Here is a 40,808-nt window from a genome sequence, read left to right as displayed (position 1 = left end):
GAAGCTTGTTTTTTTATAATATTAAATTTTAACAAATTCTATTTTCGGTTTTATTTACCAAAACTTTATACTCTTTATTTAAACCTTTAACAGCATATATCCATAATATTACTATTACAAAGAATATAGAAGCAAAATAAGGAGTTGCCTCTACAAAACCAAATGCAGGAAATAAAATAAAGAATGTAGATTGAATAATAGCACCGCCTGATTTACCAAATCTTCCTCCGATAACTTCAACAGCAGCTTGCCCTTTTACTCGTAAATCCTTATCAAGCGGAATATACGCCATGTTTTTAGTGGCATCAAATAAAGAATATTTTACACCTTTACTTAAAACATTTTGAATCATACCGATCATAACAGCAAGTGCTAAAGGACCTGAAGCAAGAATACCTGTTAAATGCATAGCAATAACACTATCAAAAAAGATAAATACAAAAAACGCTGCACCGGTAATTAACATCATTAATGGAGTTATCATAGCTGCAGTTAGCCATGATACTTTTCTTAAAATATTACTACCTATAAGCATGAAAGCAATTGCAACCCAACCCTGATAAAATTGGAACTTCCCCATATATATAGTGTAAGCCTCTTTCGTCGGATATAATTCTTTTACTTTGGATTTCCAAACACCTTCAACTAAATTTACTGAAACACCGTAAGCAATAAGTAACAATGCAATATAACCTACATACTTAGAAGTAAAGATCATTTTAAAACTGTCTATTAATGACATTTTAGCTTTAGCTTTCTTTTCTTTTACTAATGCCGGATCATAAAGTCTAGGATCGGTTAGAACGTTTTTATTCATCCATCTATATGTTAATATTACCAAAAAGCTACTTGTTATCATTATAACAAATAAAGGCACAAATTTTAGATGTTCTGCAACTATTTGAGTTTTTTCATGCAAGCAATATCCAATAATTACGGATGTTACAGGCAATGCTAAATTAGCAAGTAAACCAAACATTGAGTAAAAACGTTTAGCTTCATCGGTTTTAGTAATTTGGTTAGCAAATTGCCAAAATAATAAACTAAGCATCATTGTTCCCCAAAGCTCTGCCATAGTATAAAAAGATGCAAAACTCCATTTCCCAACTATTCTTATAAACCATTTGAAATTAGGATAAGCTACACTCCAAGATTCTATGGTTTCAGGATCAGGATGAACTAAATCAGGGTAAGGGTAAAGAACAAACGCAAATAATGCAAAATACCCTAAGAAAAATGAAGTAATAACATAAAACACGTTTTCTTGCTTTAAAATATCGCAGAGCTTAACATAAATTACCATAGCGATTATGGCAGAAGGTAGTACTATATATGTTTTTAAGAAACTTATTGCTTCTGCTCCTATATCTGTTACTACAAACCCGTCTTTAATTGAACGAAGCGTTGAGTAGTTTAATAAAATACAGAACATCATAAACGCCATAGGAAGAAACTTCTTATTTTCATATCTTTCTATAGGCCAAATTACCTTGCTTAGTTCCGAAAGATAATTGTCATTTTTAGGAGTATTCATAAATTAAATTTTTCTATTTATTTTGAAGATAAATATTATACTAGAACATGTTAGAAAAGTCAAACCTATTGATTTTTCTCAAAAGAAATTAAATAAAATTATTAACTATAGGATGTGTAAAAAAATATGACAATTTATTTACTTGATTTTAGTTTCTATCTATAATTTTCTATTTATAAATTATTATAATAAAATATATGTCCAAATTAAAAACAGCTCTATTATTAACTGCTATAATTTTTATAACAGGTTGTAAAAGTAATATGAAAAATGAAAACAATATTTCATTACCGCAATATGTAACTTTGAACATTCAAACCTTAAATAGTTCAGAGGATAAAACTATTAGAATAAAGGCAAAAACTTTAAACTTTCCGTTATCTTCAGAAGATTTACGTGATATATCTATTTTAGAAAAGAAATATGATCAAGAAGAAAATTGTGCAGGACTTGCTGCACCGCAAATAGGCATATCAAAATGTATAATAATATTTGCAGTACATGAAGATGCAGAGTTAAAAAAATGGCATCCTGACCTTAAGGATACAATGCCTAAAACTATTTGGATTAACCCCTCATATAAACCGATAGGTATTGATAAACATGAAGATTACGAGGGATGCTTTTCTGTTGAAAATGCTACAGGACCGGTAGCAAGATTCAAGAAAATTCATTATCACGCATATGATATAAATGGCAATCAAATTCAAGGTATCGCAGAAGGATTTTTAGCAAGAGTTATCCAGCATGAAATCGATCATCTAAACGGAAAAGTATTTTTAGATTATGTAGCTCCCAAAAAAATAATGACTAAAGAAGAATATTTAGAAATGCGTAAAAAAGCAATAGAGCAGGAAAATATAAAATCTTAGAGTTCTCCAAATCTCAAATATCATTCTAGCTAAAATTTGAGTATGTCATTCTCGCGAAAATTTACTTTATATTATTTGGTATAATACTATTGAATCGGATACGGGACGCACGCGATGTTCGCCTAAAGCTTCATCTTCATCACCTGTTACATTATTTATAATTTTTCCGCCCATGAATAATGTAGAAGAACCACCACCGTCTAAATTGATTGCCGATTCATATCCAAGTTAACATATAATCTGCAAGTTCTGTTTTAGTTAATCCTATCACAGTATAATTAATAAGGTGTTTTTCTAAAATTTTTAAAGCTTCAGGGATTATTAATTTATCAACATTTATTTCTTTCTCTTTCCGTAATATTGATCTTACTTGCACAAGCTTAAGGTCTTTTACATGTTGCTTATAAATATGCTCGACTACAACTATAACTATAGTGCCGTCATTACACACTCCTAAAGCAGTACGAGCATGAGCCGGATCATCTTGCTTTGGATTATCTACAACATTTTTACCGTTTTGAACCAATAAGGGAATACCGGTTACTATTGAAGCAGTATTACTTAAATTTATAAGCTTACCGTCTTTATCGATAAATTCCAAAATTAATTTTACAGAATCATTTATATTTATACCGGCAAACTTGTTGCTTGTGGAAAGGACAATATAAAGCCTTTCTGTGGGATTTGATTATCACCATGCTTACCGTAACAATAAAATTAGACCTATTCTTATCAATCAAAATTTCTTTGTTAGTATACGACATTAATGTGGTAGATGCCCAAACATCATTATAGAAAGTAATATCTTTTAGGTTTGAAAAATAATGAACTTGATTTGGAATAACAGATTTATCGCCTATTGCTACTAAAATTTTTGCACTAGCCTTGGTAATTTGAATATTGCCCTGATCTATAATTAACAAACTTTGTAGTTGTTTTCTAAGGCTAAATAGCTTGCTGTCTATCATTAAAGTAAGACTTGATCTGCCGTCATCACTACCAGCGATTTCAAAGAATCCGACATTAATAGCAGCAGCTGCATTAGTGCGGTGTGCCATAACGTTTACTGTTTCTCTGCCTTATAACCTGATTATGAGCTTTAACTAGTTTTAACCCAAAATTCTTAGGATCAATAGTTAAGACATGAATCACATGCTTATCTTTTTCATAACGATTATATGTTAAGCCTTTATATTCCTTTGCGTATATTTTAAAACTGCTTATTAAAGCAAGAAATAAGTAAACTAATCTAATCATATTGTTGTACTTTTTTTAACAATAAAATTTAACCATAATGTCTCTTTACTTGGAGAGAATCTCTTACTCTTTTCCGTCCATATTTTAACTATTTCAAAAAGCCTGTTAAAATAAGGTTTTATTGTATCTTCATGCATATTGTAAAAATCGCGATCATCACGTTGTATAATATCTGAACCGTATCCGTAAGAAACATAAAAAATGCCTTCCGGCTTTAATGCAGCATGAATTTTTTTCATTATAAGGTACATAAAGGAGAGTTGCTTGAGCCCAAACACCATCAAACGACTCCTTAAAATCGATATCTTGAAAAGTGGAGTGCAGTACATCTATTCCGGTTGCTTTTGTAGCTCATTTAACCATTTCGGTTGAACCGTCAAAAGCAGTAACTTGATATCTTTGACTTAAAAATGTATCACGACCAACTTCGCAACCTGCATCTAAAATATGAGCTTGTTCAGGTAAATAGCTATTAAATGCTTTACAGTTATCAGACAAATCTGCATTGATTGTGCTGCTATAAAACTCTTGAGCGTTATTATTATAATATTGTATATTTGTCCCAACTATTAGTATATTTATACTCACCAAACAATAACATACAAATAGAAAATACATATAATTTCTATTATATATTAGACTTCTTTTCGAACTCGCTTATAGGAAGGAATTTGGAGGAAACACGGAACACAGCACCGCAGCGTATAAAAAAGTACGTGAGGATGCGAGTACCGGATTGACGTACAAATTATCCCTAGAAGTAGAGTTCCAAAAGAAGTCTATTGACTATTAGACTTAAAAATGGTCTACTTATCAAGAATAAGGCTTAAGGTTTATATGATAAAAAAAATAATATTTGGAATAGCTATTTTACTTAGTACAAGCTGCTTTGCCAATAGTACAACTTCTGACGGCTCAAAAAAAGATGCAGCAAAAACTAACGATGTTACAACACAAAAAATTATAGATGATTTTTCTGCTTACGCCGGTACTATAAAACCGGAAGTACGGGAGGAAATACAAAAATATAGAGTAGCAATAGTCAAGATTAATAAGAAGAAACGTGAACTATATAACAGGCTTTCCAAAGAGGCTCAAAATTTTTTAGCAGAGCAACAAAAATATAAACAAAAACTATCTATCTCTAAGCTAGCGGTAGAAAACGACCAAAAAAATAATACTGCTGATTCTAATGATAATAAGAGCAAAGATACAAAATAAATTACTGTTCTTAGCCGTTATTGTGCGGGTCAAAAATCGTCATTGCGAACAGCCGTAGGCTGTGGCGGCAATCTCATGAAATAATAACAAACTCCTAAGATTGCTTCGTCAATTGCTACGCAATGTCCTCGCAATGACGGATAAACCTATCCATACAACAACTCCGCTTTTAGCTAGGCATTTCATAAATCTGCTCTACCACACCATCAAGACCCATTAAAAAAGTATAAACTTTATAATTGGGGGAATTTTTCTTTTATTATATCACGGGCCTTGTTTAAAATTGCTGCATGTGCTGCCGTTTCTTTTTCCTTGGTATTTAGCTGTTCCTGACCTATAAGTATTTTATAAGCTCCACATTCTCTATGATCAAGAAAAACAATTTGTTTTATGTTATGTAATTCTTGCAAAATCTCAATAGTATCTTCTATTGTTTTTCCCCAATAAGTATATTTGTCGTTAATGAGAGCAAGCGATGCACCGGGTAGTGATACTTTATCAAAATTATCTTCTAATCCTAATTGCTTCATTAATTTATCTGTTTCGTCTATTAATCTAAAATCTACAAAACTAATTACAAAGAGTAGAAGCTTCATTTAATGTTTTTAAATGTTCATTACTTACTTCTACCTTTACAACTTTCTTATTGGCAATTATATTAATTGTTAGCAGCGTAAAGATTTAAACTAGACACCATAATAAACCCTAAAATTATATATTTTACATGTATCATAAAATTCTCCTATTTAAAAATATTTCTTACAGGCTTTAAAATAAGAATAACCTGTAATGATTGTTAAAAAAGCGGCAATCCATAAAATTATTTCCCCTACTATATCTAAATAAATAATTCCTGAACCTTTTGAGCCTAGTATCAATATCGATAAAGCAAACATTTGTAAAAACGTTTTTACCTTAGCAAGTCTCGATACAGGCACACTAACCTTTACTAGAGCTAAAAATTCCCGAAGACCGCTAACTAAAAATTCTCGTGCTAAAATTAATAAGCAAGGTATCTCATCTACATTATCTTTTTTTAGTAGCATGATAATAACACAACCTACAAGTAGCTTATCTGCTATAGGGTCAAACATCTTGCCGAAACTTGTAACTAAATTATATTTTCTTGCAATATAACCGTCAAAAAAATCCGTAATACTAGCTAAAACAAATAATAATGCCCCAAGTGTACGTGCAAGTGAATTATTTATATAAAATACCAGTATAATAACTGGAATTACCATTATTCGAGCAATAGTTAGATAATTAGGTAAATTTTTATCTATTCTCATTAATTAATTAAATTTATTAATATAATATTGTTGAATGATGGATAGAATATTATTCCAAGACCAATATATTAAAAGTCCCACAGGAAAACTACTAAACATAAATAAAAAAATTAGCGGCATAAATTTCATTACTTGAGCTTGCATCGGATCCGCAGGTTCAGGACTCATTTTTTGCTGTAAGAACATAGTAATAGCCATTAAAATAGGCCATGCTCCAATCATTAAAAATGACGGCGGCGAGAACGGTAATAAGCCGAATAAATCAAAAATAGTAGTAGGGTCAGGTGCAGATAAGTCTTTAATCCAGCCGTAAAACGGTGCTTGCCGCATTTCAATAGTTACATACAATACTTTATAAATGGAGAAAAATACCGGAATTTGAACAAGTATAGGTAAACAACCAGCTACCGGATTTACTTTTTCTTTTTTATATAAAGCCATAATTTCTTGATTTAAACGTGCTTTATCATCACTGTATAAATTTTTTATCCTATCGATTTCCGGCTGTAAATTTTTCATTTTTTTCATCGAACGATAAGACTTATTGGCTAAAGTAAACATTAATAGCTTAATTATAACCGTAACAATTAATATACTAACACCGAAATTACCGACATAGCCATAGAAAAAATTCATGGCGTAGAAAACCGGTTTGGTAATTATATAGAACCAGCCGAAATCAATAGCTCTATCAAATAATTTAATATCATATTGCTTTTCATATTTATCAAGCAAGTCTACTTTTTTTGCTCCAGCAAAAATTCTGCTTTTAATTGAAAAATTTTCGCCGGGCTTTATTATTTGTACCGGTGAAATAAAATCTACCTGATATCTTTCAGTCCCTTGCTTAAGAGCATAATTAAAATTCGAGCTGTAATTACTTGATTTATCCGGAATCAAGGAAGATAACCAATATTTATCGGTAATTCCTATCCAGTCAACCTTACTTGCTGCAAATTTTTCACTTTTCTTATCTTTAATATCATCATAAGAATATTCTTTAAGATTCTCGTCTATACACCCGATAGGTCCTTGATGTAATATATTCACCGCTTTCTCTACGGCAATATATTTACGATTTATTAAACCGTAAGATTGCACAGGAAGTTCTTTATCACTATTATTAACGATGGTTTGCTCTATAGTAAATAAATAGTTTTCATCGACAGTAATAGTAACTAAAAATTTAACTCCGTCTTCATTAACCCAAAATAAATGAACAGGTTTTTCAGGGCTTAATATTTCACTATCACTATTCCATATAGTATCGTTGTTAGGAAGTTTTACACTAGATAAATTACTAACTAAACCAACTTCAGCAAAATATGCATTTTCTGTATTAGCCGGTGAAAATAATCTCACTTCAGGACTATTTTTAGATAAATCTTGTTTATATTTCTTTAATATTAAATCATCAAATCTAAGTCCTTTTAATGAAATAGAACCGGTAAGTGATTCAGATTCTATTTTAATACGCTGTACTTGACTTTCTTCTTGAACAACAATACCAGTTGCAGGTTCGACTAAAGCTTTTAACTGTTGTTTCTTTAAATTTTCTGTTTTCTGCACTGCTATTTGCTGTTGCTGTTTTTTTTGTTCAGGTTTTACAACAAAATACTGCCAACCGAAAATTATACTTAAAGACAGTATAATAGCGGCTATTAAATTAATTATATTATTATTCATTCCTAGGTCTTAAATTTTAATATTTTTAAAGCTTTAAGTTTTTAAAGCATTTAGAGCAAATAATCAAGTAGTATATATACTTCTTTGCTTTCAAAAGTAGTGAATATCCAAGCTGAAAGACAACTTCCATCTTGGATACAAATTTAATTTATTTTTTTATTTTTACTACTTTTCATTTTACTTCTATATTATACCACTCCTACATTCTGAAATATTTTTAATTTAAATTCAGGAAGTATAGAAATGAAATGTTCAGAAATATTGTCCTGTATATTTTCATAACCTACTAAATTTACTTCTTTAACAAAGATATATATTTCTATAGGCAACCCATTAATCGTAGGTTCAAGCTGTCTTACTAGAAAAGTAAACCCTTCGGTATAAACTGCTGGATTATTTTTTAGATATTCCTGAATATATAATTTGAATAGTTTAATGTTGGTTAAATCTTTCTCTTCTTTATCAAGAGTGATTTTATCTATTACATCCTTTGATATATAAGGAGATTTTTTTAGTGCTTTTAAAATAGTAGCATCACAGAAGTTAATAGTTGCCATATTAATATTAAATACTCTCTTTACCCTTCTTGCTCCTGATTCACTAATTCCTCTATAATTAGTTACGTTAGAATTTAAAATGCTGTAAGTAGGAACTGTGGAAATAGATTGGTCAAAATTCCTAATTGTTACTACGGAAATAGTAATTTTTTCAACTGTTCCTTCAATTGCGCCTATACGTACCCAGTCTCCAATATTAATAATTTCTTGAGTAGTTAGTTGCAAGCTTGCAAGTAATCCTAAAACGGTATCTTTGAAAACAAATGTTAAAAGAGCTGCGGCTGCACCTAAGCTTGTTAAGAATGTACTAAGCGAAATATTTAATATATATGAAATAGTTACCATTGCTGCAATAACTATGACAATAATTTTTAATATTTGAAAATATAAGCTAAGCGGTGCATTTTTTGTAACGGCTTTGATTCTATTGTGATACAGATCTGCAAAAGCATCTATAAGCGTTAATAATAACATCGTCACAGATATACCAGTATATAAGATTACTATAGTATCTTTGATTCCCAGTAATACATGTGCTTTAAAAGAAGTAGGATGAAAAATCTTTCCCCAACATACAAAGTAAAGTGCTAATAAAGTATGTAATAAATAACGAAATATAGGATATTTTTTTATCCTTTCATAATCATCATAATGATGTCTAGTTAAATAATTTTTTACCGGAATAAAAATTAATCTTTTAATTAGAAATATCACCGGTATAAGAGATACTAACATAACAAACAATAATACTAACTCAGTACTTGAGGTATGATATAGATCCATTAAATATTGCATATTTTACCTATCATTATTATTATAAATATAAATCTTTTTTATTATTACTAAGAATTTTATTTTTATCAATAATTTTCACTCAAAAGAATTTGGTATTGCTAAGCAAATATAGATACTGTCATTGCAAAGCCACGAAGCAGCTGCGGCAACCCATAAAAATAATAAAAAACTGAATTGCCTAGTCAATTACTTACGTAATTTTCCGTAACTCAGACGTTAAATGAATTAAATAACTTATTTATCTATGACATTTCCTAATATCAATCCAATTATTTTCTCTATAGGTCCACTTGCTATCTCTTGGTATTCTCTTTCATATGTAATAGGAATTTTGCTAGGCTGGTTCTATGCAAATAAAATTATAGAAAAATTTAAGCCTCAAATTACCAAAAAAAATCTAGAAGATTTCATTACTTATGCCGTTATAGGCATAATAGTCGGAGGCAGACTAGGGTTTGTTTTATTATATAACCCTTCTAGATATTTTTCAAATCCAATAGATATCTTAAAAACTTATGAAGGCGGGATGTCTTTCCATGGCGGAGCTTTAGGGGGGATTATTGCTGCTTATTTGTTTTGCCGAAAATATAAAATTAATTTTTTAAGTCTCACGGATATAATAGCCCCTGTAGTACCTATCGGATTATTTTTAGGTAGAATCGCTAATTTTATTAACGGCGAACTATACGGACGTATTACAAATTCTTCTTTTGGTATGATTTTTCCGAATAGCGATTTGATGCCAAGACATCCTAGTCAATTATATGAAGCTTTTTTTGAAGGTTTAGTATTATTTAGTATCTTAGCATATGCAACATTTAAGCACAAAACTTTTAAAAAGTGCGGTTTAAACTCAGGAATATTTTTAACATTTTACGGTCTTTTCCGAATCACTATTGAAATATTTAGAGAACCCGACATACAAATCGGGTTTATTTTAGATAGCTTAACTATGGGACAAATTTTATCTGTACCTATGTTACTTTTAGGAAGTTATTTAATATGTCAATCGAATCCAAAATAAGACAATTAATTGATCAAAACGGTTATATTACTTGCGATGTCCTCATGCAGGAGGTATTAAACTTAAATCCTACTTCCTATTATAAGCAAGTAAAATCATTAGCTAATGAAGGTGACTTTGTTACGGCTCCTGAAATTTCACAGCTATTCGGTGAAATTATCGGCTTATGGTGTATCAGAGAATGGCAAAGAATTGGCTGCCCAAAAAGTCTTAGTTTAGTAGAGCTTGGTCCTGGTCGAGGTCTATTAATGCGTGATTTACTACGTACTGCAAAATTAGTACCGGAATTTTATAAAGCATTATCAATTGAACTAATAGAAATTAATAAAAATTTTATTGCTTATCAAAAGGCTAATTTACAAGATATTAATTTACCGATTAGTCATCAATCATTTGTAGAAGATATACCAAAAAAACCTACTATAATAATAGCTAACGAATTCTTTGATGCTATACCGATAAAGCAATATATTAAAGTCAAGGAATTATGGTATGAAAGAATATTTGTAGTGCAGCCGGTAGACGAAAGAATTAAATACGATAAAATAAGCATTAATAAGCAATTACAAGAATATCTTCTGTGTACTCATATTGAAGCAAAAGACGGGGCAGTACTTGAAGAATCTTATAAATCGATAGAAATTATAAAATTTATAGCGCAGCATCTAAAAAGACTAAGCGGCAGTGGCTTAATAATAGATTACGGCTATGATATAGCTCCGAATGGTAGAACTAGATATCAATATAATCAAACATTACAAGCGGTTAAAAACCATAAATATTGCCCCATCCTTGAACATCTTGGAGAAGCTGATTTATCGGCACATGTGGATTTTTATGCATTAAAGACGGTAGCTAAAAACAGCAAAATAAACGTAATAGATACAATATCGCAACGAGATTTTTTAATAGAAAATGGAATCTTATTACGTAAACAAACATTGCAAGACAAGTTTAATGATAGACATCTTGCCAAATTCGCTTATAGAGAGGAATTTAAAGGAGACACGAAACGCAGCACCGCAGCGTACACTTTAGTACGTGAGGATGCGAGTATCGGATCGACGTATAAATTAGCTCTAGAAGTAGAGTTTGGCAAGATGTCTGAGCAGGCACAAATAATAGAAAGACAGGTAGAAAGACTAATATCACCGAAACAAATGGGAGAATTATTTAAAGTATTACAAATTATGAATTAATTTAGGTTTTTTTGTGGACATTTCTAAAAAGATTCAATTTTGGCTATTTGTTGCTGCAAATTATAAGATTTTTTTGAAATATGACTAACTATTCCGCAAAAATCTTATTAATTTTCGTTACAAAATACCTCAAAATAGCAAATCAACTAGAAATGTCCACAAAAAAACCTAGGTTCTGAGTCTTGATTATAAATGGACAACTTAAGTCCCCTTCTTCACATTTCAGCATGGCTTCAAATTCTTTTTTATACGCTCTTCGGTTTTTCCTGTAAGATGTAAGACACATAAGCAGTATCATTGGATATACGGAACCGCCATAAACCCCAAAACTTCGAAATTCACAATCAGCATCTCGGTACTTAATCCATAAATTTGGGGATTTTTTAAGTAAATTAACTTGTTCTCGTTTGTCTGAAATATGTTTTAATATTTCTTGGTATATTTGATTTAGTTTCTTATCAACTTTCTTATATTCTGCAGCGACACAATAATTCATGTCACCGTGTGTCATGGTATTATTACAATCAACAGAAAATAATTGCTTTTTTCATTATTTTATCATTTTTAAAAATAATTAATTAAGAATCACACACCGTGACGTTCTGCAATTAAACTTTTTATTTTACCGATAGCTTTAGCAGGATTTAAGCCTTTCGGGCAGGTCTTAGTACAGTTCATAATCGTATGACAACGGTAAAGCTTAAATGGGTCTTCTAAAGCTTCAAGACGTTCACCGGTATTATCATCCCTTGAATCGGCAATCCATCTATATGCTTGTAGTAAAATCGCAGGACCCAAATATTTATCACCGTTCCACCAATAGCTAGGACAAGAAGTAGAACAGCAAGCACATAATATACACTCATATAAACCATCAAGCTTTTCTCGGTCTTTAATCGACTGTAACCTTTCAGAGTTTGAAGGGGTAGAGCTATCGGTTTTGAGCCAAGGTTCTATAGATTCGTATTGTGCATAAAAATGCGACATATCAGGTACTAAATCTTTCACTACTTTCATATGAGGAAGCGGATAGATTTTGATATCGCCTGATATATCTTCTATTGGTTTTATGCATGCTAAAGTATTTGTACCGTCAATATTCATTGCACAACTACCGCAAATTCCTTCCCGACAAGAACGCCTAAAAGTTAAAGTAGAATCGATTTCGTTTTTGATTTTAATTAAAGCATCTAAAACCATCGGTCCGGTTTTGCTTAAATCTATCTCAAAACTATCGATAGTAGGATTCTTATCAAGATCAGGGTCATACCTATAAATTTTTATCTTTCTAGGTTTAAGCATTTCCTCTTGTTCTTTATGCTCTCTACCTTTTTTTACTACTGAATTTGGCGGTAACCTTAACTCTGCCATTTTAAGTACTCTCTTAAAATTTGTTTTTAGAACTATACAAAATAATTAGCTAATTCACAATCTTTCATACCTGTTACGTGGATGACATTAATGTCTCTAGGTTGCCATGCTACTTACAGTTACTCACAAGGTATTGCCAACGTGGATACCGATGTCATTCCCGCAGAAGCGGGAATCCAGAAAAAATAGTCTTAGTACTAACAAAATAAACCTAAAAAAACAAGTTTTTTGTAGGTTTTACTGGATTGCCGCTTCTGCGGGAATGACATCAAGAGCATTTACTGGTCCACGCAACAATGCCTACTCACAATGACGATATTTATAGTTAGCAATCCATATACGAAGATCAACTTCAAAAAGAGCCAGGAGTTCACAAGACGAGGAACGCAGCGTATACTTAATACGTGAGTACCGCAGTACTTGTAGAACGACTTAGCCAATTTTTGAAGTTGATCGAGTATATTCCATTATCCATTAAACTGCTCTTTTTTTTATTGAGTCATATATATTTGCTATTATTTATGAAATTACTGAATTGCCTATAACCCTTTAATCCATCTGCAACATAATGATCTTGAGGGAAACCCATTAAATATTTACATTCATTGATTGCTAGTCTTCTTATCTTATCATTTATATAATAAAGACCGGTTCTAGCACCGACACCGCCACCACAAGCTGATAAAGTGAATGACCGAAAGGGCTGTAAATCCTTTCACCTTGAATGCCTTTATTAACTTGACCAATCCTAATTGGCTTTAATTGCTTTTCAACCGGTATTTTATCTAAAATAACATCATCTCTATTAATATATACGTTTTTATCAACATCCTGTTCTAAAATATCATTAAGAAAAATCATTTCATAAGACTCTTCCGGTTTTACATATTTGAGTGTATATTCACTGCTAAAATCTTTTCGTAAACAAAATAAACTCTTTCTCTTTGTTTGCGGTACTCCAAATAATGAAGCATTTAACACATTTCTATATACTTTATAATCTCATCTAATTTTTTAGTTTCAATTACGCTGCCATTATTAATATTCAGAATATTTTTAACATTCTCAAGCAATAATATATAGGGTTTGTGATATTGTACTATTCTGATTATTTCATACAAAAGTCTACATCTCCTATACCAAGCCTCTTACCTGAAATACTAAAAGATTAGCAAGGAAAACCGGCACATAAAATATCATGTTTAGGGATTTTGGTTTCTGATATTTCCGTAATATCACCGTATGGCTTATCACCGAAATTTCTTTTATATGCTTCTTGTACGTCTTTGTCTATGAAAAAACACATTCAAGACCCTTTATTTCCAAGGCTTTTCTAAAACCACCGATACCACAAAATAAATCTATAAATTTAGACATAAAATTATACTACTAAACTTAGGAAGCGTAATTTTCTTTTTTAGCTTTAGTTGTTTTTGTTTTCTCAGGTGATTTTTCTTTATCTATTTTTATAGTAGATGAATCATTAAAAGGAAATTTATTCTCCTCTTCTGAATCTAAAGCTCTACCACTAAGTAAATTTTTAATTTGCTGACCGGACAATGTCTCATATTCAATTAAAGCATTTGCTAAGGTATGAAGTTGATCTATATGTTTTGTTAAAATATCTTTTGCAAATTCATATCCTTGCGTAATAATTCTTTTAACTTCAGCATCAATTAACTCTGCAGTAGCTTCCGAGGTTTCATTATTAGGTTGTCTACCATACATATCATCACCACTTGAACCGTGAAATATCGGTCCTATTAAATCACTTAAACCTGCTTTTGTAACCATCGCTCTTGCAATATTAGTTGCACCTTTTATATCCGACGAAGCTCCTGAGGTAACTTTATTTCTACCGAAAATAATTTCCTCCGCTACTCTTCCTGCCATATAAACTGCTATAGATGATTCCATCTGTTCACGATTCTGAGAATATTCATCAGTTTCAGGAAGTCTTTGCACCATCCCAAGAGCATTACCACGCGGTATAATCGTAGCCTTATGAATAGGTGATGCTGCAGGACAATAAAGTCCTACTAATGCATGTCCGCCTTCATGATATGCAGTCAACCTTTTTTCTTTCTCCGACATTGCAATGGAGCGACGTGCAACTCCCATCAGCACCTTATCTTTTGCCTCTTCCATGTCGTGCATATCTACTTCTTTCTTACCAAGCCTTGCAGCAATAAGAGCAGCTTCATTAACTAAGTTAGCAAGTTCAGCACCGGAAAAGCCCGGGGTACCGCGAGCAATAATTCGTGCTAGTACCGTACTATTATATTTAATTTTCTTTAAATGTACTTTTAGAATTTGCTCACGACCGTTTATATCAGGGTTTGCAACGGCAATTTGACGATCAAACCTACCGGGACGCAGTAATGCACGATCAAGAACGTCAGGACGGTTTGTAGCTGCAATGATCACAACTCCCTCGTTTGCTTCAAATCCATCCATTTCGACTAACATTTGGTTTAAGGTTTGCTCACGTTCATCATTGCCGCCACCCATACCGATACCTCTATGGCGACCTACCGCATCAATTTCATCGATAAAGATAATACAAGGAGCATTACGTTTACCCTGTTCAAACATGTCACGCACACGGCTTGCACCGACACCTACAAACATTTCAACAAAATCAGAGCCAGATATGCTAAAAAACGGAACATTAGCCTCACCTGCAATTGCTTTAGCAAGAAGTGTCTTACCGGTTCCGGGAGGACCTATAAGTAAGCAGCCTTTCGGTATTTTACCACCAAGCTTTTGGAACTTGCTTGGATCCCTTAAAAAATCTACTATTTCAGTTAATTCTTCTTTTGCTTCATCGATACCTGCTACATCTTTAAAGGTAATTTTTGGTCCTTTATCTGATAGCAACCTAGCTTTAGATTTTCCAAACCCCATGGCTTTCCCACCTCCATGCATTTGACGCATGAAAAAAATCCAAACACCTATCAATAAAAGCATAGGAAACCAAGAAATTAAAAAGCCTAAAAAGGTATTCATTCTTGTTTCAAGAGGCACTACTTCAATATTAACGTCATTGCTAGTAAGACGATTTACTAAATCAGGATAATCAGGAGCATAAGTATTAAAAGTAGAGCCGTCATTTGAAGTGCCTTCAATTACTCTACCCTGAATTTTTACCGAATTAACGGTCTTTTCATCAACTCGTGTTAAAAAATCCGAGAAAGTTATATTATTTCTTCCACCAAGTAAACCGTCAGATTGGAACACATTAAAAAGTAATATTACAAAAATAAAAAGTGCTGCCCAAGCTAAAATACTTCTACCTTGATTATTCATCGATATAAAACCTAATAAAAATTTTTATTGGTATAAGAGAGGTCTGTAAATAAATTTTAACTATAAAATTTATTTACAGATAACCTCTTAAATACCGGTGTTAGCAAAAATGGGTGAAACGAGATACAAAATTTGGAGAAAAAGATATTTCAAAGTTCCACATGTCGTTATCATAATATGATATATGTGGTATTGCTATAACTTTTTCAAGTATTTTAATGATAGGTAAGGTCAATAAAACTGCATTGTGGTTTTTGCAGGATAGATTTTTCAAAGGTTCTAAATCTAATTGTTTCTTTATTATTTTATAATCTTTTAACGATAGATGAGTTACAAAACAATTTGGAGTTTCTTGATTTTTTGTGATACAAAATCTATTATCCCAAATAACTGATTTATCTAGTAATATTTTACTCTCAGGCAATTTTTTGCCAAATTCCCTGTATATAAGTAACTCGTTTTGTATGCGCTTAATTATACAGCCATGAAGTGTATTCTTAAAGTTTACGTCTTGAGTAATTAATTTCAAAATAGGTTCTACCGAATAAAAACGAGCTGTTCTAGATTGTCCACTAATTATTATCAGTAAAAAATTAATTATTTGTACTTTCACCTCATTTGAAAACTTATCAAATTTAACTAAATCAAGAAAGGCAAAGCCATATTCAAAAATCTTGACCGCTTCAGCTATCGCCGATATTAATTCAGGCTTAAACTCGTTTTCTATAAGTTTGTTGGTTTTAAGTTGTTGTGAGATTATTGCGGCTTTAGAAATCTTTCCACACTTCGCTTCTAGAGATAATTTAGACGCCGTTCCGGTACTCGCATCCTCACGTGGCATTGTTGCGTGGATCAATTTTACCTCTGTCATCCCGTGGCTTGACCACGGGATCCAGTTAAAAATACTAAAATTATTAGTACTTTTTATTGTCTTTACCGTGGTCAAGCCACGGGATGACACAGTGAGTTTTACCGGTCCACGCAACAATGCCTCCTCACCTACGCTTGTGTACGCTGCGGTGCTGCGTTCCGTGTCTCCTTTAAATTCCTCTCTATAAACTGGTTTGGAAAAATGTCTAATATAATCTGCACCTTTAGCTAATTTTTGCCTAATAACATTTCGTCTATATTTATCAGATGAATTTGACTCATCTTCAAACCATTTTATATTATGACTGACTAAATATTCTACTAATTCACTTTTTGGAATATTATATAGCGGTCTAATTATGTGTATATTATTATACCAATTGATATTACTGCTACTAAGTCCAAATATACCGCTATTACGCTCTAATCTTAAACAAAAATTTTCTACGTAATCATCTTCATGGTGAGCAGTTAAAAGTACTAATATATCGAGTTCTAGACATAGATTTGTCATCAAATCATAGCGTCCTTCTCTTGCTCTTTCTTGTAAATTGGAAAAATTATTTTGATGGTCAAAAGATAAACTATAATGCTTGCGATTTAGACTATTACTGATATTTTGGATATAATGGGTCTCTTGCTTCGACTGTTCCCGTAAGTTATGATCAACCGATATAACAAATAATTCTATATTATTTTTCTCTGCCCAAATATTAGCAAGATAAAGAAGTGCTAACGAATCGCTCCCACCAGATACTGCAATCGATATTTTAGATAAGCCAAAATTACCTATTAGATTATTGATATTATACTCAAATTTTTCATATAGCATGGTTGAAAAATGTTAGTATTGTAAAGTGTTTGGATATTGTGGTCAAACTTAGTAGTATGTCATTTCCGCGTAGGCGGGACGTTGTTGCATGGCTCTTATGTCATTCCTGCGAAAGCAGGAATCCAGAAAAAAAGTATAAATACAGCAAATTCTTGAAATTAAAAGCTCGATTTATCTCGCTTTATGCTGGATGCCCGCCTACGCGGGAATGACATCGAGCAAGTTTCTCAATCCATACAACAATGCTATGCTTTTGCAATGGTAACAAAAAACTACACAATTAGATGATAAAAAAAATTTATGCTGACTCAGCTAAATCTTCTGAAGTTTCAGTCTTTTGTTCGCGTAAATAATCTTGTGCTTCTGATTCTGATCTTGCAACAATAACCGTAACTATAGCATTAAGCTCTGCATGGAGTCTTATTTCAACTGCATAAATTCCGGTAGATTTAATTTGTTTATCAAGAATAATATTTGAATGAGAAATATTATAAGATATATTTTCAGATAATTTATCGGCTATTTCTTTATTAGTAACCGAACCGAAAAGTTTACCGTCATTTGATGTTTGACGGATAAAAACTAATTGTTGATCTTTAATAAGAGCATTAATTTTTTCTACTTCTTCTCTTATTTGCTTATCTTTTGCTTCAAATTCGTGTTTTTGTTTAACTATTAGCTCTTTATTAGGCTCAGTAGCTCTAATAGCTAATTTTTGCGGTAAAAGATAATTACGACCAAACCCGTCTGCTACTTTGAGTATGTCGCCAATTTTACCTAATTTTCTTACGGGTTTTATTAATATAATTTCCATGTATTATGCCTTTATTTAGCTTGAAATACAAAAGGTAATAACGCTAAAATTCTTGCAATTTTAATAGCATTATTTAGCTTTCTTTGTTTCTTTGCACAAACATTTGTGATCCTGCTTGGTAACATTCTACCGCCTTCAGAGACAAATTTTATTAAAAGCTCAGGGTTTTTATAATCAATAACAGGTGCATTAGGCACAGAAAGAGGGCATCCTTTACGTCTTCTAAAAAATACTTTTTTAGCAGTTTTATCTCCTACCTTGCGACCAGCTGTTTCACTAGCATTATTACTTTTTAACATTCTTTAACCTTAATCCTTACAAATTTAATTATTAATCGTTACGTCAATTACCGGAGTATTTTCTGTACTTTGATTTTTTAATATCGGTGAAGGTTCACTACTAATTGAATCTGCTTGAATTGTAAGAAATCTAATGATATTTTCGTTAAGCTTCATTTTTCTTTCTAGCTCTTCTTTTACATTACCAGTAATATCTAGACCTAAAAAATAATAATGTCCTTTTTTGTTATTACCGATTTTGTAAGCTAAAGTTCTTAACCCCCAATATTCTTTTTTTATGATAGTGCCATTATTATCTTTAATAATTTTAGCAAAATCATCAACGATTTTATCTATATCGTTTAATGATACGTCTTGACGTATAATAAAAACTGATTCATAAAAGCTCATGATATATAAGAATCTCCAACAAACAAACTTTAAAATAAAGCTATTTATAGCAACTAAAACTATTAAATTCAAGTATTATCTTTAAAAAATTATTATTTCTTTGTTTCTTTTTATAAAAAGTTTGCTATAAACCCTAATAAATTAGAAAATTATTACAAAAATTTTTAATTATTTACTAAATATTAATGAAGATTAATTCAGTGTTTGATAAGCTATTACCTGAAGTTTTAATTATAGAATAAAAAAGTGTTAATATTTCTTTAAGTAATGATATAAGAGAGAGCAGGATTTAATATAATGAGGGCTTCAACTCTAGAAAAAGCATTAACTTATTTTTTTAGTCAACTGCTTTTTATCATGATTATTAGTGCAGAATTACAAAAAAATCCTTTAATAACAATAAATAACTAACAGAAATAGACGATAACGTGCTATTTTTTTATAAGCCCTTCTTATCTGAGCAAATAGTAGGTACTTTAAAGAGCTTATTGAGACGTTTCAAGTCAGTTGTACAAGATAATATTATTAAATTTAAGAATCTAAATATTGATTTAAATACTAAAAAAGTATACAAAGACGGACTGAATATTCCTCTAGGTCCTACTGAGTTTAAAATTTTACAACTTTTTTTTCAGGTTTCAAATGAAGTATTGTTGCGTCAAGAAATAATAAAATATTTATGGGAAAGTGAAGAGACCTTTAATGAACGTCTCATAGATGTTTCATATAAATAGGATTAGATAGGTCTTAGGGAAAGACAATTTAATTATTACAACCGTTAGTTTATCGGTTATTGTCTAAATAAGGATAACTAGAATTTTATTGTCAAAATTTCCTTTGTATTTATGCATTAAGTATGTTAATATCTATTAATATTGATGTATAATATAATTAAGATTTTATTCGTTGCCGATTTATATATTTTATAACTAAAAACTGTAAATTTTATGTTAAGTAAACTAAATAAGCCCGCTTTATTTGCTTTAATATTTTATCCTATTTTTATTATATCTCTTGTAGTTAAATATTCGTTTGATTATGGAATAGGGCTAACTGAAGTTATTTTTATAATTGCTAGTTATTATATTAATAATATTACCGTTGGGATCGGTTTGCATAGGTTATGGTCTCATAATGCCTATAAAATAAATAAATATGCCGAGTTTGTCTTAATTATGCTGTCTGCAGGAACATTACAAGGACCAGCTTTATCTTGGGCATCGAATCATTATAAACATCATAGATATACGGATCAAGACCAAGATCCGCATACTCCTTTAAAATTTGATAATAAATTTTTAGGCTTCATATGGTCTCATATAGGATGGATGCTAGTCGGAAGCGGTAGCTATAAGTCTATTGATCGCATTACTTGGGCTAAGCACGGGAAAAACAATTTATTAAAATGGCAGCTAAAATATTATTGGCAAATAGCAGCTTTTATGAATATTGTCGTGCCTTTATTTATCGGTTACTTAGTCGGTGGTACTATGCAATCGGCATATGCAGGATTTTTATTTATGGGGCTCGGTAGATTCCTACAGCAGCAAGCAACCTTCTGCGTTAATTCTTTATGCCACTTTGCCGGTAGTAAAAAATATTACAAAGGCACTGCCGGAGATATTTGGTGGATGGCATTATTCTTACTCGGTGAAAATTGGCATAATTACCATCATGCTTTTCCTTCAGATTATCGTAACGGTGCAAAATGGTATCATTTGGACGTTCACAAATGGATAATATTTTTAATGAGTAAAATCGGTTTAGCTTCAGAACTTGAACGTACTACAAAAGTACGTATACAGGCAAAAATGCAAGAAACTTTAAGCTATCTTAGTGAAAAACAAAAGCAAAAATTGACTTTAATGCAAACTAAAATAGATCATTTATTAGAAAATCTATGCTTAAAAATTAAAGAACTTGAAGAATCATCTATTACTATCAAAGAACAATTTAAAAAATCTTTTGTAGAAATACAAGAATCACTTAAAAATTTAGCGGAGCAAGTAAGTGCTGCAACGCAAATAACAGAAAAATCTTCGGAAAAACTATTAAAAATAGTTAATAAAAAAATTATTGATGCCGAACAATCTATTTATAAGCTGTATAATCAATTAAATACCTTAAAGGTATCTAATTAGGCATTATTAAATAAAGATAGATATCGTGGTTGCAAGCAGGTGTTGGTGTTGTCACATGGATCCTGTTATGTCATACCCGCCTACGCGGAATGACATCGGTATCCACGTGGACAACACCTTCTCACAATGACGCAAACTATCATTTTTTACTTAACAACGCCTCTAATTAGTTTCAATTTGAATGATAAAAATTTTAGGTATAGAATCAAGCTGTGATGATACAGCTGTTTCTATAATCACCGAAAATCGAGAAATCTTATCTAATATAATCATTTCACAAAATACAGAACATGCAGTTTTTGGAGGGGTAGTACCTGAAATTGCTGCACGTTCTCACTTATCGCATCTAGATAAAGCATTAAAAAATGTTTTAAAAGAAAGCAACACTAAATTAACGGACATTAGTACAATTGCTGCAACTTCCGGTCCAGGTTTAATCGGCGGTGTTATAGTTGGCTCAATGTTTGCAAGATCACTAAGCAGTGCTTTAAAAAAACCCTTTATTGCAATTAATCATTTAGAAGGTCATGCTTTAACCGCAAGACTAACCGATAATATTCCTTATCCTTATTTACTCTTGTTAGCTTCGGGCGGACATTGCCAATTTGTAGCAGTTTTAGGTCTCGGAAAATATAAAATACTAGGATCTACTATAGATGATGCCGTAGGCGAAGCCTTTGACAAGGTAGCCAAAATGCTAAACTTAGCTTTTCCCGGAGGACCTGAAATTGAGAAAAGAGCAAAACTTGGCGATCCTCATAAATATAAATTTCCAAAACCTATAATTAACAGCGGTAATTGCAATATGTCCTTTTCAGGACTTAAAACTGCCGTGCGTACTTTAATAATGAATTTAAAGGAAATTAATGACACTGTAATCAATGATATAGCGGCAAGTTTTCAATTTACTATAGGAGAAATTCTAAGTAGTAAGGTACAAGATGCTATTAGAGCATATGAACAAATAACAAATAATTTTGATAAGAAGAATATAGTTATTGCCGGCGGTGTCGCTGCTAATAAATATTTACAAAAAATATTAAGTAGCTGTGCTAAAACATATGGTTATCGGCTTATTTATCCACCTATCCACTTATGCACCGATAATGCTGCAATGATTGCATATGCAGGACTTGAGCGTTATAATAATAAGTTATTTACTCCTTTGAATTTCTGTCCAAAAGCTAGGTGGAGTTTAGAGGATATTAGTAATTAAAATTTATTTACTGATATCCTCTAAGAAGAAATATAATTTTTTAATATTGACACTTCTTAATTTAGCAGTATGATATGTAATTACCATGAAACATGGCAATTACGTATATAAAAAAGAGGTAAGTTTATGAGCAATAGCAATTATGAAAACATATACAAAGCATTTAATTGTTTTTCAGAAGCAACCAATTCTGCCTATTCAGCCGTAAATACTTTTTTAAAACTACCTAATGTATTTAATAAATATCCTACTATTATTTCTTTAATTTTTTCTAAAACAGCAACATTAGACTCTAATATAACCAATATAATTAAAAACGGTGTTATTATATATGAGATATCAACAGCCTTAATAGGGGCCGTAAATACTTTTTATAAAGATAAAAAACTGGTCGATAAAATATTAAAAGACGGACAGAATGCTATTGATAAGCTTATTGAAACAACAACCTATTTATCGCCAATAGTTACAGATATTACAAATTCTTACTTAGTTGATCCGTATAAAGAAGAAAAAGCACTATTATTTGACTTACAAATTCCTAACTCTACTAGTAGTGATTATTATAAATTATCAGGTACTGACAGTATAACATTAGCTGAAATTGAATATTATTAATACTAATTTATAGAATTTTTTACTTTTTCTAGATGACCGACCATACTCCTTTTAGTTGTGGTCTTGTTGCATTGCTCGTTTTGTGTCATTCCCGCTTCCGCAGGAATGATATCAAACGCGTTTTTTGAGCTATGCAACAAATCTTTTAATAGCTCGCAATGACAAAATCAATAATTATTAAACAGTGCCTTTAACAAGAATAGTGAATTATGCGATAATTCGTTATTCGGAAAAAATTAATCAACTCATTGTTACCTTCAATTCTTTATCCTTTGCATTTATTTTAACCGTTTTACCGCTACTTATTTCGCCTGCTAAAATCATTTTGGCTAAATTATTTTGTATTTCCCGCTGGATAAGACGTTTTAAGGGTCTTGCTCCAAAGCTTGGATCATAACCTTTTTCGGCTAAATAATTTAATGCAGATTCATCAAATTCAAGAATAATATTTTGTGCTAGTAAAATTTTCTTTAAACTTTCAAGCTGTATCTTAACTATATCATGAATATTATTACGATTTAGGCGATGGAATAATATAATCTCGTCTAGTCTGTTTAAAAACTCAGGTTTAAATACTGCTTTTACATATTCCATAACCTCATCCTTTACTTTATATGTATCTTCGTCCTCTTTCTGATTAACGAGTATCTCAGCACCTAAATTAGACGTTAAAACTATTATAGTATTCTTAAAATCAACCGTTATACCTTGACTATCTGTTAATCTTCCCTCATCAAGTATTTGCAGCATAATATTAAATATGTCGGGATGGGCTTTTTCAACCTCATCAAATAATATTACCTGATAAGGACGGCGTCTTACTGCCTCCGTCAACACTCCGCCTTGATCATATCCGATATAGCCGGGAGGAGCTCCTATCAGGCGAGAAATAGCGTGCTTCTCCATGTATTCCGACATATCTATACGAAGTATTGCATTACGGTCATCAAAAAGAAAACCAGCTAAGGCTTTGGTAAGCTCGGTTTTACCGACTCCGGTCGGTCCTAAGAATAAGAACGAACCAAGCGGGCGGTTAATATCTTGAATCCCTGCACGTGATCTTCTTACCGCATCACTAACACCTTTAATTGCCTTATCCTGCCCTATTACCGATTCTCGTAATTTCTGCTCCATCACAAGCAGACGCTCACGTTCACTTGATAGCATCGTATCAATTGGAATACCAGTAATACGAGAGATAATACTTGCTATATCGCTTTCCGATACAATTTCTTTTAACAGCCCTTTATTATCCATACTTTCGGCTTCCTGAATCTTTTTCATAATCTCAGGTATAATTCCGTATTTTAGCTCACTAGCTTTAGCGAGATTAGCATCACGTTCGGCACGTTCAAGCTCGTTTCGGCTACGGTCTAGTTCTTCTTTGAGCTTTTGTGTTTGCTGTAGTTTAGACTTTTCAGCTTGCCATTTAGCTCCCATATCATAGGATTTAGACTCTAATTTTTCTAATGCTGTAGTTAAATGCTCTATTTTCTTTTTAGAATGCTCGTCATTTTCTTTTTTAAGTGCTGCAAGCTCTATTTTTATCTGAATAATACGACGGTCCAGCTCATCAAGCTCTTCTGGTTTACTTGATAGCTCTATTTTCATACGGCTACAAGCTTCATCAATCAAATCAATAGCTTTATCAGGTAAATAACGATCGGTAATATAACGGTTTGATAACGTCGCTGCTGCAACTATTGCACTATCGGAAATTCGCACTGCATGATGCAGCTCATATTTTTCTTTAATTCCTCTAAGTATTGATATAGTATCCTCAACCGTCGGCTCACTCACGTAAACAGGCTGAAAACGACGAGCAAGTGCCGCATCTTTCTCGATATATTTACGATATTCATCTAGAGTAGTAGCACCGATACAATGCAGTTCACCACGAGCAAGCATCGGCTTTAGTAAATTTGAGGCATCCATAGCACCGTCGGTTTTTCCCGTACCGACTAATAGATGCAATTCATCAATAAATAAAATAATTTCACCGCTTGATTCTTTGATTTCGCTAAGCACTGCTTTAAGACGCTCTTCAAATTCGCCTCGATATTTAGCTCCCGCTATTAAAGCTCCCATATCAAGCTCAATAATACGGCAATTAATAAGCGATTCAGGTACGTCCTTACTAAATATTCGTTGTGCAAGCCCCTCTATTATAGCAGTTTTACCGACTCCAGGTTCTCCAATCAATACAGGATTATTTTTCATACGTCGTGATAGTACCTGCACCGTTCTTCTTATTTCTTCATCACGTCCGATGATCGGATCAAGCTTACCGCTTTCTGCAAGCTCTGTTACGTCTCTGCCGTATTTCTTTAAAGCATCGTAACTATTTTCTGCCGATTCGGTATCTGCTTTTTTGCCTTTACGAAACTGTAAAATAGCTGTTGCTATTTTTTTATTATTAATTCCATTATTCGTTAAAATTTTACCGGCTATAGTATTATCATAAGTTAATGCTTCAAATATACGCTCTATGGTTACAAAGCTATCCCCACTGTCTTTAGCAATGCTACTAGCTTTTTCTAAAACTTTAAGAGCTTCAGCAGAAGAATAAACTTGTCCCCCTCCCTCAACCTGAACTTTTGGGATTTTATTTAGTTCTAGCTGAACTTGATCTTTTAATAAGTTTATATTACCGCCGGTATTATTAATAAGGGTTTGAATTATACCTGTTTCTTCACTTAAAAGACTAGATAATAAATGCAAAGATAATATTTGCTGATGATCATTTTTAGCAGCAAGTGATTGGCTACTAGCTATCACTGATTTAGCATGTGCAGTAAATTTATCAATATTCATATAAATAATATATTTTAATTAATAAAGTTAAATATTTTTAACTAGACTATTTATTATATAATAATTTTTAATTAAAATCACAAGAGATGCACAACTACATATAGAATTTTATAATGCTTTCATCATTAAAAAACAATTTGATAACGATAAGGAGTTTTTATTAAATCATACAAAAGAATTTTTAACCACACCCGAAGTAGGCGTTACTTTAGAAACAAATAGAGCGAAAATTGAAGAAGCTGTTGAAAAAGGCAACTTTACTGAGGCATTACAGGGTTTAGCAATGTTACGTCATGAGAAAACCGGTATAAAGCTTACTAAAATTGAAGGGAAAAACGGTAAAACTCCAATATTAATACGTGACGGTCGTAACAATCCCAATGAAAAAATTGTTTTAGGCACTAAAGCTTTTGAAATGCAATATTTAAATGCTATCAGAGGAGCGATAAACATAGCAAAGGGCAAAAATAAACCTGAGCTTGTACTAAAATTAAATAAAGAAGCAGTAAAATTTATTAATAGTTTTAATACTTTGAATATGGAAAAATCACAAGAAAACATCTCAAAAAATAGGCAAGCTGAAATTGACAGTGTTGCTGAATTGCTAGGAAACAATGGTATTAAAAATGCTCATAAAAAATTAAATGTTGCTAAAGATTTTCAAAATTTTAATGATGAGCATTGTAATATAGTCACGTTGTCAAAAGTCATCAATGATGAGGAAAAAGAGCATATTGTAGTCGAAGCGGAAGTAGCTTTTAAAGGCTTGACAGAAGAACAAAAGCAAGAATATCAAAATAGAGACGATAAAAACTGGTATAATGTAATGCCTGAATGCGAGAGGAAGCTTGTTGATCAATATACTGATACAATTTAAAACGGTAGGCATGTTATCCCAACCCAGTTACGACAAATTGTTGGCATGAAAAACGCCTTTGAGAAAATTGGGGCAATAACTGACAAAGACGGTAAAAATTTTGAAACATTGCTTACATCTAAAACATGCAGGTACATTAGCCTCGATTTCAAATGATATAGATTCTAGACAAAAAATTACCGACTTAAATGCACGCCAAGCTCAAGAATGGCTTGAAGACGGCGTTACTCTTCATACTAATACATTAAACTCAGGTCCTATAGGAGCTGGCAATGATCCAACAATTGTTGATCAGACAAAAAAATCTATGGAAAATGTCGGTGGGAAAAATACTAATACTCCTCTTAATTTATTTAGGCTTATAGGAATAACAAATAACTTTGCAGGAGTGAGTGATACTTTAAACAAAATAGCAAAAAATTTACCGACTGAAAAAGGCATTGATGAATTAAAAGCACATATTAAACCGAGAAGCAAATTTGAACATTTTTTTAGGATAAATAAACCTAAAGGAAATGCAGCAGAAACAATTAACAATGCAAATTTAACGGATCAGGAAAAAGAAATATTAAAAAAAGCTGTAACATTAAGAAAAAATATTGAACAAGCAGATATTCCTTTTAGAGTATCCTTCGAGACAAAACTTCCTTTTATATCTTTTGATAAAGAAAATATTAATCTAAATATATCAGATGTCTTAAGTAATTTAACAGCGAAAATAAGACAAAATAAACAAGAAACTAAAACCACTAGTTTAATAAATTTACCTCAGGAAGAAATATGCACAATGTGTGCCAACGGTAAAGATAGAGAAGGGCTTAATGAACATAATAAAATATCTCAAGCAGTATCAAAATATACCGGTATAAAAAGAAAACAGATATCGATAAACAATTACTTAAAAACTGTCATATTACTCAGCAAGCAGGTAGTATTTATGCAGACGGTGCAACAATAGGTTGTTACGGCACTAAAAAAGAAAATAAAAGAGTCATTCCAAAAAGTAGAAAAGAAACACTTGCTGCTATAATGGCATTAACTGCTAAAACTAATAAAATTGCAGACAAAAAAAAGATGGATAAAAGATAGATGCAGAATATGAAAAAAATCACCCTAGAGAATCTATCGCAATACGCAGTGATAGGAAAGTTGTTAAACCGTTAACTAAATCGGTATCACAGCTTAAACTAAGTATAACCCCACCGGTTAAATTTAATAAAAGTCAAAATATAGGTATGGAGAAATAATGTCAGAACTTACAATTGTAACAGGCGGTACTAGAGGAATAGGTAAAGCTACCGCTTTAGAATTAAAAAATAAGGGTCTTACGGTAGTTGCTAATTTTCTCAGCAATTACGACACTGCTAAAGAAATAGAAGAAAAATACTGTATAAAAACCAAACGCTGGAATATTGCGGATTTTGAAGAATGTAGAAAAGCAGTAAAGGAAATTGAAGAGGAGTTTAAAAAACCAGTAAGTATTCTTGTAAATAATGCCGGTATTACCAAAGATAAAATGCTACATAGAACGAGTCATCAAGATTGGAATGATGTGATTAACGTTAATCTCAATTCTTGCTTTAATATGTCTAGTAGCGTAATGGAGCAGATACGAAACCAAGATTACGGTCGTATAATAAATATCAGTTCAATTAATACTCAAGCAAGGCAGGTTGGGCAGACTAATTACTCTGCTGCTAAAGCTGGAATTACCAGCTTTACTAAGGCCCTTGCTCGTGAAACTGCTTCTAAAAATATCACCATTAACTGTATAGCTCCAGGATATATTGCAACCGAAATGGTAGGAGCAGTACCCGAAGACGTGCTTGTTAAAATCGTTAATAGTATCCCCAAAAAAAGACTAGGACAGCCGGAAGAAATAGCTAGAGCCGTGGCATTTTTAGTTGATGAAAATACCGGATTTATCACAGGTGAAACTATTTCTATCAACGGCGGCCATAATATGATTTAAACAATTAACTAATAATAGATTAGAATATGAAAGAGATCGTAAACCAATTAATCTCTAAAGGAAGAGAACTTTTAAGTAAAAATGAATATAAAGAAGCACTTAATATATTTACCTTAAATTAAACAATATAAAGGTTTTCTACATATCTATTATCATGAAGGCATCACTTACTTGTGTTGGGGAGAGTATTATAATAATGTTGAACAAACAGACCTTTACCTTAAGGCAGTAGCTTCATTACGACAAACAGCTCTATATACATCTAAACCTAAAGATACTGATGTTTTATTAGGAAAAGCTTTTTATAAAGCAGGCAAATTAAGCGAAGCTGGTACTGTACTTAACAAATATATATATATCTTGTCCAGAGAATGAGGAAGAATTTCAGGAAATTCTCAGTCAAATAACTCCAGAACTTAATAAAACTAATAATTCACCGATGTTATCGAGAGATAGTAGTCAATTAACTTCGTTTAATAATAAAGATTCGCATGATATAATAGAAGTGAGTCAAACATTAAATGCATTAATAATCATAATAGCTAAACATAACCACGATATAGCTCGACATGCGCAAGCAATTGCAGACATAAAAAAATGTTACAATCTGCAAATGTTAGGTATACTGCAGATATAAACAACCAAATTAAAGAATTGAAAGTCATTAACCCTAAATTAGAAGAATATTATATTTTGTGGTTCACAAAGTAACCGGTAGGTTATCTAAAACTCAGTCTGTATTAGAATGTTTTAATATGGCTTTACAACAATGTATGTATTGCTGCTAGTGCTGTAAGTAGCGGCCTAGTAGTTCCTGATGCAGGGTATTTAACGTGTGAGTGCCTCTTCTCTTATAAAATGGGTTTGTTATCTTGGCGACATCGCAGCGTCCGGTTTTTTAAATTCTATTGCCACTGCTCTAATAGCAGTTCTGCATGATCCCGGTGATAATATGTTTAACTCTAAGGAAGAAAAAAAGCTAGTAGATGTACTTACTAAATTTTGTAAAATGATTAATAAATAATCTAATATAACCGTACCTGTAGGACAAGATCTACAGAGATTAGCTTTACTTTTTGCTAATTTAAGGAGTGTAGAAATCAAAAAAAATAATGAGACAGATTTCAGTAATTTCTTTACGACTAAATTGCCAATGCACAATAAATTGTTTCGTTATGATACCAAATAATATCAAAGAAATGAATAGTAATCCTATAAAAAATTAGCGTTTCAAGATGCTATTTCTTTGATTAGTTATATGTATCATCATGCAGAGGATATATTTAAAGAGTTCTAAATCGTTGTTAAATCAAATTTTAACTACTACAAAAGAAGGATTAAGCACATCATGGGATGATATAAAGAAAACTACTCCCGGCAATGTAGTAGAGTACGATTTATGGCAAATGGAAAAGCAAGTACCTGAATCTGAAATAATAACTGAGAAAGCAAAAAGCGGACAGCTGCGAAGTATAAAGATATCTTGCTTTTCGGTTGATTGCTCAAAACCACTTTAAAAAAATAGCGATTTCTTCAACCGGCATCAGAAGAGGAGTTGAAGATTTTCTTAATCAAAATATTTTGCTGATAAATTTACTGAAGAAGAACAAGGTTGTTTTGTCTTATTCTTAGCATATAAAATATTTAGATATGGTAATAAGGTATATCTCAAATATTTTAGCGAGCAACAGCCGGAGCTAATTACAAAAATTTTCGATGATTATCCTCATTTATTTTTTAGGAGAGAGGCAATTAACATATGTATTAAAAATAAAGATGGTAGACAAAAAGCATTAGATGCAATAAAGTTAAAATCGTCAGATAAATTTTTTAAAGATTGCTTTGATACAGTATTCCCTAAGGTAGATGTTGTTGTAAACCTCATATTTGAAGAAGAACCTAAACCGAAACACGTACCTAATAAACCTGAGCTTGTATTTAACTTAGAGCTCATACCTTTAAATATAGACGAAAATGATGATGTACTACCAACAAGTAATGTAGAAAATAACCACTAAATTTTTAAAATGACTAGCATATATCACATTCTTGACCGTGTTCCTGCTATTTATAAGCAGGACATGGAAATAGAGTATGAGCATTTGGCTATGCAATTAATTAAGTCCGGTAAATTACGTATAGATACCGATGATTGCTGCAATTTTGCAAGGTTTACTGAACCTGCTCTTAATATAAGCTTAATGGTTAGTCAAGAAGAGCTAACAAGCCCGCATTTAATCCCTGAAACTACCAAGCTTTTTCAAAATTTATACAGAAATTCCGCTTCAGATCAAAAAATAAAATCAATTTTCGATAATTTAAAAAAGCAAATACAAAAGCTACAGCCGGTTAAGAAAGAAGTAACCGAAATGCTAGCACGTATTTTTGTTCAGTCAGCTCATCCGATCGTAATAAGGTGGCTTCTTCTTAATAAGACGGAAGTATTTCTTACCTACTCACATAATATCGGCGATATGATGGATATGGTTAGCTGGCAACGAGTAGGCGGTAATAGCGGTATGCAAAGCACTAACGGCAAGGACGTAGCTATTTTTGTTTCATGCGGCGGTAATCCTTTTGCTGAAAACAATAAAGATCATCCTACTTACGGCAACGGCTTTGCTGCAGCAGCAAGACTTCAGATTATCGCAGCCCAAGAGCTTGGGCATTTTGCCGATATAAAGAGAGATGATAAAGGCAGGCAAATAACTCGCCATTCGGCTAATTTTTCCGGTACTAAAGCTACCGATAAAGTACGAATTGCTAGAAAAAATGACATAATACATTGTCATAATTTGCTGAGTAAGCTCCTTAAAGCAGGTATGAAAAAGCAATTAGATTATGAAACGAAACTTAAATTTTATAATGCAAATAAAGTTAGCGGCTTAAAAGTTTATGCTATAAAATTCATGATTTTTATATATAAATTTCGGCTTTTAAATTATAGCAGTAGGAATAATCTAATATTTGTAAGAAAATTTAAAACCGATGAATATATGGCATTAATGATTGATGCTATGTTTAAAGATATGCAAGCTAATTTATCACCGGCAGCTGACGTGTATAAAAATAAAAACCCTGAAATTGAAGAAGCGATAGCCTGCATTGAAGCCTTAGCAAGAGTACCGCAACAAACCGTAAAATGGGGATATTTAACTACCAAAGAAACTATGCATGACCTTTATAAAATATATTATAACGAGGTTATACCTTCTTTAATTACTAGCTATAATGCTATCACCGGTGAAAATTATCAACGTGATTTTAAAAAGCCAAAAAGTAATTTCTTTTCTAAAATCAATATCTTTAGTCACAAAAAGTTAGTACTAAAACCGGTTAGGGAATTATGAGTATACTGATGTGAAATGAAGAATGGTAGACGAAGATTAACTTCAAAAAGAGCAAGGAATTCACAAGGCGATGAGGCATTGCTGCGTGGATATTGTTTTTTCGTCATTGCAAGGAAAATCACAAAGTAATTTGACGAAGCAATCTCAGGAGTTTGTTATTATTTCATGAGATTGCCACGCAGCCTACGGCTGCTCGCAATGACGATTTGGTATCCCGCACAGGAATGATATTTTTAGAACAATATCTTTAACTTTATGAACCCTTTGGTGGCTAGTATATTTGCTGCGTAAATTACAGTTATACGTTGCAAATAGCTCAATATTCTTATGAGCGGTAAGTAAAATTGCACCTACATTATAGCCGACTTTCGGTGTGCTGCTACTTGTAGTGTTCTCAAAGTAATTATCTGCCCAAATAAATCTAGCTTTCACCTTAGGTTGCTTATTGCTAAAGCTATTTTCTACAGAAGCATGTAGTCCCGGTACTATTTGAGTATCGTTTGATAATCTATTAGGAGCGGTTAATTTTATGCCTGCAATCCCTGTAGTTAAGTTACCGGACTTACCAGCGACATACATATTATTCACACCTGTACCGGTTTGCTGCAGTATAAGTATATCCATTAGGAACAAATCCATCTCCATTACTCATCCTCAAAATTGATAGGGCGGCTACATCATTCGCCGTGTGAACCCTATTAATATTAATCACAATATTTGTACCGAATGCCGTAGGGAGATTTTGAAAAACTATACCGCTTTCTCCTAAAGCATTTATAGTAATATTACCTTCAAGTACTACATCACCGGTAAGAATTACGTTACGTCTAAGATCGAATGTCGAGCCATTAACATTAGCATTACCGTTAATTGTAATGTCCTGCGTGCGAATATTATAAGTTCCCGAATCAAAATTAGTTTGTCTAGAATGAATATCATTATGCAATTTGTGTTCATGATTACCTTCAAACATCACTTTAGAAACTTGTTTGGTTTGTGAGCCGATTTAATAAATATCAGGAATCTTTACGAAAGTTACCTCTCCTCTCATAGTTTTAGTAGTAGTAATATTACAGGTAAAACCTTTATTAACCCTTACCTTCCCAAAACTTATAAACTCTAAATTCCCTGTATCTATTACACTGCCGTTGCGATGTTTCATATCAACTTTTTCTTTAAATACAAGCTCAATAGATTCAACGGCACTAATATCATTACCGGTAATGGTTAGCTCAGAACCTGTTCCATTACCGCTTATAAGCTTTAGCTTTGCTTTTGCATTATTATTATTGGCGCCATATGCAAGAGGTGCTCCTAAAGCATTTTGAACTACCCTTTGAGTTTGCAGATTGTCAAAACGTTAGTTATATTGTTAACTCTTGTAGTTGGATTGCCTTCAATAATAGTAAATACCCAATTAAAACCATAAAGATTAATATCATTAATATTAATATTTTGGGCAAAATTAACCATATGGTTATTTTCTGCGATAATAATATTGTCATTATCTTGTGGAAGATAATGGTTGTGATTATATCTTCAATCATTCATCGTACCTATATTAGAAGATGGATTTCCCGCCGGAATAATATCCGCCGCAAAGCCTCCCATGCTTGCAAGCAGCCCAATACTACTGGTTGCTAGTAAAAGTTTATTAAAAAAATTTTGTTCTTATTAGTTATAACTTCCCCTATAACTTATTGCTTTTAATGATTTTACCACTTAACTTATCGGTCATTATACACTATTTATTTACGACACACAATAATTAATGAATAAATTTACTATTAGTTAGTATTTATTAATTATTTACGATGGCGTGATTTATGAAATTTAAGGGAAATAGGCTGGTTTAATGAAAGGTAGGGGTTATGGTGTTTGTTTGGTAGGTAATCGTCATTGCGAGCAGGCATTGCCCGTATGGATCAGTTTTCCGTTGTCATCCCGTGGTTTGACCACGGGATGACACCTAGTGCGTTTTTCGATCCGCACAACAATGTCGTAATTTCCTCGCAATGACGTCAAAATAACATCCTATTCATCATCTATATTAGAAAGCTCATCTTGTAATTCTCGAGAAAATACATCCTCATCATCGTTAGAATCATTCGATTTCTTAAGAGAGTTTTTGAAATTATTTAGGTCTTTATTTTCAAATATTTCAATAGATTTTAAAGTCTCGTTTGGAATTATAACTATAATATTTTTACTTAATTCATCTAAATAATCAGTGGTAACGGCAACTTTCAGTACTCCTCCATATTTGCTCTGTTTGCTACTTACTACAAAATCTTTTAAAGATTTACTTTTAAAATAGTTTTCAGAAGTAAAGATCATTGTTATAAAAAATAGTACTAACGAGATAGTAGTACCTACGGCAAATCCTGCTAATAGCCCTAAGAATCTGTCAATAAAACCGTTTCTCATAAATGAAATTATAGCAAGAAATTTATAAACTATAAAAACACATAAAATTAAAGCAATAACATAAGATATAACACCGGCAATAATTATTCTTATAACCTCATTATCCATATATTTCCCGATTAGGTCAGAAATATATGGATATAAAAAATATCCTAACATTATAGAAGTAATAAAACCGAGTATTCTAGTTGCAAACCCGATTATGCCTTGATATAAGCCGAAAAATGAGAAAAGAGTAATAATAGCAAAAATAGTAATATCAAAAAATGTGATCATTATTGTTAACTTCTATTGAATAATTGGATTTAAATCTTATATATTATATAATTAAAGTTTAATTTATGGGCGATAAAATTTTTCATAACTTATCCGGTAAAACACTAGTTGCTACACCGCATGTAATTACAAAAGGCATTTACCATAAATCCTTAATTTATATGTTATCACACACGGAAGAAGGAGCAATAGGATTAATATTTAACCGCTTAGTAAATCATATAGATTTAAAATCGTTTTTTAAAATAAAAAATGACGAAATAACAACCCCGGTTATGGTTCCTATATATCTTGGCGGACCCGTAGAACATGAAAAAGGGTTTTTTCTTCATTCTAGCGATTATAATAAAAATTTGTTATTGGATTTCCATAATGATTTAGCAGTAAGCTCTAATTTAGAAATTTCAGAAGATATAGCTTTCGGTAAAGGACCTAAAAATAGTTTATTCATTGTCGGTTATACAGCATGGAAACCAGGGCAGCTTGAAGAAGAATTAGAGACAAATCTATGGCTGGTTATGGATTGTAATAAAGAATTTATTTTTGCCGATAATCCTGAAAGTAAATGGCATAATGCATTAAAACACTTAGGCATTGATGAAATACATTTCTCATCACAAATAGGAAATGCTTAGAGATTATCTGTTAACCATTTTTCGGTAAGCCTAAGCAATAATGCTTTAAAAATTTTCCCTGACTGCTAATTAAATACACAAAATTAGAATGTTGTAATTCATATCTGTTTGTTTTTACATCAAATATTTTGGATGTATAGAAGACCTTAAATTGATCTGCTAATTGTTCAATATCTTGGACTCTCCCTGTTAAACCTATAAAATTATCATCTATTTTTTCTAAATATTTTTTTAATACTTCACTTGTATCATGCTCAGAATCTAGAGTAATAAAAACTACTTGTACTAAAATATTCTCTTTCTTCAAAATCTTAATAATATCTTCTACTCTTTTTAGTGTTTGATTGTCATATAAGGAATAGGTAGTACCAAAATAAATCAAACTTAAATGACCTTGCAAATGGGTACTATCAAATTTCTTTCCTTCTTGATCTATAAGAGTAAACTTAATTTTAGGCGAATAGTCCATATTACTAGTTTTCGCACCAATCTTAAGCTTAGACGGAGTTAATAAAGAATACAATAAACATAAAAATATTATGCCCGTAATCATAGCTAGGGCTATAAAAATTTTTATAATATACATTTGGTTTTTATTATTTCTCATAACCTAAGTAATTATTAATATTTATTTATAATAAAACTTATTCTTATCATATATGCAATAAAAATCATCTTTCAGTATATTAAATATCGTAATATCTAAATTGTGATATTTTTAGTTAAAATTAATTAATTTATTAACTAAATTGAAATTTTTTGAGTTAAGATTATTAAATAAAAAAACAACTAAGAAACGGATTAATTATGTACAATTATACCGTTTATGTAAAACGTTTAAATGATAAATTTAAAAAACAAGAACATACGGAAATAGTAGATAGTACTATTTCAAATACTAAATGACAACAACAATGCAACTCAACCGATACAAACACTCCTAAATCAAAATTTGTTTGAAATAACAAATAATATTGAACACAATAAAGCAGAAAATATGAGGGATATAATGATGTTGAAAAAAGAAGAAATAAAGGAAGCAGAAATGGAACATTTTATATCCAATATGTAAAGGATAAAAATTTTATCGACTTAATTAATAAAGATAGTGAGAAATATGAATCTATTATTGATAGGAGTAATAAAGCTATAATTATATTAGGGCAAGAGAAAAAAGATTTAAAGCTCATAGCTAATTTTCTTAAAGACGGTGAATTAATATTAGAAAGTAATAAGTATGGAAATTGGGACTGCTCAAAAAAAGTCTAACCACAAGTTCAAATATTTTAGATAGTTTTTATATAAAAAACGCAAAATATTTAACATATAACAGTTCTTATTTGGATGCTGCTAATTCATCCTCTGAATCTACTATTGACAAATTTTTCCTACAAAAAATTCTAACTTTTCCCTTGTCAAAGCCAATCTAGAAAAACTTGTCGGTATATTTGAACAATTTACTAAATTATATTGATATAAATGAAGGTAATTTATCTATAGTAGTGACTGATAGCCCAAGCAAGCAATAATCATACTCATATATCTAAAATTATTGATGACACTATAAAACTCGGTAATTTTAGCGATGAACAAAAGAGTATCATTAATAAAATAAAAAATTCTATTTTTACTTCAAGCTAGCGAGCAAGCAAAAGACTATACAAAGCTATTAAATATTAGAGATGATAATTATATCATTCTAGATAAATATAATAAAATAACAATCGACGGCGAAAATTTAACATATATTTTAAATTCTATAAATGTAATTAATAAAGAAGTACCAATTAGTATCAATTAGCTTACATATATAGAAAATAATTTAAGTTTTGAAGATGTTTTGCCTAAAACAGACAAATTGAAACAATTAATAGATATAGTAAATTATTATAAACAGTTAGAAGACAATGCCAAAACTATAGGAAATTTCTTAGAAACCGTTAAAAAATTAAATCAGCTTTTAGAAATACCGAAATCAGAAAATAAATTAGAGAATCTTCTAAATTACCTTAAATCTTTATCTAACATCAAATTTTCCGAAAAAGAAAATTTGGTTACACTTAATTCTGCAAAATGGTTTAACGATTTATTTACCTCGGGGCATATAATATAAAAGAAAAGTTATTAGAATCATTTAAGCATACAATATGCAAAGATAAAGATTCATTTTATAACAAATTAAATGAGACTATTGAAAAATTTTATGAAGATATCAAAAATAACGATGTTTTAGACTTAAAAGCAATCAATAATATATATATAACTTAAAAAACTTTTTACAACATATTAACAATTCTAGCACTGATGTTGAAAATTTAGATAATATTAAATTATTTTTAACAAAGAGCTTTAAGAATTTTAATAATATATTAGGTATAACTATAAATAATAGCATTAGTAATTTAGAAAAACTAATAGGCTCGCTCAGTCAGCAAGCAAGAAGCTAAATCTCTTTGGAAGTATATTACCACCTCTAAATCTATTACAGAAATATCTCAAAATCTCGATAAAGTAATATATGATAAGCTTTTACATCAGCCTGTGTTACCTGATCAAGCGCTACCTATTTATAATTTATTAGAAAAATTACTAAAAGAAACTCACAAATCTATTAATGATTGTTATAAAAACGAAAACTTATATAAACATCAATTAGCAAAAATTTATTGTCAACAAGCACAAATCTGTACACCTAATGGCTCAACAAAACTATCTAAAGACTCAATAGGATTGTATGAAAACGCTGCTAACCTTGGTTCTGAAGAGGCGAATATAAAACTTGGGAAGATTGAATTTAAGAGCGGAAATTATGTAAAAGCTTTAGAATATTTTAAAAATACTACTCATATATCTTATGCAAAAGAAGCTTTTAATGAATTATTACATCTAAAAGAATCAGAACTAAAAAAGAAAATACAGCAAAAGAATCCGCAAGATATAGCTAAATTAGCATCAGAAATAATTGAATTATATTCAAGCCAAGGTGATTTTTATAACCAATATAATCTAGATATATCAGAAAAAAGTCTGCAAGATTCACTAAAAGTATTTTGTCTTAATACGAAAGCTCTCATAGAAAAACAAGGAAGACCTAAACCTTATGGAATATTATATGATTTGTCTAAAGAGTTAACATCAATAATTTCTTCACCGTGTAGTCAACTTAAATTTATACAAAAAACTGAAAAATATAAAAATTTAGCAGAAAAATTTAAAGAAGAAAAACTAGAAACTAATTATACGAATATTAAGACAAGCCGGTCACATGATTCATACTTTAAAGTTCGATGATTTACACCTTAATTCTTCATTTAGACCATATTATGATAATAATGAAGATTCTAGCAATATGTTAGGTGCTTGTTATAATTCCTCAGAGTTAGCCTCAATGAGAAAAATTTAATATCTCTTAATACAATTTCTATAGACAAGCAGAAATGTGGTGCTAGTATAAAAATAGCTATATTTAACGATGAATTAGATTATGACAAATAATCAATTTTCCGAAGATACCAAAAAAATTGCTGATCAAATAAAAGATGCATTAATGGGTATTAGTGACGATCTTGTACTTGAAAGTAAAGAGGTAGAGGAAATTTTTGAAGAATTAAGCCAAAATGAAGAATTTGAGTATGAGATGGAACGAATGCTTTCTATCTTAAATGAACAAACTATGGATCTAACTCAACTGCAAAGTCGGATTATCTTATTAATCCGTAAGTATTTAGGTAAAACTAAAAACTTAAAGCTTAAAATGCTTAAAATGGATGAGAAGCTCATTAACAAGAATGTTGCCGAAGTCAGTAATTATTTAATGCATCAGCATTCTAAAATAGTTAGAGATGCTAATAAAAACCTTACAAACCCAAAAGACAAATTACAAGGTTTAACCAAACAAGCTAGAATAGACTTAAAACGTTTATTAAAAAGCTTTGCCGTTTACCAAATTTATATGTTTATGAACCCAAAAAGAATAGCAGGCGAAACGAAGCTAATGAACTTCGCCTATAATATGATCAAAGGGGGCATGAAACTCGCTAAAAAATATGAAGGCGGCAAGGAACAAGAAATTAAATCATATTCACCTAAACTTATTAAAAAACTTGAAAAAGCTCATGTCGGCTTTAAAAAAAGTGGCGGTATATCAATTTAACTATTGTATCTTTTTATAAAGAGCTTATACTAAACTAACATTAATATTATTATAGGTATCAAGCTTTCAACTTAAATTATTCATGTAAACTTAATATTGCGGAACTAATAACTTGGGTACATCTTGGCTGCAGTACTCAAGAAAAACACCACGCTCAACCTGTAAAAATTAACATAAAACTCTTTCTCTCAACTCCTCCCCTTGCTACTGTAACGGATAATATAAACGATACTGTTTGTTATGCAAAAATCGTACGGCTAGTACAAAAACTTTCTCAAGAAAATCACTTTAATCTTATCGAGTATTTAGCCGCACAAATATATGTGATATTATTATCAAAATTTTATCGAATCTAAATTAGAAAAGATTTTTCTAAACGTAACCGTTACTAAATTAAAATCACCGGTTTCAGGCGTGCATGGCGGAGTTTCTTTTTCTTATTCAGGAAAGGAGACACTATGATTTATATTTCTATAGGCAGTAATTTAGGTAATAAACTTTTAAATATTAAAAAAGCTCTAAATTCACTAAAAAGTTGTAATTTTATATCGCTTAAGCAATCTATTATTTTTGAAACACAAGCTATTCTACAACCTAATGCAGATAAAGCTTGGGATAAATCATATTTAAATATGGTGGTGCAGGGACGCCTAGTAAACTTCTAATTGAGCTTAAAAAGATTGAAAAACAACTAGGTCGAGCAAGCTCTTACGATAAATGGTCTCCAAGAGTTATTGACTTAGATATCCTACTTTGGAATAATTGCCATATAGATTTACCTGATTTAAAGATACCGCATCCTGAATTATTAAACAGACCATTTCTTATTCATCTAATTGCAGGTTTAAGCTTGGAATGTCGTTATTCATGTCCGATCAATAATTTTTACAACAATAAAACCTTTGCAGAAATAGCACATTTAATTGAAAATCAAGGAGTTATACGCTCTCTTGTTTTAAATCCTCAATTTGTCGGTATTTTAAACATTACTCCTGATTCTTTTTCTG

General features: G+C 31.3%; 42 protein-coding genes and 7 pseudogenes (1 of these 49 cut by a window edge). 24 read left to right on the top strand and 25 right to left on the bottom strand.

The features are described from left to right. Window positions 1-28: 28 nt before the first annotated feature. Window positions 29-1,534, bottom strand: coding sequence for an ATP/ADP exchange transporter Tlc1 (gene tlc1, locus WSW_RS0105405; protein ID WP_016917366.1), 1,506 nt, complete (start codon window positions 1,532-1,534; stop codon window positions 29-31). A gap of 197 nt (window positions 1,535-1,731) precedes the next feature. Here tlc1 and WSW_RS0105400 point away from each other — a divergent pair, with 197 nt between their 5' ends. After that, entirely contained in the window at window positions 1,732-2,406 is a 675-nt protein-coding gene (locus WSW_RS0105400) for a peptide deformylase (RefSeq protein WP_016917365.1), read from the top strand. Between the two features lie 66 nt (window positions 2,407-2,472). Here WSW_RS0105400 and WSW_RS1000000113650 read toward each other — a convergent pair whose 3' ends face one another. From WSW_RS1000000113650 to WSW_RS0105375, 6 genes are all read right to left on the bottom strand, one after another. Next, window positions 2,473-2,580, bottom strand: coding sequence for a hypothetical protein (locus tag WSW_RS1000000113650; protein WP_014419687.1), 108 nt, complete (start codon window positions 2,578-2,580; stop codon window positions 2,473-2,475). A gap of 43 nt (window positions 2,581-2,623) precedes the next feature. Continuing rightward, the gene (locus tag WSW_RS1000000113200; RefSeq protein ID WP_016917364.1) at window positions 2,624-3,007 is read right to left on the bottom strand and encodes a phosphodiester glycosidase family protein; all 384 of its coding nucleotides are present in this window, start codon (window positions 3,005-3,007) and stop codon (window positions 2,624-2,626) included. A gap of 16 nt (window positions 3,008-3,023) precedes the next feature. Further along, the gene (locus tag WSW_RS1000000113195) at window positions 3,024-3,464 is read right to left on the bottom strand and encodes a hypothetical protein (protein WP_016917363.1); all 441 of its coding nucleotides are present in this window, start codon (window positions 3,462-3,464) and stop codon (window positions 3,024-3,026) included. Then, window positions 3,448-3,663: a hypothetical protein gene (locus WSW_RS01000000108505; protein ID WP_016917362.1), complete on the bottom strand. Its 216-nt coding sequence runs from the start codon at window positions 3,661-3,663 to the stop codon at window positions 3,448-3,450. Before WSW_RS01000000108505 ends, WSW_RS1000000113195 begins: the two co-directional genes overlap by 17 nt. Continuing rightward, the gene (locus WSW_RS1000000113190; protein WP_238528522.1) at window positions 3,660-3,902 is read right to left on the bottom strand and encodes a hypothetical protein; all 243 of its coding nucleotides are present in this window, start codon (window positions 3,900-3,902) and stop codon (window positions 3,660-3,662) included. The genes WSW_RS01000000108505 and WSW_RS1000000113190 overlap by 4 nt, the downstream gene beginning before the upstream one ends. Window positions 3,903-4,014: 112 nt before the next feature. Next, window positions 4,015-4,281 (bottom strand): methyltransferase domain-containing protein, encoded by a 267-nt coding sequence (locus WSW_RS0105375; RefSeq protein ID WP_032850253.1) that lies wholly within the window; start codon window positions 4,279-4,281, stop codon window positions 4,015-4,017. 219 nt (window positions 4,282-4,500) lie between these two features. Here WSW_RS0105375 and WSW_RS0105370 point away from each other — a divergent pair, with 219 nt between their 5' ends. Further along, window positions 4,501-4,884 (top strand): hypothetical protein, encoded by a 384-nt coding sequence (locus tag WSW_RS0105370; RefSeq protein WP_016917361.1) that lies wholly within the window; start codon window positions 4,501-4,503, stop codon window positions 4,882-4,884. A 169-nt stretch (window positions 4,885-5,053) separates the two neighbouring features. Here WSW_RS0105370 and WSW_RS1000000109565 read toward each other — a convergent pair. The 4 genes and pseudogenes from WSW_RS1000000109565 to WSW_RS0105350 all read right to left on the bottom strand — a co-directional run bounded on the left by WSW_RS1000000109565 (window position 5,054) and on the right by WSW_RS0105350 (window position 9,214). Next, window positions 5,054-5,617 (bottom strand): annotated as a pseudogene (locus WSW_RS1000000109565) (carbonic anhydrase). Between the two features lie 13 nt (window positions 5,618-5,630). Further along, complete coding sequence (gene pgsA / locus WSW_RS0105360) at window positions 5,631-6,176, bottom strand: CDP-diacylglycerol--glycerol-3-phosphate 3-phosphatidyltransferase (protein ID WP_010976760.1); 546 nt, start codon at window positions 6,174-6,176, stop codon at window positions 5,631-5,633. Between the two features lie 3 nt (window positions 6,177-6,179). Then, window positions 6,180-7,862 (bottom strand): membrane protein insertase YidC, encoded by a 1,683-nt coding sequence (yidC, locus tag WSW_RS0105355; protein ID WP_016917359.1) that lies wholly within the window; start codon window positions 7,860-7,862, stop codon window positions 6,180-6,182. Window positions 7,863-8,050: 188 nt separating this feature from the next. Next, window positions 8,051-9,214, bottom strand: a complete 1,164-nt coding sequence (locus WSW_RS0105350; protein WP_014273128.1) for a mechanosensitive ion channel family protein — start codon at window positions 9,212-9,214, stop codon at window positions 8,051-8,053. Window positions 9,215-9,458: 244 nt separating this feature from the next. On the opposite strand from WSW_RS0105350, the gene lgt reads away from it, so the two are divergent. Further along, complete coding sequence (gene lgt / locus WSW_RS0105345) at window positions 9,459-10,238, top strand: prolipoprotein diacylglyceryl transferase (protein WP_016917358.1); 780 nt, start codon at window positions 9,459-9,461, stop codon at window positions 10,236-10,238. After that, window positions 10,217-11,437: a class I SAM-dependent methyltransferase gene (locus WSW_RS0105340; RefSeq protein ID WP_016917357.1), complete on the top strand. Its 1,221-nt coding sequence runs from the start codon at window positions 10,217-10,219 to the stop codon at window positions 11,435-11,437. The genes lgt and WSW_RS0105340 overlap by 22 nt, the downstream gene beginning before the upstream one ends. Before the next feature lie 142 nt (window positions 11,438-11,579). On the opposite strand, the gene WSW_RS0105335 is transcribed toward WSW_RS0105340, so the two are convergent. The 9 genes and pseudogenes from WSW_RS0105335 to rpsF form a co-directional block, all read right to left on the bottom strand. Continuing rightward, on the bottom strand, window positions 11,580-11,948 hold the full coding sequence (locus WSW_RS0105335; RefSeq protein ID WP_016917356.1) for a lysozyme inhibitor LprI family protein: 369 nt from the start codon (window positions 11,946-11,948) through the stop codon (window positions 11,580-11,582). A gap of 74 nt (window positions 11,949-12,022) precedes the next feature. Next, a complete protein-coding gene (locus WSW_RS0105330; protein WP_016917355.1) occupies window positions 12,023-12,808 on the bottom strand; it encodes a succinate dehydrogenase iron-sulfur subunit in 786 nt (261 codons plus the stop codon). A gap of 633 nt (window positions 12,809-13,441) precedes the next feature. Further along, a pseudogene (locus WSW_RS1000000109560) lies at window positions 13,442-13,881 on the bottom strand (DNA cytosine methyltransferase). Between the two features lie 158 nt (window positions 13,882-14,039). Continuing rightward, a pseudogene (locus WSW_RS1000000113640) lies at window positions 14,040-14,185 on the bottom strand (DNA cytosine methyltransferase); the annotation flags it as partial. Between the two features lie 18 nt (window positions 14,186-14,203). Then, window positions 14,204-16,117: an ATP-dependent zinc metalloprotease FtsH gene (ftsH, locus tag WSW_RS0105315; protein ID WP_016917353.1), complete on the bottom strand. Its 1,914-nt coding sequence runs from the start codon at window positions 16,115-16,117 to the stop codon at window positions 14,204-14,206. A 100-nt stretch (window positions 16,118-16,217) separates the two neighbouring features. Continuing rightward, complete coding sequence (tilS, locus tag WSW_RS0105310; protein ID WP_016917352.1) at window positions 16,218-17,819, bottom strand: tRNA lysidine(34) synthetase TilS; 1,602 nt, start codon at window positions 17,817-17,819, stop codon at window positions 16,218-16,220. A gap of 298 nt (window positions 17,820-18,117) precedes the next feature. Continuing rightward, window positions 18,118-18,633, bottom strand: coding sequence for a 50S ribosomal protein L9 (gene rplI / locus WSW_RS0105305; RefSeq protein ID WP_016917351.1), 516 nt, complete (start codon window positions 18,631-18,633; stop codon window positions 18,118-18,120). A gap of 11 nt (window positions 18,634-18,644) precedes the next feature. Further along, window positions 18,645-18,932: a 30S ribosomal protein S18 gene (gene rpsR / locus WSW_RS0105300; RefSeq protein WP_016917350.1), complete on the bottom strand. Its 288-nt coding sequence runs from the start codon at window positions 18,930-18,932 to the stop codon at window positions 18,645-18,647. Between the two features lie 24 nt (window positions 18,933-18,956). Continuing rightward, window positions 18,957-19,322 carry a 30S ribosomal protein S6 gene (gene rpsF, locus WSW_RS0105295; protein ID WP_010976750.1) on the bottom strand — a complete coding sequence of 122 codons (366 nt, stop codon included), beginning with the start codon at window positions 19,320-19,322 and terminating at the stop codon, window positions 18,957-18,959. Between the two features lie 428 nt (window positions 19,323-19,750). Here rpsF and WSW_RS0105285 point away from each other — a divergent pair, with 428 nt between their 5' ends. From WSW_RS0105285 to WSW_RS0105270, 4 genes are all read left to right on the top strand, one after another. Continuing rightward, on the top strand, window positions 19,751-20,056 hold the full coding sequence (locus WSW_RS0105285; RefSeq protein WP_016917348.1) for a winged helix-turn-helix domain-containing protein: 306 nt from the start codon (window positions 19,751-19,753) through the stop codon (window positions 20,054-20,056). 213 nt (window positions 20,057-20,269) lie between these two features. Continuing rightward, a complete protein-coding gene (locus WSW_RS0105280; protein WP_016917347.1) occupies window positions 20,270-21,463 on the top strand; it encodes a fatty acid desaturase in 1,194 nt (397 codons plus the stop codon). A 181-nt stretch (window positions 21,464-21,644) separates the two neighbouring features. Beyond that, a complete protein-coding gene (gene tsaD / locus WSW_RS0105275) occupies window positions 21,645-22,679 on the top strand; it encodes a tRNA (adenosine(37)-N6)-threonylcarbamoyltransferase complex transferase subunit TsaD (protein ID WP_014273120.1) in 1,035 nt (344 codons plus the stop codon). 126 nt (window positions 22,680-22,805) lie between these two features. After that, window positions 22,806-23,297 carry a DUF5424 family protein gene (locus WSW_RS0105270; protein WP_016917346.1) on the top strand — a complete coding sequence of 164 codons (492 nt, stop codon included), beginning with the start codon at window positions 22,806-22,808 and terminating at the stop codon, window positions 23,295-23,297. 240 nt (window positions 23,298-23,537) lie between these two features. Here the strand turns inward: WSW_RS0105270 and clpB are convergent, their stop codons facing one another. Next, window positions 23,538-26,111 (bottom strand): ATP-dependent chaperone ClpB, encoded by a 2,574-nt coding sequence (gene clpB / locus WSW_RS0105265; protein WP_016917345.1) that lies wholly within the window; start codon window positions 26,109-26,111, stop codon window positions 23,538-23,540. A 283-nt stretch (window positions 26,112-26,394) separates the two neighbouring features. Here clpB and WSW_RS1000000113180 point away from each other — a divergent pair, with 283 nt between their 5' ends. From WSW_RS1000000113180 to WSW_RS0105205, 9 genes and pseudogenes are all read left to right on the top strand, one after another. Next, window positions 26,395-26,988, top strand: coding sequence for a hypothetical protein (locus WSW_RS1000000113180; protein ID WP_016917344.1), 594 nt, complete (start codon window positions 26,395-26,397; stop codon window positions 26,986-26,988). Between the two features lie 100 nt (window positions 26,989-27,088). Continuing rightward, complete coding sequence (locus tag WSW_RS1000000113175; RefSeq protein ID WP_016917343.1) at window positions 27,089-27,946, top strand: hypothetical protein; 858 nt, start codon at window positions 27,089-27,091, stop codon at window positions 27,944-27,946. Window positions 27,947-28,234: 288 nt separating this feature from the next. After that, entirely contained in the window at window positions 28,235-28,960 is a 726-nt protein-coding gene (locus WSW_RS0105240; protein WP_016917342.1) for an SDR family oxidoreductase, read from the top strand. Between the two features lie 171 nt (window positions 28,961-29,131). Next, on the top strand, window positions 29,132-29,335 hold the full coding sequence (locus WSW_RS1000000109535; RefSeq protein ID WP_016917341.1) for a hypothetical protein: 204 nt from the start codon (window positions 29,132-29,134) through the stop codon (window positions 29,333-29,335). A 64-nt stretch (window positions 29,336-29,399) separates the two neighbouring features. Continuing rightward, complete coding sequence (locus WSW_RS1000000113170; RefSeq protein ID WP_016917340.1) at window positions 29,400-29,597, top strand: hypothetical protein; 198 nt, start codon at window positions 29,400-29,402, stop codon at window positions 29,595-29,597. A 198-nt stretch (window positions 29,598-29,795) separates the two neighbouring features. Beyond that, window positions 29,796-29,984 (top strand): hypothetical protein, encoded by a 189-nt coding sequence (locus tag WSW_RS1000000113165; protein WP_238528520.1) that lies wholly within the window; start codon window positions 29,796-29,798, stop codon window positions 29,982-29,984. A gap of 277 nt (window positions 29,985-30,261) precedes the next feature. Continuing rightward, window positions 30,262-30,477: a hypothetical protein gene (locus tag WSW_RS1000000113160; protein WP_238528518.1), complete on the top strand. Its 216-nt coding sequence runs from the start codon at window positions 30,262-30,264 to the stop codon at window positions 30,475-30,477. After that, window positions 30,455-30,978: pseudogene (locus WSW_RS1000000110905) on the top strand (hypothetical protein). The gene WSW_RS1000000113160 and the pseudogene WSW_RS1000000110905 overlap by 23 nt, the downstream one beginning before the upstream one ends. A gap of 9 nt (window positions 30,979-30,987) precedes the next feature. Further along, window positions 30,988-32,310 (top strand): DUF2748 family protein, encoded by a 1,323-nt coding sequence (locus WSW_RS0105205; RefSeq protein WP_016917339.1) that lies wholly within the window; start codon window positions 30,988-30,990, stop codon window positions 32,308-32,310. A 233-nt stretch (window positions 32,311-32,543) separates the two neighbouring features. On the opposite strand, the pseudogene WSW_RS1000000109520 reads toward WSW_RS0105205, so the two are convergent. From WSW_RS1000000109520 to WSW_RS0105175, 3 genes and pseudogenes are all read right to left on the bottom strand, one after another. After that, window positions 32,544-32,934 (bottom strand): annotated as a pseudogene (locus tag WSW_RS1000000109520) (autotransporter domain-containing protein). Then, window positions 32,891-33,783: pseudogene (locus WSW_RS1000000113155) on the bottom strand (hypothetical protein). Before WSW_RS1000000113155 ends, WSW_RS1000000109520 begins: the two co-directional pseudogenes overlap by 44 nt. Before the next feature lie 561 nt (window positions 33,784-34,344). Continuing rightward, complete coding sequence (locus WSW_RS0105175) at window positions 34,345-35,013, bottom strand: CvpA family protein (RefSeq protein WP_016769775.1); 669 nt, start codon at window positions 35,011-35,013, stop codon at window positions 34,345-34,347. A gap of 65 nt (window positions 35,014-35,078) precedes the next feature. On the opposite strand from WSW_RS0105175, the gene WSW_RS0105170 reads away from it, so the two are divergent. After that, on the top strand, window positions 35,079-35,648 hold the full coding sequence (locus tag WSW_RS0105170) for a YqgE/AlgH family protein (protein ID WP_010976730.1): 570 nt from the start codon (window positions 35,079-35,081) through the stop codon (window positions 35,646-35,648). Window positions 35,649-35,658: 10 nt separating this feature from the next. On the opposite strand, the gene WSW_RS0105165 is transcribed toward WSW_RS0105170, so the two are convergent. Next, entirely contained in the window at window positions 35,659-36,255 is a 597-nt protein-coding gene (locus WSW_RS0105165; protein ID WP_016917337.1) for an SCO family protein, read from the bottom strand. 1,233 nt (window positions 36,256-37,488) lie between these two features. On the opposite strand from WSW_RS0105165, the gene WSW_RS0105150 reads away from it, so the two are divergent. The 6 genes and pseudogenes from WSW_RS0105150 to folP form a co-directional block, all read left to right on the top strand. Further along, the gene (locus WSW_RS0105150; RefSeq protein WP_016917336.1) at window positions 37,489-37,761 is read left to right on the top strand and encodes a hypothetical protein; all 273 of its coding nucleotides are present in this window, start codon (window positions 37,489-37,491) and stop codon (window positions 37,759-37,761) included. Window positions 37,762-38,189: 428 nt separating this feature from the next. Continuing rightward, a complete protein-coding gene (locus tag WSW_RS01000000108440; RefSeq protein WP_016917335.1) occupies window positions 38,190-38,939 on the top strand; it encodes a hypothetical protein in 750 nt (249 codons plus the stop codon). Window positions 38,940-39,132: 193 nt separating this feature from the next. Further along, window positions 39,133-39,801: a DUF5394 family protein gene (locus WSW_RS0105140; protein WP_016917334.1), complete on the top strand. Its 669-nt coding sequence runs from the start codon at window positions 39,133-39,135 to the stop codon at window positions 39,799-39,801. Window positions 39,802-39,896: 95 nt separating this feature from the next. Then, entirely contained in the window at window positions 39,897-40,157 is a 261-nt protein-coding gene (locus tag WSW_RS1000000110895) for a dihydroneopterin aldolase (RefSeq protein ID WP_338000719.1), read from the top strand. 102 nt (window positions 40,158-40,259) lie between these two features. Next, the gene (locus tag WSW_RS1000000113975) at window positions 40,260-40,466 is read left to right on the top strand and encodes a 2-amino-4-hydroxy-6-hydroxymethyldihydropteridine diphosphokinase (protein ID WP_016917333.1); all 207 of its coding nucleotides are present in this window, start codon (window positions 40,260-40,262) and stop codon (window positions 40,464-40,466) included. Further along, window positions 40,421-40,808 (top strand): annotated as a pseudogene (gene folP / locus WSW_RS1000000113150) (dihydropteroate synthase) (it continues 738 nt past the right edge of the window). The gene WSW_RS1000000113975 and the pseudogene folP overlap by 46 nt, the downstream one beginning before the upstream one ends.

This window comes from Rickettsia honei RB (genome assembly GCF_000263055.1).
Lineage (GTDB): Bacteria > Pseudomonadota > Alphaproteobacteria > Rickettsiales > Rickettsiaceae > Rickettsia > Rickettsia rickettsii.
This window is presented reverse-complemented; position numbering and strand designations above follow the sequence as displayed.

What these genes read in the sequence shown, in the direction of transcription:
- WSW_RS0105240 (WP_016917342.1), top strand. Translation starts at nt 28,235, where the DNA reads ATGTCAGAACTTACAATTGTAACAGGCGGTACTAGAGGAATAGGTAAA.
- tsaD (WP_014273120.1), top strand. Translation starts at nt 21,645, where the DNA reads ATGATAAAAATTTTAGGTATAGAATCAAGCTGTGATGATACAGCTGTT.
- WSW_RS0105205 (WP_016917339.1), top strand. Translation starts at nt 30,988, where the DNA reads ATGACTAGCATATATCACATTCTTGACCGTGTTCCTGCTATTTATAAG.
- yidC (WP_016917359.1), bottom strand. Translation starts at nt 7,862, where the DNA reads ATGAATAATAATATAATTAATTTAATAGCCGCTATTATACTGTCTTTA.
- WSW_RS0105350 (WP_014273128.1), bottom strand. Translation starts at nt 9,214, where the DNA reads ATGCAATATTTAATGGATCTATATCATACCTCAAGTACTGAGTTAGTA.
- WSW_RS0105370 (WP_016917361.1), top strand. Translation starts at nt 4,501, where the DNA reads ATGATAAAAAAAATAATATTTGGAATAGCTATTTTACTTAGTACAAGC.
- WSW_RS0105335 (WP_016917356.1), bottom strand. Translation starts at nt 11,948, where the DNA reads ATGACACACGGTGACATGAATTATTGTGTCGCTGCAGAATATAAGAAA.
- WSW_RS1000000113190 (WP_238528522.1), bottom strand. Translation starts at nt 3,902, where the DNA reads ATGAAAAAAATTCATGCTGCATTAAAGCCGGAAGGCATTTTTTATGTT.
- rplI (WP_016917351.1), bottom strand. Translation starts at nt 18,633, where the DNA reads ATGGAAATTATATTAATAAAACCCGTAAGAAAATTAGGTAAAATTGGC.
- WSW_RS1000000113975 (WP_016917333.1), top strand. Translation starts at nt 40,260, where the DNA reads ATGATTTATATTTCTATAGGCAGTAATTTAGGTAATAAACTTTTAAAT.
- WSW_RS0105375 (WP_032850253.1), bottom strand. Translation starts at nt 4,281, where the DNA reads ATGTATTTTCTATTTGTATGTTATTGTTTGGTGAGTATAAATATACTA.
- WSW_RS0105280 (WP_016917347.1), top strand. Translation starts at nt 20,270, where the DNA reads ATGTTAAGTAAACTAAATAAGCCCGCTTTATTTGCTTTAATATTTTAT.
- WSW_RS0105340 (WP_016917357.1), top strand. Translation starts at nt 10,217, where the DNA reads ATGTCAATCGAATCCAAAATAAGACAATTAATTGATCAAAACGGTTAT.
- WSW_RS1000000113650 (WP_014419687.1), bottom strand. Translation starts at nt 2,580, where the DNA reads ATGGGCGGAAAAATTATAAATAATGTAACAGGTGATGAAGATGAAGCT.
- WSW_RS0105175 (WP_016769775.1), bottom strand. Translation starts at nt 35,013, where the DNA reads ATGATCACATTTTTTGATATTACTATTTTTGCTATTATTACTCTTTTC.
- WSW_RS1000000113195 (WP_016917363.1), bottom strand. Translation starts at nt 3,464, where the DNA reads ATGGCACACCGCACTAATGCAGCTGCTGCTATTAATGTCGGATTCTTT.
- WSW_RS0105140 (WP_016917334.1), top strand. Translation starts at nt 39,133, where the DNA reads ATGACAAATAATCAATTTTCCGAAGATACCAAAAAAATTGCTGATCAA.
- ftsH (WP_016917353.1), bottom strand. Translation starts at nt 16,117, where the DNA reads ATGAATAATCAAGGTAGAAGTATTTTAGCTTGGGCAGCACTTTTTATT.
- lgt (WP_016917358.1), top strand. Translation starts at nt 9,459, where the DNA reads ATGACATTTCCTAATATCAATCCAATTATTTTCTCTATAGGTCCACTT.
- WSW_RS1000000113170 (WP_016917340.1), top strand. Translation starts at nt 29,400, where the DNA reads ATGTTATCGAGAGATAGTAGTCAATTAACTTCGTTTAATAATAAAGAT.
- rpsR (WP_016917350.1), bottom strand. Translation starts at nt 18,932, where the DNA reads ATGTTAAAAAGTAATAATGCTAGTGAAACAGCTGGTCGCAAGGTAGGA.
- WSW_RS1000000113180 (WP_016917344.1), top strand. Translation starts at nt 26,395, where the DNA reads ATGTTACGTCATGAGAAAACCGGTATAAAGCTTACTAAAATTGAAGGG.
- WSW_RS0105165 (WP_016917337.1), bottom strand. Translation starts at nt 36,255, where the DNA reads ATGAGAAATAATAAAAACCAAATGTATATTATAAAAATTTTTATAGCC.
- WSW_RS01000000108505 (WP_016917362.1), bottom strand. Translation starts at nt 3,663, where the DNA reads ATGATTAGATTAGTTTACTTATTTCTTGCTTTAATAAGCAGTTTTAAA.
- WSW_RS0105400 (WP_016917365.1), top strand. Translation starts at nt 1,732, where the DNA reads ATGTCCAAATTAAAAACAGCTCTATTATTAACTGCTATAATTTTTATA.
- WSW_RS0105330 (WP_016917355.1), bottom strand. Translation starts at nt 12,808, where the DNA reads ATGGCAGAGTTAAGGTTACCGCCAAATTCAGTAGTAAAAAAAGGTAGA.
- tlc1 (WP_016917366.1), bottom strand. Translation starts at nt 1,534, where the DNA reads ATGAATACTCCTAAAAATGACAATTATCTTTCGGAACTAAGCAAGGTA.
- rpsF (WP_010976750.1), bottom strand. Translation starts at nt 19,322, where the DNA reads ATGAGCTTTTATGAATCAGTTTTTATTATACGTCAAGACGTATCATTA.
- pgsA (WP_010976760.1), bottom strand. Translation starts at nt 6,176, where the DNA reads ATGAGAATAGATAAAAATTTACCTAATTATCTAACTATTGCTCGAATA.
- WSW_RS0105270 (WP_016917346.1), top strand. Translation starts at nt 22,806, where the DNA reads ATGAGCAATAGCAATTATGAAAACATATACAAAGCATTTAATTGTTTT.
- clpB (WP_016917345.1), bottom strand. Translation starts at nt 26,111, where the DNA reads ATGAATATTGATAAATTTACTGCACATGCTAAATCAGTGATAGCTAGT.
- WSW_RS0105170 (WP_010976730.1), top strand. Translation starts at nt 35,079, where the DNA reads ATGGGCGATAAAATTTTTCATAACTTATCCGGTAAAACACTAGTTGCT.
- tilS (WP_016917352.1), bottom strand. Translation starts at nt 17,819, where the DNA reads ATGCTATATGAAAAATTTGAGTATAATATCAATAATCTAATAGGTAAT.